The organism is Nocardia sp. Marseille-Q1738 (genome assembly GCF_965283145.1).
In genome coordinates this window covers 457,465-514,826 of sequence record NZ_CBDIMS010000002.1, presented here as the reverse complement: position 1 = coordinate 514,826, position 57,362 = coordinate 457,465, and the positions used below count along the sequence as shown (strand labels likewise).

Sequence of the window (57,362 nt, the reverse complement as noted above, 5' to 3'; positions counted from 1 at the left end):
TGGCCCAGCCCGTCGCCGAGGTCGATCCAGGCGCGGTCGTGGTGTCCACCGCCGATTGCGACCTCACCTACGCCGAACTGGACCGCTGGTCCAACCGCATGGCTCGCCTGCTGCTCGAGCTCGGCGCCGGCCCGGGCGCCCGCGTCGCGGTGGCGATCGACCACCCGATCGAGTCCACCGTGGCCGAGCGGGCCGCCACCAAGATCGGAGCGGTCACGGCCCGGGTCACCGGCGACGGCTCCTTCGCCCTCGGCACCACGGTCGGGATCACCACCAAGGACCAGCTGCCCGAGTCGAGCGACGGGATCGCCTGGCTGGTGCTGGACGAGCGCTCCACCCTGCAGCGCTACCTCGCCGGTTCCGACGCCCCGCTCACCCCGGCCGACCTGGATCTTCTTCCGGCAGCCGCCTGACCGGGCACATCCCTCCCCGCGCGACCCGAACAGTGATGTTCGGGTCGCGCAGTGTGCGCAATACCCCCGCAACGCCGACCGCACCGGTTCAGAATTGAGTTGCCGCGATCTGTGCGGCGGCAGGTACTACCGGTACCGCGGTGGCTACTGGCGGTCACTCCTGGGTAGCCCGACCGCGGTCAGAACGTAGGACACGTCATGAAACAGTCTTCCCTTTCGGCGAAAGATACGGACACAACGCTTCCCGACGGGGCCTTCGCCCTGTCGGCGGCACAGCGCGGCATCTGGTTCGCCCAGCATGTCGCCGGTGACACTCCGATATCCATCGCCCAGTACGTCGAACTGAACGGACCGATGGACGTCGACCTGCTCGCGCGTTCGGCGCGTCAGGCCGGGCGCGAGTTCGGCACCGGCTACCTGCGCCTGGTCGAGGTTGAGGGGCACCCGTTCCAATTCGTCGACACCACGCTCGACGACAGTCTGGACATCATCGACTTCCGGGCCGAACCCGATCCGGAGGCGGCCGCCCAGGCCTGGATGCGGGCGGAGTACGAGACCCCGCTGGAGCTGACCCGCGACCGGCTCGTGCGCATCGCCATGCTGCGCGTCGGCGCGGAGCGCTGGTTCTGGTATTCGCGGATCCACCACATCGTGCTGGACGGCATGGGCGCGCTGACCGTGGTGCAGCGCACCGGGGAGCTCTACAACGCCGCGGTCGAGGGTCGCGAACCGCCGCCCGCGAAAGCGGAGGATCTGCGCAAGGTCGTCGAGGCGGATCTGGCCTACCGCAGTTCGGATCGGTTCCTCGCCGACCGGGAGCACTGGCTCGCCCATCTGGACGGCATGGCCGACCCGGTGAACCTGGCGGGCCGCACCGCGGGTGTGGACGGACACCCGATCCGGGTCGAGGGCGACCTGCCCGCCGACACCGCGCGGATGCTGGACGCCGTCGCCGAGCAGGTGTCCTCCGGGGTCGCGCCCACCGTGGTGGCGGCCTTCGGCGCGTACCTGTCCGCGATGACCGGCTCGCCGGAGGTCGTGCTGAGTCTTCCGGTGTCGGCGCGCACCACGGCGACGCTGCGGCGTTCCGGCGGCATGATCGCCAACGTCGTCCCGCTGCGGCTGCGGCTGGAGCCTGCCACGACCGTCGGCGACGTGATCCGCGCCGCCCAGGGCGAGCTGACCGGAGCGCTGCGCCGGCAGCGCTACCGCCAGGAGGACATCTTCCGCGACCTCGGCTGGCCGATGGACGAGGCCGGGTCGTTCGGCCCCTCGGTGAACCTGATGATGGTCGATACCAGGATCCAGCTCGGCCGGGTAACCGGACGGCTGCACGTGCTGACCTCCGGGTTGATCGACGACCTGTTCGTCAACCTGTATCCGGGCGTCGGCGGCGAGAGCACACACATCGACTTCCAGGCCAACGGCAACCTCTACAGCGGCACCGAACTGGCCGCACAGCACCGCCGGTTCCTGTCGTTCCTGCACCGCTTCCTCGCTGCCGGGCCGGACGCGCCGCTGACGACCATCTCGGTGCTGTCGGACGACGAGCTCGCCCAGTACGCCCCCGCGCGCGGCGGCGCGGGCGTCGCACCACGCACACTGCCCGCGATCCTCGCCTCGGGCGCTGCCCGCGATCCGCAGGCGATGGCGCTGGCCGAAGGCGCGACCGCGCTGACCTACCGCGAGGTCGACGACTACACCAACCGCCTGGCCCGGGTGCTGATCGCCGCGGGCGCCGGACCGGAGCGCACCGTCGCGATCTCGATCCCGCGTTCGATCCGGTCGGTGCTGGCGACGATCGCGGTGGCCAAGACCGGCGCGGCGTTCGTGCCGATCGACCCGACTTATCCGGCCGACCGGATCGAGCACATGGCCGGTGACAGCGGGGTCGTCGCGGGGATCACGGTCGCGGCGGCGCGAAAGGCGTTGCCGGACCGGGTGTCCTGGCTGATCCTCGATGACGAGAACACCGAGCGCGCCTTGGCCGAGCAAGACAGCGCCGCGCTCATCGAGGCCGAGCGAACCGCGGCGACGCACCCGGATCAGGTCGCGTACATCATCTACACCTCCGGCTCCACCGGGCTGCCCAAGGGCGTGCTCGTGCCGCATCGCGGGTTGGCGAATCTGGTCGCGAGCTCCGGCGCGGGATTCGGCATCGACGCGGATTCGGTTGTCGCCCATGCCGTATCGCCCAGCTTCGACATCTCGGTGGAAGAAATCCTGGTCACGCTCGCCGCGGGCGCGACCCTGGCCGTGGTGCCGCCGTCGGCGTACGCGGGTGCGGAGCTCGCACAGGTGCTGCGCGGGCACCGCGTATCCCATCTCAACGTCACCCCGGCCGTCGTGGGATCGCTGGATCCGGCGACGCTGCCCGATCTGCGTACCGTGATCGTCGGCGGCGACGCCTGCCCGCCCGAACTCGTCGCGAAGTGGTCCGGCCGCACCCTGTTGAACGGCTACGGCCCCACCGAGACCACGGTGACCGTGACGCTCAGCGCCCCGCTGACTCCCGGCGCGCCGGTCACCATCGGCGGTCTCGCCCGCGACGTGTCGGCCGTGGTGCTTGATCCGTGGCTGCGGCCGCTGCCCCCCGGCACCACCGGTGAGCTCTACCTTGCCGGTCCCGGTGTCGCCCGCGGTTACCACCGGCGCAACGGGCTCACCGCCGACCGCTTCGTCGCCAACCCGTACGCGACGGGCGAGCGGATGTACCGCACCGGCGACCTGGTGCGCTGGGTCGAGCACGACGGCCGGATCGAACTGGAGTACCAGGGCCGCAGCGATTTCCAGGTGAAGGTGCGCGGCTTCCGGGTCGAACTGGGCGAGATCGACGCCGCTCTGCAGCGGCATCCCGACGTCGACTTCGCACTCACCCTCGGCGTCGAAACCGGGACCGGCGCCACCGCACTCGTGTCCTACGTGCTGCCGAAGCCCGGCGCCGAGGTGCACCCCGAGGCACTGAAAGCCACTGCCGGAGAATCACTTCCGGCCTACATGGTGCCCGCCGTGGTCATGGTGCTCGACAGCCTCCCGCTGACCCCGCTCGGCAAGGTGGACCGCAAGGCGCTGCCCGCGCCGGACTTCGGCGCACGCACGGTCACGAGCAGGCCGCCGTCCACACCGCGCGAGAAGGCGCTCGCCGCGCTGTTCGCGGAGGTGCTCGGCCTGGACGCGGTGGGCGTCGACGAGAGTTTCTTCGCGCTCGGGGGCGACAGCATCGTCTCGATCCAGCTGGTGTCGCGCGCCAAGGCGGCCGGGATCGGGTTCAGCGCGCGGGATGTCTTCGAGCGCAAGACCGTCGCGGCGCTGGCCGCGGTCGCCACCGACGTGCCGACCGTGGAGGTGCGCGAACTGCCCGGCGGCGGGGTCGGCGAGGTGGAGCTCACGCCGATCGTGCACGCGATGCTGGAGCCAGGCGACAGCTGGCGGCGGTTCGCCCAGGCCGTATTGATCGAGTTGCCCGCCGGAATCGAGCGCGCACGGCTGGTCGCCGCGGTGCAAGCACTGTTCGATCGGCACGACCTGCTGCGCTCGACGCTGCGCCGCACCGGCGACGGCTGGAGCTGGGTGGTCGCCGAACCCGGCTCGGTCGACGCCGACGGACTGCTCGAGGTCGTGGCCGCGGACACGGATCTCGAGGCGACCTGTGAACGCGAGTTGCAGCGCGCCGCCGACCGGCTCGACCCGGAGTCCGGCGTCCTCGCGCGCTTCGTGTGGATCGAGCGTGCGGACGCCGCGCCGCTGCTGTGGCTGGTGCTGCACCATCTGGTTACCGACGGCGTCTCCTGGCGCATCCTGCTGCCGGATCTGGCCACCGCAACATTGGGCGGCGAACTCGCGCCGGTCGGCACCTCGTTCCGGCGCTGGGCGCACGGGCAGCGCGAGCACGCCGCCACTCGGGTCACGGAACTGCCGCTGTGGCAACGCATTCTGGCCACGCCCGATCCGGAACTCGGCTCTGCGCCGATGGACCCCGAACTCGACGTGGTGGCCACCATGGCGCACCTGACGACGGTGGTGCCGCCGGAGATCGCGCGGACCGTGCTCACCACCGCCCCCGACCGATTCCACTGCGGCGCCGACGACGTGCTGCTCGCCGCGCTCGCGCTGGCGGTGGCCCGCTGGCGCGGACGCACCTCGGCGCTGTTCACCCTGGAAGGCCACGGCCGCACCGAATCCATCCTGCCCGGCGCCGACATCGCGCGGACGGTGGGCTGGTTCACCAGCATCTACCCCGTCGCTGTCGACCTGACCGGCATCGATCTCGCGGACGCGTTCGCGGGTGGAGCCGCGGCGGGTACCGCGATCAAGGCCACCAAGGAACAGCTGCGTATCCTGCCGGACAAGGGCATCGGGTTCGGCATGCTGCGCTACCTGGTCCCCGAGACGGCGACGGCGCTCGCGGACGCGCCCACTCCGCAGATCAGCTTCAACTACCTCGGCCGCGCGACCACCGGCGGCGAGGCGGAGCCCTGGCTGCCGCGCCGCTTCGCCGCGACCCAGGACGACCGCGCCCCGCTGCCCGCGTCGGTGGATATCAACGCCGTCCACACCGATTCCGGGCTCGAAGTGACCTGGGCCTATGCATCGCGGCTGTTCGAGGAAGCGGATCTCGCGGAACTCGCCGCGCTCTGGACACAAGCCCTCGGGGCCCTCGCCGAGCACGCCGAATCCGCCGGGGCGGGCGGACGCACACCCTCCGACTTCGATCTGGTCGCTGTCACCCAGGCGCAGATCGATACGTGGGAGCGCGACTACCCGAACCTCATCGACGTGTGGCCGCTCTCTCCGTTGCAGTACGGCTTGCTCTTCCACGCGCTGTACGACTCCGACACCGCCGACGGCTATACCGTGCAGTCGCTGCTCACCCTGTCCGGCACCGTCGATTCGGCCCGATTGCGCCGTGCCGCACAGGCTTTGGTGACCCGGCACGAGAACCTGCGCGTCGCGTTCGCCGAGACCGAGGACGGTCCGCGCCAGCTGGTCCTGGCCGACGCCGAGGTCGAATGGCACGAGGCGGATCTCACCGGCATCGCCGACGAAGACGAGCGCGCCCGCGAGATCGATCGGCTCATCGCGGTGGACGCGCGCACCCGGTTCGAGCTCACCCGTCCACCGCTGCTGCGCTGCACGCTGCTGCGGATCGCACCCGACACCTACCGTTTCCTGCTCACCAACCACCACCTGGTGCTGGACGGCTGGTCGACGCCACTGCTGGTGCGCGAGCTGCTCACCCTCTACGTCACCGACGGCGACACCTCCGCGTTGCCGCCCGCGCACTCCTATCGCGAGTTCCTGACCTGGCTGCGGACCAGGGACGACGCGGAATCGCTCGCGGCATGGACGGATTCACTGGCGGGGGTGGACACCCCGACCCGCGCGGTGCCGACCCTGGCCGGAATCGAATCGACCGAAACCGGCATGCTGTCGGTCGATCTGTCCCGCGCCACCGTTGCCCAGCTGGAGACCACGGGCCGCGAAGCGGGCGCCACGGTGAACACCCTGGTGCAGGCCGCGTGGGCGATGCTGCTGGCCATGCTCACCGGCCGCACCGACGTGGTGTTCGGCGGCACCGTCTCGGGCCGGCCGCCGGAGTTGTCCGGGGTCGAGGAGATGGTCGGCCTGTTCATCAACACGCTGCCGGTCCGGGTGCGGCTGGATCCGGCCGAGAAGGTGGCCGACCTGCTCGCCCGCGTGCAGTCCGAGCAGGCGCGGCTGCTGGACCATCAGCACGTCGGCTTGGCCGCCATCCACCAGGCGGTCGGCCTGGCCGAATTGTTCGACACCCTGACCGTGTTCGAGTCCTACCCGATCGACCGCGAGGCACTGTCGCAGGCACTGGACATCGCGGGCATGCGGGTGCTGGATGTGGAGGGCACCGACGCGACGCCGTATCCGTTGAACCTCATGGTGATTCCGCTGCGCGGCGCCGACGGGCAGGACACGCTGCGGATCACGCTGAAATACCTGACCGACCAGCTTCCGCCCGAGTCGGCCCGGCCGCTGCTGGATCGCTTCGTCCGGTTGCTCACCCAGCTCGCCGACAACCCACGCGCGCTGGTCTCCCAGCTGCAGTACTGCGACGACGCCGAACGCGCCGCGCTGCTCCCGGTGCGCGGCCCGGAATCGGCGTGGTCGGCCACGTTGCCCGAGCTGTTGACCGCGGGCGCGCGGATCAATCCCGGCGCGATCGCGGTCACCGCGGGGAAACTCACCATTACCTATGGCGAACTCGACGCGTGGTCGAACCGTTACGCCAGGGTGCTGCTGCGCCGGGGAGTCGGACGCGAGGTGTTCGTCGTGCTCGCGCTCACCCGGTCGCTGGAATCGGTGGTCGCGGTGTGGGCGCTGGCCAAGACCGGCGCGGCGTTCGCTCCGCTGGACCCGAACTACCCAGTGGAGCGCATCGAGCACATGCTCACCGACTCCAAGGCGCCGATCGGCGTGACCGTCACCGCGACCGGCGAGACGCTGCCCGGCACCATCGACTGGCTGCTGCTCGACGATCTCAACACCATGCGCCGGGTGATGACCATCTCCGACGCGCCGATCACCGACGAGGAGCGCGGCGGACCCATCGACCTCGACCAGACGGCGTACCTGATCTACACCTCCGGCTCCACCGGCAAGCCGAAGGCGGTGCTGCTCAGCCACCGCGGCATTGCGAATCTGGTTGCCGCGCAACGTGAGACACTCGATCTCGACCACACCGCCGGCGTCCTCCAGGTGGCCTCGCCCAGCTTCGACGCCTCGGTGTTCGAGCTGCTGATCGCGCACGGCGCGGGCGGCAGGCTGGTGGTATCGCCGCCGGACGTCTACGGCGGCGCGGAACTCGAAGACCTGCTGCGCACCGAGCGGGTCACCCACGCGGTGATCACGCCGTCCGCGCTGGCCACCATGGAACCCACCGACCTGGACCAGCTGCGCGTGCTCGCCGTCGCGGGCGAGGCGGCGACGCCCGAGCTGATCGAGCGGTGGGCGCCCGGCAGGCGCATGGTGAACCTGTACGGCCCCACCGAGTTCAGCATTTGGGCGACCGGCCCCGGCGAACTCGTCCCGGGCGAACCCATCACGATCGGCGGACCGATCCGCGGCGCCGCCACCACGGTGCTGGACGCCTGGCTGCGGCCGGTGCCGGTCGGCGTGCCCGGTGAGCTCTATCTGGCGGGTCCAGCGCTCGCGCGCGGCTACTTCAACCGGTTCGAGATGACGGCAAGCCGTTTCGTCGCCGATCCGTTCGGCGAACCCGGCGGGCGGATGTACCGCACGGGCGACATGGTGCGCTGGGTGACCGGGCCAGACGGCGGTTACGAACTGGAATATCTGGGCCGCAGCGACTTCCAGGTCAAGATCCGTGGCTTGCGGATCGAGCTGGGCGAGATCGACGCGGTGCTCTCCCGGGACGACGAGGTCGAGTACGCGGTCACCATCGGTCGCACCGGCCCGGCCGGAACCACCGTCCTGGTGTCGTACGTACTGGCCGCCGAGGGCGTGCTGCTGGACGTCGAGCGGCTGCGCGCCCGAGTGGCCGCCGAGCTGCCGGGGTACATGGTGCCCGGGTACCTGATCGTGCTCGACTCGATTCCGCTCACGCCGGTCGGCAAGCTGGATCGCAAAGCCCTTCCGGTACCGGACTTCTCCGAGACCCACCGCCCCTACCTCGCGCCGCGCACGCCGGTCGAGGAATCGGTGGCCATGGTGTTCGGCGACGTGCTCGGCCGCGACCGGGTCGGCGTCGACCAGTCGTTCTTCGAACTCGGCGGCAACTCGCTGAGCGCGACCAAGGTGGTGGCGCGGGTGAACGCGGCGCTCGGGTCGCGGATCGCGCTGCGCGATCTGTTCGACGCACCGACGGTGGCCCAACTGTCCGCCCGGGTCGTTCCCGCGACCAGCGCGGAGCCGGGCCGATTCGTCCTCGCGCCACGGATTCGTCCGGACCGCGTTCCGCTCTCCCCCGCGCAACAGCGCATGTGGGTGCTCAACCGGATGGATCCGGCTTCGCCCGCCTACAACATCGCGATCGCGCTGCGACTCACCGGCGACCTGGATGTCGAAGCCCTGCGCGCCGCGCTGGTCGACGTGGTCGAGCGCCACGAGAGCCTGCGCACGCTCTATCCCGCGGACGCGGAGGGGCCGCGCCAGGTGGTGGTCGGCGCCGACGTGGCCGTGCCCGCCATGCCGGTGGTCGACACCGAGGACGGCGCGGCGTTGCGCGCACGCATCTCCGAGCTGGCCGGCACCGGATTCGATCTGGCCACGCAACCGCCGCTGCGGGTCCGCCTGTTCCGGATCCACGGAACCGCGGAACCGTCCGCGGGTGCCGGGCCGGTGTCGTCGGGTGCATCCACAGGGGAAGCTCCCGTTGCGTCCGCCCCCGCCGGGACAGCCCCGGTCTCGTCGAGTTATGCGGCGGTCGAACCGATGGCGGCGACTCCGCCGGTGCACGTCGTCGTGCTGGTCGTGCACCACATCAGCGCGGACGGCGCGTCCATGGCACCGCTGGCCGCCGACCTGGCCGCCGCGTACGCGGAGCGGTCCAGCGGCGGGCACGCCATCCGCGTCCCGCTGCCGGTGCAGTACGCCGACTTCGCGCTCTGGCATCGCGAGGTGCTCGGCGACGAGGCGGACCCGGAATCGACCGCGGCACGCCAGATCCGCTTCTGGCGCGAGACCCTGGCGGGCGCGCCGGACGTCCTCGAGCTGCCCTCCGATCGTCCGCGGCCCGCGGTGCAGACCATGCACAGCGCCGATTTCGGGTTCACCGTCGACGGCGAGACGCACAGTGCGCTGGTCGAATTCGCCGCAGCGCAGAGCGTCAGCCCGTTCATGGTCGTGCACGCGGCGCTCGCGGCGCTGCTGGCCCGGCTCGCCGGCACCGATGACGTGCTGATCGGCACCCCGGTCGCCGGTCGCGGGGAGGAGGCGCTCGACCAGCTGGTCGGCATGTTCGTCAACACCCTGGCGTTGCGCACGCCGGTCGATCCCGGAGTCGGCTTCGCGGCCTTCCTGGACACCGTCCGGTCCACGGACCTGGACGCCTTCGCCAACACGGACGTCCCGTTCGAGCGGCTGGTCCAGGTGCTCGATCCGGCCCGCTCCACCGCGCACCACCCGCTGTTCCAGGTGTCGCTGTCGCTGCAGAACTTCGTCGAACCGGTGCTGGAGCTGCCGGGCCTGCGTTTCGAGGTGGAGGATTTCGATCGCAACGCCTCCCAGTTCGACCTGACCCTGGATCTGCGCGAGCGCTTCAGCGACAGTGAACCGGCGGGCATCGACGCCGTGCTGACCTACGCGACGGATCTGTTCGACGAGACGACCGTGGCCGCGTTCGCCGCCCGGTGGCGCCGCGTGCTCGCGACCGTTCTCGCTCGCCCCGACGTGCGCATCGCCGATATCGACATTCTCGACGACGCCGAACGCGCCACGCTGGTGCCGGTGCGCGGTCCCGAAACCGCCGGTACAACAACGCTTCCCCGACTGCTGACCGAGACCGCCCAGCGGTATCCGGAGCGGCCCGCCCTGGTGGCCGGCGGATACACCACCACCTACCGGGAGATCGACGCGCACGCCAATCGTCTGGCGCGGGTAATGTGCGAGGAGGGCGCGGGGCCGGAAACCGTAGTCGCGCTGGGTCTTCCGCGATCGGCGGAACTGCTCACCGGCATGTGGGCCGCCGCGAAGGCCGGTGCGGCGTTCCTGCCGGTGGATCCGAAGCACCCGGTCGACCGCATCGACCACATGCTCACCGACTCCGGCGCGACGCTGGGCCTCACCCTCGCCGCGTACCGCCCGATGCTGCCCGACAGCACGAATTGGCTGGTGCTCGATGACCTGGCCCTCGTGGAACGCTGGGGCGCCGCCAGCAGCCACCCCCTGGACGAGCGCGACCTGCCCGGACCCATCCGGCCGGACAATGCGGCATGGATGATCTACACCTCCGGTTCCACCGGCACGCCGAAAGGTGTCTCGGTCTCGCACCGCGGCATCGCTGACCTTGTTGCCGCACAAAAGACGTCGCTCGGCCTGGACGAGCACTCCCGGGTGCTGCAAGTGGCGTCGCCGAGCTTCGACGCGTCGGTGTTCGAAGCCATCATGGCGTTCGGCTCCGGTGGCGCGTCGGTGGTCGCGCCGCCGGACGTGTTCGGCGGCAGCGCACTCGCCGACTTGATCGACACCGAGCAGATCACGCACCTGGTGATCACCCCGTCCGCGCTGGCCACCCTCGATCCCGACGAGGTGACCAGCGTCCGGGTGCTCTCGGTGGCCGGTGAGGCGGTCGGCGCCGAAGTGGTCGAACGCTGGGCCACCGGGCGCACCCTGATCAACCTGTACGGCCCGACCGAATTCACCATCTGGGCAACGGGCTCGGCGCCGCTCGAGCTCGGCTTGCCGGTCACCATCGGCACGCCCGTGCAGGGCGCTGCCGCGCTGGTCCTCGACGACCGGCTGCGCCCGGTCCCGGTGGGCGTGGCGGGCGAGCTCTACCTCGCCGGACACGCGCTGGCCCGCTGCTACCACGCCCGGGCAAGCCTGACCGCCACCCGTTTCATGGCGAATCCGTTCGGGGCGGCGGGCGAACGGATGTACCGCACCGGCGATCTGGTGCGCTGGATACGCACCGGGGCGAGTCTGGAACTGGAGTACTTGGGCCGCACCGACTTCCAGGTCAAGGTCCGCGGCCAGCGCATCGAGCTCGGCGAGATCGACGCGGTGCTCGGCCGCGCCGAGGGCGTCGACTTCGCGGTGACGCTCGGCGTGCCCGGCCCCACCGGCGCGACCGCGCTGGCCGCCTACCTGGTCCGCACGCCCGGGTTCGACCTCGACGTGGCGAAAGTGCGCGCGTTCGCCGCCGACATCCTGCCCGGCTACATGGTGCCCTCGGCGTTCGTCGTGCTGGACGAGATCCCGCTCAACGCGGTCGGCAAGCTGGACCGCAAGGCGCTGCCCGCACCGGAATTCACCGCCGACCGCACCGAGTACCGCGCGCCGTCCACGCCGACCGAACAGCAGATCGCCGGGATCTTCGGTGAACTCCTCGGCGTGGCGAAGGTCGGCGCCGACGATTCGTTCTTCTCGCTCGGCGGCGACAGCATCCTGGCGATCCAGCTGGTGTCGCGGGCCAAGCAGCAGGGCATCTCCTGCACCCCGCTGCAGGTGTTCGAGCACCGCACGGTGACGGCGCTGGCCGCGGCGATCGACGCCGCAGGCACCGCGGTGACGCTGGACGAACTACCCGGCGGCGGCGTCGGCGCACTGCCGCTGCCGCCGATCGTCCACTACATGCTCCAGCGCGGCGGGAACTACAACCGCTTCGCCCAGTCCGCGGTACTGGAGCTGCCAGTGGGCATCGAGCGCGCCCAGATCGTCGCGGTGCTCACCGCCGCGGTGGACCGGCACGACATGCTGCGCGCCCGGCTGGTCACCGACGGTGACGACGGCCCGCACATCGTGGTCGGCCCGCCCGGCTCGGTCGACGTGGACGCGCTCGTGCACCGCATCGAGTTCGACGCGATCGAACCGATAGAGCTGCACGAGTTCGCCATGACCGAAATGGACGCCGCGGCCGACCGGCTCGATCCGGCGAACGGCACCATGCTGCAGTTCATCTGGCTGGACCCGGTGGGCGCGGCGGGCACCCGCACCGGTGCGGGACGGCTGATCGTGCTGGCGCACCACCTCGTCATCGACGGCGTGTCCTGGCGCATCCTGGTGCCGGACCTGGTGGCCGCCTGGGCTCAGGTGTCGGTCGGTAACACGCCGGTGCTCGCGGAGACCGGGACCTCCATGCGGCGCTGGGCGCACGCACTGGTCGAGGAGGCGCGCTCCGAACACCGCCGCGCCGAGCTGGCCTACTGGCACGACGTTCTCGCCGGACCCGACCCGCTGATCGGCGGCCGGGAGCTGGACCCGGCGATCGACAACACGGGCACGCTGCGCATGGTCGAGCGCGAGGTGTCCGCCGAGGTCACCACCGCGCTGCTCACCACCCTGCCCGGCCTGTTCCAGGGCAGCGTCAACGACACGCTGCTGGCCACCCTCGCCCTGGCGCTGGTGCGCTGGCGCGACACCGAGCCGACGGCGCTGCTGCGGATGGAAGGCCATGGCCGCCAGGAAGAAGTCGTCCCCGGCGCCGATCTGTCCCGCACCATCGGCTGGTTCACCAGCATCTACCCGGTGCGACTGGACCTGACCGGGATCGACATCGATGACGCGCTCACCGGTGGTCCCGCACTGGGTGTCGCCATCCGCGCGGTGAAGCATCAACTGCTCGCGGTGCCGGACAAAGGCATCGGCTTCGGCCTGCTGCGCTACCTCGACCCCGAGACCGCCCGGCAGTTCCCGGAACGCCTCCCGGGCCGGGTGGGCTTCAACTACCTCGGCAGGTACTCCACCGGCGATATCCCGGCGGGACTGGAGGGCCTGGGCTGGCTGCCCACCGACGACCTGGGTGACGTGCACGTCGCCGAACACCCCGGCGTGCCCCTGCAATCGGCGATCGACGTGAACGCCGTCGTGCTCGGTGACCGCTTGCGCGCGAGCTTCGGCTTCCCCGCGACCCTGCTCACCCACGACGAGGTCGCGGAGCTGGCCGATCTGTGGATCGAAACACTTCACGCGGCAGCCCGTTTCGCGCAGACACCAGCGGCACGGACCGCCGGCGAGGAAGAGGCCGCGGCCACCGCGCCACCGGCCACCCCGGCGGCGGGCGGTCTCGGACTGGACGTGGTCCTGCCGATCCGGCTCGGCGGCGACGAACCCGCGCTGTTCTGCATCCATCCCTCGTCCGGGATGGCGTGGACCTACCTGGGATTCGCTGACGCGTTGGCCCCAGGCCGTCCCATCTACGGCCTGCAGGCCCCGGATCTCAGCGGCAACGAACCGCCCGCGCGCTCGATCGAGGAGTTCGCCGACCGTTATGTGCGCGAGATCCGCCGCCTGCAACCGGAAGGCCCCTACCACGTGCTCGGCTGGTCGTTCGGCGGGCTCATCGCCCACGCGGTGGCGACAAAGCTGAAAGTGGCAGGCGCCGAGGTCGGTGTGGTCGCGCTGCTGGACGCCGATGTCGCGGATATCGACGGCGACAGCATCGAGCGGGTCACCGCAGGCTCGTTCGTCAACACGTTCGGCTCGGTGTTCGGCATCCACGACGTGCCCGCCGAGGCGACCGCGCAGCAGGCGGCGGACCTGATCCGGGAAAGGCTCGGCGGTGTCTCGCTGGTCGACGCCGCCACTCTGGAGCGAATGGCCGGGTCCTACAACGCCTCCGCGCGGACCAGAACCGGCTATCGCCGCCCGGTGTTCGACGGCGACATCGTGTACTTCAGCGCGACCGTCGACACCTCCGACATCTTCGGTCCCGACGGCTGGCGGCCGTACGTGACCGGCGAGATCATCAACCACGACATCGAGGTCACGCACGACGAACTGACCGCACCGCAGGTGCTGCCGGTCATCGCGCGCGCGCTCGATGCACATCTGGGAGGCCGAGGATGAGCTTCGATCAGGGAGTCGTCGTCGAGGGAATCGAGAAATCGTTCGGCGCGGTCAAGGCATTGCGCGGAGTCGACTTCGTGGCCGAGCCGGGCGAGGTGCTCGGCATCCTCGGACCCAACGGCGCGGGCAAGACCACCACGGTGAACATTCTGTCCACGTTGATCCGGCCGGACCGCGGCCGCGCGCTGGTCGCGGGGTACGACGTGGTCGCCGACCCGGCGGCGGTGCGCCGCAGCATCATGTTGACCGGACAGTACGCCGCGCTCGACGACATGCTCAGCGGCTACGAGAACCTGGTGATGTTCGGCAGGCTGATGGGCCTGCGCAAGCGGGCCGCCCGCGCCCGCGCCGACGAACTGCTCGCCGAATTCGATCTCGAGCGCGCCGCGGGCCGCCGGGTCGGCACCTACTCCGGCGGTATGCGCAGACGCATAGACATCGCCTGCGGCCTCGTCGTGCGGCCCGATGTGGTGTTCCTGGACGAACCGACCACCGGCCTCGATCCGCGCAGCAGGCAGGGCGTCTGGGATCTGGTGTCCGGCTTCAAGAAGGCAGGCATCACCACCCTGCTCACCAGCCAGTATCTGGAGGAGGCGGACGCGCTCAGCGACCGGATCATCGTCATCGACCACGGCGTGGTGATCGCCCAGGGCACCGCCGACGAACTGAAGTCGCGGACCGGAGGCAGCTACTGCGAGGTGGTGCCGCTGGATCTCAAAGACCTGCCCGCCATCGCCGCGGCGCTGGGTTCATTGCTACCGCACGATAACCGTGCCGCACTCATCGCAGAGTCCGATCGGATCGCGATACCCGCGCCGGACGGCGCGAAGACACTCGCCGAGGCGCTGCGACGGCTGGACAGCGCGGGCGTCGAACTGGTGGACATCGCCCTGCGCCGCCCCTCGCTCGACGACGTCTTCCTCCAGCTGACCGGGCATCTGGCGACGGTGGAGGAGACCGCGCAGCCGGAGGTCGTGTCGTGACGGCCGCGACGTGGCTCGCCCAGACCCGCGCGACGCCGCTGCGGCCGCAGCAATGGTGGGTGCTCACCACCCGGCTGATCGTGCCATCGGTACAAAGCGGCGAGGTGCTGACATCGGTGCTGGCGCCCGCGGCGTTCACCGCCAGCTTCTACATCCCGCTGAAGACCGTGATGACCTTCTCCGGCACGGGGTTCAGCAGCTACGCCCAGTTCATGATGCCGCTGGTGGTGCTGCAGGCGGCCGCGTTCACGGCGGTCTCGGCGGCCTTCCGCGCCGCCGTCGATTCGGTCGCCGGGCTCAACCGGCGTTTCGGCGCGATGCCGATTCCTCCGCTGGTTCCGGTCGGGGCGCGCATGTCCAGCAACCTGTTCCGCTTCGCCATCGGGCTGATCACCGCGTTGATCTGTGGTCACGTGATCGGATTCCGCTTCTATCTCGACACCGCCCACACGATCGGCTTCGTGCTGTTCTCTTTGCTCGTCGGGCTCGCGCTGATGATGGGTGGCGACGTGATCGGGACGGTCTCGCGCAATCCGGAGGCGACCGCGCAGGCGCTGGTACTGCCGCCGTTGATCTTCGGCATGCTGTCCACAGGACTCGCTCCGGCGCATCAGTTCCCCGCGTGGGTGCAGCCGTTCGTGCGCAACCAGCCGGTCTCGCAATGGGCCATCGCCTTGCGGGCGTTCGCCGGTGACAAGGGGCCGAACGCCGGGGAAGTGACCTGGTCGCTGCTGGCCCCGCCATTGGCATGGGCGATCGCCATCCTGATCATCTGTATTCCGCTGTCGATCCGGTTGAGCTCGAGGAGGGCGTGATGGTGCTGCTGGCCGATCACAGGGACGACCTGCACACCGGCTCGGAGATGTCGATGTCGGCGCTGGCGCGGCACACACTGATCCAGACGCAACGGTTGCTGTTGCGCTGGGCGCGCAACCCGGTGACGCTGCTGGAGACGCTGATCATCCCGTGCCTGCTGTTGATCATGCTGAACACCGTGATCGGCGGGCAGATCGAGAAGTTCACCGGCGAGAGCGCGTTGTACGGGTCGGTGCCGATGGTCGCCCTGGTCGCCGCCCTGTCCGGCGCGGTGGCCGGTGGCATCCTGCTCGGCCGCGAGCGCGACGCGGGCCTGCTCGCCCGCTTCTGGGTACTGCCGGTGCACCGCGCCTCGGGTCTGGCCTCCCGTGTCCTCGCGGAGGGTTGCCGCATCTTTGCGTGCGCCCTCGCCGTCATCCTGGTCGGCTTCCTGCTCGGTTTTCGCTTCCATCAGGGCGTCGCGGCGGCGATCGTCTTCCTGCTCATCCCGGTTCTCTTCGGCTTGGCCTTCGCCACCATCGTCACCGCGGTCGCCGTCTTCACGGCGAAAGCCACCTTGGTGGAAGGGATCACCATCCTCACCTCGCTGATGATGTTCTTCAGCACCGGCTTCGTCCCGCTGCAGGCCTTCCCGAAGTGGATCCAGCCCGTGGTCCGCAACCAACCGATGTCGGTGGCCGTCGACTCCATGCGCGCCCTCGCCTACGACGGTCCCCTGGCCCGACCGCTCACGCTGACGTTCGTCTGGTCGCTCGGCGCGATCGTCCTCTTCGCCGTCCCTGCGGCCATCGGCTACCGCAGGGCCAGCAGGCGATGAAGACGACGGCCCGCTACGCGGGCCGAAAACTTATCGCGGCGCGGGCTGTACGGCCGCGAGCTGTCTGGCCAGCGCCCAAATCACCAGCACGTCGATGGCGATCAGCACCAGCGCCCAGAAGGGGTAGATCGACACGAACAGGAAGTTGTCCAGGATGCTGATCGCCGCCAGCACGATGCCCGCGAGATAGGCCCAGGTCTTCCCGGTCACGATGCCGATGCCCGCGGTCACCACCAGCACCCCGATCACCAGGTGGATCCATCCCCACGCGGTGACGTCGATGAGGAACACCTGATCCTCGGTCACCACGAACACGTCGCGCCCCGCGATCGCCGCGATGGCTGTCAACAGGTGCAGGACACCGGCGACGAGGATGAGCACACCTGCGAAGATCGTCATGTCGCCGAGCACCGGACGGGCGCTGATCGGACTGGTCATAGCACTCACTCCTTCCAAACGCGACACCTGTCCGGCCCAACGTAATCGCTCACCTGGTCGAATCCGCGCAGGTAGCCGGGGTGGGTCACGCGATCGGCCGAGTATCGGCAAACGAATAGCGATCGGCTGGGGACGGTGCGACCGATGTGGTCGCCAGCGGGCGCGTGCCGCACAATAGGGAGCCGCGCGCGGCACGTCCCGGCGTTCTTCCGGACCCGGACGCATGCCGCGGCGACACAAGGTGTTGTGCTACGCGGACTTGTCACCCACAAGGAGTAGTGTTCCAAGGGTAGGCATTCCGTGACGGCAGCGGGCTTGGGAAAGGCATGGAGACAGCATGAAACTGATCGATCGGGTGTCGGCCATCAACTGGAATCGGGTGCCCGACGAAAAGGATGCCGAGGTCTGGGACCGGCTGACCGGCAACTTCTGGCTGCCGGAGAAGGTCCCGGTCTCGAATGACATTCCGTCATGGAACACCCTGACCGCCGACGAGAAGCAGCTGACCATGCGGGTCTTCACCGGCCTCACCCTGCTGGACACCATCCAGGGCACGGTCGGCGCGGTGAGCCTGATCCCGGACGCGCTCACCCCGCACGAAGAGGCGGTGCTGACCAATATCGCGTTCATGGAGTCGGTGCACGCCAAGAGCTACAGCTCGATCTTCTCCACGCTGTGCTCCACCCGCGAGATCGACGAGGCGTTCCGCTGGTCGGAGGAGAACCGCAACCTCCAGCGCAAGGCCGAGATCGTGCTGTCGTACTACAACGGCGACGATCCGCTCAAGCGCAAGGTCGCCTCCACGCTGCTGGAGAGCTTCCTGTTCTACTCCGGTTTCTACCTGCCGATGCACTGGTCGTCCCGGGCCAAGCTCACCAACACCGCCGACATGATCCGGCTGATCATCCGAGACGAAGCGGTGCACGGCTACTACATCGGCTACAAGTACCAGAAGGGCCTGGAGCGGGTCTCCCAGGCCGAGCGCGACGAGCTGAAGAACTACACCTTCGAGCTGCTGTTCGAGCTCTACGACAACGAGGTCGAATACACCCAGGATCTCTACGACGAGGTCGGCCTCACCGAGGACGTCAAGAAGTTCCTCCGCTACAACGCCAACAAGGCGCTGATGAACCTCGGCTACGAGGGCCTGTTCCCCAAGGACGAAACCGACGTCAACCCGGCCATCCTCTCGGCCCTGTCCCCCAACGCCGACGAGAACCACGACTTCTTCTCCGGCTCCGGCTCCAGCTACATCATCGGCAAGGCCGTCAACACCGAAGACGAAGACTGGGAGTTCTGAACGAGCAGCGCTCGGCTGGGCTATCCCAGCCGAGCGGCCGCACGCTCCCGCAACAGCTTCCTCGGCCGCTCCGGCCATTTCTCCCGAATCCGACTTCCATCGCACACCGATACATCGAGGTGTTGCGCCGACTTTCCGCAACCGAGGAATTCCGGTAGGGCGCGTTCAGGGGTGGTCCGTGGCTTCCGGTGCAAGCTTCAGAAACTCGTTTCTCGCCGCCTGGATCTGGTCGAATTCAGGTCCGCTCGGGGGTTCGCCCACCCGTGCCCATTGGTCGCACGCATGATGGAACGCGGCAACTGCCCGTCGGTATTCGGCGGACCTGCGCAGATTTACGGGTTCACCGATCATCGAGCGCTCCAGCCGGAAGGTCGGCCGAATCCAGCAGGGTCGACCAGTAAGCGTCCCGTACCGTGTTCCACAAATCGTCGTGTTCGGGGAACCACTCACGGGCCTGCGCCAGGTCCGGAAAGGTGTCGAACAGGACGGTCCCAGGCTGGACTGCGGGTAGCGGGTTATCGGGGAACCGGTACGCCGTCGAGCCGTCGTCGTTGACCCGGAAGCGGATCACGTACGCACTACGGCCGAGCAGTCGCCAATACGCCGTCTTCCGGCCGTCCCCTGTCTCGGTGGTCCGTATTCCACCCTTCCGCATCAGAGACCGTCCGTAACTTGGTGTTTCCCGGTGCCGGGGGATGCGACACCTCGGCACCGGGAAGTCTGGAGCTCCCACTCGCCCGGCCCGGCGAGAACTCGCCGGAGCCGGCCCGCTCGGCACGGCGTGGCGGTGCCGGATGGGTACGAGTCGCCGGGAGATACGCACTGGGGTGGTTCTGTACTCACGTCGTTGTCCTCCCAAGCGAAACACCGGTTAGTCAACAATGTCTGATCAGACGTACGTGTCTAACTATAGAGCCGGTGGGTACGCTTTGGTCAGCAATCGAAGGAAGGAACGCGGCGGTGAGTACTACCGGCGATGTCATCCGAAGGCAACGAGAGCGGCTGCAGCTGTCCCAAGACGGCCTCGGCCGACTGGTCGGTGTGGGGCAGCGGCAGATAGCCCGATTCGAGTCCGGCGCATCGGAACCCTCACTGTCGATCGCGGCGCGACTAGCGAACGCGCTGGAGGTGTCCCTGTCGGAGCTGGCAGGCGTCACACCGCGCGGGCTCGATCTGTCCGGCGACTGGTGGGCAGGCTGGCAGACCTGGAAAGACGATGTGGAGCGGGTGGACGTGCACGAGCTGGCCATCCAGCAGAACGGCGCGTTCATCACCCTGGACGGCGCACGAGCCCGGCCGGTCTCCGAAGGCTCCTACGAGTGGCGCGGGGAAATGAAGCTCTGGGACAACGAAATCTTGATGGGTTGGTATATCGCAACGGATGGCGCCGTCCGGTCCAAGGGTTCTCTGTATGCCGCACTGCACCCGCACGGACACGCGATGATCGGATCGTGGACCGGCCTCAGTTACGCCGGATTGATCGTTCACGGTTGGGGCGCAATCGCCCGCGACCGTGACCAGGTCGAACATTTGATGGGCGAACTGATCCGGACCCAGGGAAACTTGACGACATGGCCGAAGATGAAATCGTAGATGTCTCTATTGCTGCCGATGACCCCGCGTGGCTGGCCGAGTTCACGCACAAACTCGTCGAGGACGAGTTGGTAGCGTGCGGCAACGTCATTCCCGGTATCCGGTCGATTTACCGCTGGGAAGGCCGGATTCATGACGACGCGCAAGCACTAGTGGTCCTGCACACACGCGCCAGCCTGGTTCCCGCAATCATCGAACGGGCCGATGCCGAGCACCCGGACGAAACTCCCCAAGTCCTTGCCGTCCCGGTGGTCAACGCCCACCCTGGCTACCGGCAATGGGTGCTCGACTCGACGCGAGGTTGAATTCCGAAACCCCCGCGGCAGTCGGTTTCCCCGACTCTCAAAAGCTATTGGCGCACAACGGATCCGAGTGACTGCGACGTCGCCTGAACCGAAATATGCGGGACCCGACCGGCATTCGGCCCGGTCGAGTGGTGAAACACCGCGATATTGCTGATCAAATGAGGGACAATTTCTCTCGATGCACCGCCGCTGATTGCTGCGCTGCTAATGATCGCTGTCGCCTGTGCCGACGACCGCGTTCCGCCTCGGCACTATTCAGATCCCCAGAACCAGTTTGGCCGTGGTGAAGTAGATGATCAGGCCGGTGGCGTCGACCAGGGTGGTGACCATCGGGGCCGAGACGACCGCGGGATCGATGCGCAGCTTCTTCGCCAGCAGGGGCATGGTGCCGCCGATGGTGGCGGCCCAGCCGCAGATCAGGACCAGCGTGATGCCGACGACCAGGGCGATGCGGGTGCCGACGAACACCGCGCCGATCCCCAGGCCCACCGAGGCCAGCAACGAACCCAGCACCAGGCCCACCCGGCATTCCCGCCAGATCACCCGGAACAGATCCGACACCCTGACCTCGCCGACCGCGAGTGCGCGCACGCAGGCGGTGGCGGCCTGCGCGCCCGCGTTGCCGCCCGCGCCGATCAGCAGCGGGATGAACAGCGCCAGGTGCGCCGCCTGCTGCAAGGTGCCCTCGAAGAAGTCGGTCACGCTCACCGTGAGGGTCGCGGCGAGCAGCAACAGCAGCAGCCACAGCGCGCGATAGCGGGCCAGCTGGAACACCCCGGCGGCCATGTAGTGGCCTTCCCACGGCGCGGAACCCGCCTGACGTGCGACGTCCTCGCTGTCGGCGGCCTCGATCACCTCGACCGCGTCATCGATGGTGAGCAGCCCGACCAGCCGGTCCTCGCTGTCCACCACCGGAAGGTTGATGTCATTGGTCTCGCGCATCAACCGGGCGGCCTTCTCCGCGGAATCGGTCGCGCGTGCGAAGGCGGGCTCGGTGACAACCAACTCCGACACCATCGCGCCCGGCTCGCTGAGCACCAGTTCCCGCAGTTCGACGATGCCGGTCAAGCGCCTGCCCCCGTCGACGACGGGCAGCGTGTACACCGTCTCGGCGTTGCCGCCCTTGGCCCGCACCATGCCCAGCGCCTCGGCGACGGTCAGCTCGCGCGGCAGCGCCACCACCTCGGGCGTCATGTACTGCCCCGCGGAACCCTCCGGGTAGCCGAGCAGACTCGCGGTCATCCGCCGCTCGCGCGGGCTCAGCCCGGCAAGCACCTTCTTGGCGACCTTGGCGGGCGCTTCGCGCAGCATGCGGGCCCGGTCGTCGGGCGCCATGCCTTCGACCAGCTCGCGGAAGCTCTGATCACGCAGCCCCTGCAGGATCTGCTGCTGGTCCACCGGCTCGAGCTCCTCGAAGACGGCCAGCGCCAGATCTTTGTCGAGCAAGCGGAACGCCATCCCGGCGCGCACCGCGTCCATGCGGGCGAGCTGGTCGGCGATGACATGCGGCGGATGGTTGCCGAGCCAGTCGAGCGCGGCGTCCACACGATGGGTTTCGACAATGTCCTGGAGGGATTCGGACAGCGTCGGACGTACTTCGATGATGTCGGTCTGCGACATGGGAGGACCTCAGCACATGCGTGAGTGAACAAGGAGCGCGAAATTCACACCGCGGGCGCCGGCCCCTGCCGTCGCAGATCAACTAGGCATGCGAAGGGGCGGCGCCGCGCGGCCTTCGACTGGGAGGTTCGCTGCGCATCGCAACCCCACCTCCTACTCGTCGTCGCGGCGGATTCGGACGTCCGCACCATTCCGATCAACATCCATGGACGTGGAAAACGTCCCCGTGCAGCTTACATCGCTTCGGCGAGAATGATCACCACATAGTGAGCGCTGTAACCCAACCGGTTTTGCGCCCCAGCGCGAAACGCTGACTCATCGGTGCCGCGATAGCAAGGTTTGACGCACCCGGCGTCGAACTGTTGCTCCCAGTCCTGAGAAGAGGGACAGTGTGTGCCAAGCAGGCCCGGACGTCGCACACCACGGGCCCTCGCCCACGCCCCAGCACAGCTCACGGAAGTCTCGAAGTGTCGACAGCCACCGCACTGATCCGCCGGCGCGCGATCGACCTCATGCGCATTCCGCACGGAATCTGTTGCCGCTGACATAGCGCGGCTCGTTCACCCGAATCCCCGCGCGGTCCGCCGCCACCCCTCCACACCGCCGTTTCCCACGGTGGTGTCGCCGCCGCATGCCGAGCACTCCAGCTGCACGGCGCCTTCTCGTCTTGGAAAGAACCAACAATGGCCCACCCCTCATCCACCCGGCGCGTCGCCCGCGCGCTCTCCGCCGCCGTCGCCCTGCTCACCGGCCTATCGGCGCTCACCGGGTGCGGCGAATCCGCACCCGCCAAGACCGCCGACGGCAAGTACGTGCTCCGCTATCAAGGCGCTACGGGGCAGGTCGGCGCCCACGAGCTGGCCCAAGACCTCGGCTACTTCGAGAAGATCACGCTGCACTGGGAAGGCGACACCACCAGCGGCCCCGCCAACATCCAGGCCGCGGCGACGAACCAGGTCGAATTCGGCAGCGCCTTCAACGGCGCGGTGGTGAAACTGATCGCGGGTGGCGCGAAGGTCACCTCGGTGCTCAGTTCCTATGGCGCGGACGAACAGTCGTTCACCGGCTACTACGTGCGTGAAGACTCCGGCATCAGCTCGGCGCGCGATCTCATCGGCAAGAAGGTCGCCGTGAATACCCTTGGCGCCCACCACGAATTCATCACCAGGGAGTGGCTGCATCAGCAGGGTCTCTCCGAGGCGGAGATCAAGCAGGTGCAGCTGACCGTCGTGCCTCCGGCCAACACCGAGGACGCGGTACGCAAGGGGCAGGTCGACGTCGGCGCCCTCGGCAGTGTCTTCCGCGATACCGCCCTCGGGCGCGGCGGTATTCGCCCGCTGTACACCGATAAGGCAATCTTCGGCACCGCCAGCTACGGCACCTATGTCTTCCGCGACGACTACATCGCGAAGAACCCCGAGGCGGTGCAGGACTTCGTGCAGGGCACCGCGCGCGCGATCCGCTGGCTCCAGGTGACACCCCGCGATCAGGTGCAGGCGAAATTCACCGAGATCATCGCCAAGCGCGGCCGCAACGAGAACGCCAACTTGGTGCCGTACTGGCTGAGCTCCGGGATCCCGGCGCCGGGCGGCGTGATCGCGGAGAAGGAAATCCAGATCTGGATCGACTGGCTGGTGCGCAACGGCGAACTGCCGAACGGCAAGTTGAAGGCCGCGGATCTGTTCACCAACAAGGACAACCCGTACGCGAACGGCACCTACCAGCCGGAGAGCGGGCCGGCCGGCGAGGCGGTGGCGGCCAAATGACCACGACCGCAACGAAACTGTCGCTCACCGGCGTGCACAAGCAATTCGCGGTGCGCGGCTCCCAAGAACGGTTCACCGCCATCCAGGACATCTCGCTCGAGTTGCGCGAAGGCGAGTTCCTGGTCCTGGTCGGGCCGAGCGGATCCGGCAAGTCGACCCTGCTCGACCTGCTCGGCGGGCTGAGCAAGCCGACCTCCGGCGAAATCCTGCTGGACGGCAAGCCGATCACCGGGCCCGGCCTGGACCGCGGCATCGTCTTCCAGCAGTACGCGCTGCTGCCTTGGCGGACGGCGCGGGCCAATATCGAGTTCGGGCTGGAGGCCAAGGGCCTACGCCGCAAGGCGCGCCGGGAACTCGCCGAGCACTACCTGGAACTCGTCGGTCTCTCCGGTTTCGGCGACCGCTACCCGCACGAACTGTCCGGCGGCATGAAGCAGCGCGTCGCCATCGCGCGCAGCCTCGCGTTCGACCCGGAGGTGCTACTGATGGACGAGCCGTTCGCCGCGCTGGACGCACAGACCCGAGAATCCTTGCAGGACGAGCTGTTACGCATCTGGCGGGCCACCGGCAAGACCGTCTTGTTCATCACCCACGGCATCGACGAGGCGGTCTACCTCGGCCAGCGGGTGGCCGTGCTGACCTCGCGGCCCGGCCGGATCAAGGCCATCGTCGACGTCGAGATCGATCGCGACGCGGGCGGTGACATCCGCTCCTCCGAGCGCTTCCGGGACTACCGCCACGAGATCTGGACGCTGCTGCACAGCGAGGTCCAGCGGGCGGCGAGCCTGGAACGCGAGTCGCTGTCCGAGCACCCGGCCCATGTCGAATCCACCACCGAGAGGGCGGCCCATGTCTAGTGCGATTCAACTCACCGAGCGCCCGATTCAGCGGAGCGCGGGCGAGCCGTCCCGACCGACCTCGGTACGCGCGGCCAGAAGCGCGCCCCCGCTTGCGGCGAAGGCGGTCCGCACTGTCGGCCGGTTCGCCTGGCGGGTATTCAAACCCACGATCGTGATCGCGCTGTTCCTGCTGCTGTGGCAGCTCGCCCCGACCGTCGGACTGGTGGACGAGGTATTTTTGCCGCCCTTCTCGGTGGTGGCCCAGGCGTTCGCCGACCTGGTGGCGAGCGGGGAGATGTGGACGCACATCTCCGCCAGCCTGAACCGCTCGCTGGTCGGATACGCGATCGCGTTGTCCGTCGGCATTCCGGTGGGCGTTTCGATCGCCTGGTACAAGCCGGTGGCGGACTTCCTCAACCCGATCCTGGAGCTGTTCCGCAACACCGCGGCGCTGGCGTTGCTTCCGGTCTTCCTGCTGATCCTGGGAATCGGCGAGACCTCGAAGGTCTCGATCGTCGTCTACGCGAGCTTCTTTCCGATTCTGCTGAACACGATCACGGGCGTGCGCACCGTCGATCCGCTGCTCATCAAATCGGCGGCTTCCCTGGGTTTCTCATCGCTGCGGCTGTTCCAGAAGGTGATCCTGCCCGCCGCGCTGCCGTCCATCTTCACGGGTCTGCGGATGGCGGCGGCCAGCTCGATCCTGGTGCTCCTGGCCGCCGAGATGTTCGGCGCCCGAGCCGGACTCGGCTATCTGATCACCGCCGCGCAGCAGAACTTCGCGATCCCGAACATGTACGCGGGAATCCTGGCCATCTCGCTGCTCGGCCTCGGTTTCAACGGTTTGCTGGTCACGCTCGAACGCCGCCTATCGCGGTGGCGCGTCCCGGCGAACGCATGACCATGTCCAGGCCGCTCGACATCCGCTCGCTCGAAATGGGATCGCCATGCCGCTGACGAAGCGTCGCGTCGTCGACTTCATGCGCGTCTACCGCAGCGCTTGTCGCCCTGGCGAACGTCCCGGCTCCTCCGGTCGAGCACCGGCCTGATCCTCTATTCCGAAGTGAGTTTCTCGAAATGACCGCCGTACACGAAACCCCCACCTCCGCCGCAGCCGACACGGTGCACGTCGCTCCGGTCGCCGGTTACATCGGCGCCGACATCTCCGGCGTCGATCTGCGCGAGCCGCTGACCGACCAGCAGGTCGCGACGCTCACCGACGCGCTGCACACCTACAAGGTGCTGTTCTTCCGCGATCAGCACATCAATCACGCACAGCAGATCGCCTTCTCCCGCCGGTTCGGCTCGGTCACCCCGTCGCACCCCTACGATGACGACGCGCCGACCGAGCACCCGGAGATCCTCGCGGTCGACAGTCGCCTGTACGAAAAGCGATTCGGGGTACGGAAGTTCAGCTACAACAACCACTGGCACACCGATGTCTCCGCGCTGATCAACCCGCCCGCGGCCTCGATCCTGCGCGCCGAGATCGCGCCGGAGCGCGGCGGGGACACCGGCTGGACGAACCTCGTGGCCGCCTACGAGAACCTGCCCGAGTCGCTCAAGCGGTTCGCCGAAGGACTGCGCGCCGAGCACCGGTTCGGCGGCAACCGGCCCGCCTGGAACTCCGACAGTGACTACGCGAAGAAGGTCGCGGCCGCACCGCTGGTCACCGAGCATCCGGTGGTCCGGGTGCACCCGGTGACCGGGGAGCGGGCGCTGTTCGTCAATCCGGGCTTCACCACACGGATCGTCGGACTGTCCCCGAGCCAGAGCGACGCAGTGCTGAAGCTGCTGTTCGACGAGGTGACCAACCCGGCCTACACGGTCCGGTTCCGCTGGCAGAAGGGCAGTCTCGCGTTCTGGGACAACCGCGCGACCGCCCACCTCGCACCGAGTGATCTGAACCACCTCGACGTCACCCGGGTGCTGTACCGCACGACACTCGAGGGTGATGTCCCTGTGGGCGTCGACGGTGAGCCCTCCAACTCCATCGTCGGCGAGAAGTTCACCGGCGCGTAGCGAGCGGACGATCGAGACCGGCCGGGCCGTCCTCAGGACGCTCGGGCGGTCTCGCGCTGCCGCCACTCGGGCATCCGCATCTGTCGATGCGAAGAACTGGTGGTCCAGCCACTGGCGGGTGCGCTCCAGGCAGGCGGACACTGACCGCCGCAATAGGCGCGGTCGGCATCGCGATGACCTCGACCTGGTCCGCCCTCGCGGCATGGCCACGTTGTTCGGCGACGGATACGCACCGGCGAGAATCCTGTTGCGGGAGTTCGCCTTCGACCACCGTCACCAAAGTTCGGCGGATGTCCGGGCGTTCGGTTTTACTTGTGGGTTATGACTTCCACCTCCGCCGCCGTCAGCGGGCTACCCCCGATGGCCGCAGGCCGCATCCGCAACACCAAGCGCTTCGTCACCGATCCGATTACGTTTCTCTCCGACTCTATGGCTCAGCACGGCAACGTCTTTCAGTTCCAGCTGGTCACCGGGAACATGGTCGGTATCACCCATCCCCACCACATCAAGTACATCTTGCAGGAACGCATGGCCAACTTCACCCGCGAGACCCAGATGTACGACATCATCGAACCGTTCGTGGGGCGCGGGCTGGCGACCATCGCCGACCACAACCGGTGGCGACGCAACCGACGCCTCGTCCAACCCGCCTTTCACCACAAGAGGATCAATGCGCTCAGCGAGATCATGGTGGCGGAGATCGACTCCATGTGCGACGAATGGGCCGAACATGCCCGCGCCGGACGAACGATCGACATCGGCGAGCAGATGAGCCACCTCACATTGCGGATCGTGGTGCGGGCGCTGTTCGGATTGGATCCCCACGGCCCGGAGGTCACCGGCTTCTCCCACGCGACGCAGAAGGTGAATGCCGAACTGGGGAAGTTCGTGCGAATGCCCCTGATACCCTTGAAGGTTCCGACGCCGAGTCACCGGCGCTTCTGGCGGGCTATCGCCGAGATGGATGCCATCGTCTACACGGTGATCGACAAGTTGCGCGACGCTGACAACGGCGGCCTGCTGTCCATGCTCATGAACGCCACAGACGCTGATACCAACGAGAGCCTGACCGACGGGGAGCTGCGCGACGAGGTCGTCACCATGCTCTTCGCTGGTCACGAGACCAGCTCCTCGGCCCTGACGTCAGCCATGCTGCTGTTGCAACTGCATCCAGAGGTGCGTCAGCGGCTGCGCGATGACGTTGACGCCGCGTTGCCCGGCGGGCACGCCACCATGACCGACCTGCCCGCACTGCCCTACAGCAAGCAGGTGCTGGAGGAGGTGTTGCGGCTCAAACCACCGGCCTGGATGGGACAACGTCGTGCCGCCGAGGACGACGAGATCGGGGGCTACCACATCCCGGCAGGCACTCCGCTGATGTTCAGCTATTACCATGCACACCGGAACCCCGAGTGTTGGGACCGGCCGGACACCTTCGACCCGGACCGCTTCACCGCCGACGCGGTCGCCGCCCGTGACCGGAACGTGTATCTGCCCTTCGGTGCGGGCGGGCACCTCTGCATCGGCAACGCGTTCGCGATGATGGAGATGCAGCTCGCGCTCTCGACCATCATGCGACGGTTCGACTTCACCATCGGGAACCCGGACCTCACCCCGACTTCCGCGCTGACCCTCAACACCAAGTTCCCGGTCGTTGCGACGCTGACCGAACGGCGATAACGCCGGCGTGATGCCCCTTCACCGTGTCACCAGCCCATCAGCGGCGAAAGAGTGTTGCGCCCGTTGCAGTATTGGACGCGCCGAGCGCCGAACAGTTGTCCACCTGCCGCGGGCTGGGAACAGTGAGGGTGAGCCGCAGTGTGAAGTCCACCGGCGCGTAGGGACCGGAAAGCGAGACCCGCCGAGCGTCCTCAGGGCGCTCGACCGGCCGCGCTCTGCCGCCACTCGGACATCCAATGCGAACACCAACGGCGACCGGAGAACGCCATGGGTGCCACCGCGCCGAGCGCCGGGATACCTGAACTCGGCCGGTACGGCACCGAGCTGGTGTTCTCGTTGCGGTCAGCGCTCACCCCTGACGGTCGCCGTGCGCACCCGGATCGATGGTCGCCTCCACCGCGAGTTCAACTGCGCCCCAGGTGGGGACATGACGCACCCAACCCGGAATCGGATCGGTCTGCACCCCGAACAGATAGCGGTGCGGCACCAGATCACGTAGCGCGCGGTGCACGTCCAGGCGGTCATCGATCATGTGCGTGATGCCGAGCTCGGCGCAGTGCACCGCCTTGTCCGCCCGCGCACGGCAGAAGCGCACGTTGTCGCGGGCGATGCCGGTCCGGTCGTAGAAGTCGTGATGGTCGAGCCACTGACGGGTGCGCTGCTCGACCCGCGGGCCGCATTTGGAGATCACCCAGGCCCGGCCTTCGAAACGCCGGACCAGGCGGGGCAGGACTTCGAAGGCGCCCGGACTGGGCGGCGTGCGCAATGCTTCGGCGAGGCCGCCGGACAGGAATACGGTGTCCTCGTCACCGGCCGCCAAGGCGGCTCCCTGGATGACCCGGCCGAAATCCACGCCGAGTCGAGGTTGTCTTTCTTCGTTCATACGACGTCCAGCGTGACCGATCCGGGCGTCCGGAGGCCAGCGAATTCCGCGGGACGGCCCTCATTCGCGCGTCGGAGTTGGACGCGTCGTGCGCCGAACGGTTGCTCGCAGGGTGTGGACTGGGAACAGTGAAGGCCGGAGCCGTGTTGTGAACCGTGGCTCGATATTTGCGAAGGAGATTTCTGTGCGCTTCGGCATCTTCATTCCGCAGGGTTGGCGGCTCGATCTGGTGGGCATCGACCCGGCGGACCAGTGGGTGGTGATGCGTGACCTAGCCCAGCGCGCCGACGCGGGCGAAGCATGGGAATCGCTGTGGGTGTACGACCACTTCCACACCGTGCCCATTCCGACCGAGGAGGCGACGCACGAGGCATGGACGCTGATGTCGGCGTTCGCGGCGGCCACTTCACGCGTCCGGCTCGGCCAGATGTGTACCGCGATCAGCTACCGCAATCCGGCCTACCTGGCGAAAGTCGCGGCGACGGTCGACCTGATCTCGGGCGGCCGAGTCGAGATGGGCATCGGCGGCGGCTGGTACGAACACGAATGGCGCGCCTACGGCTACGGCTTCCCGTCGGCGGGCGAGCGGCTGGCCCGCCTCGACGAAGGCGTGCAGATCTTCCGGCAGGCGTGGACCACGGGCTCGGCCACCCTCGACGGCAAGCATTACCAGGTGGACGGCGCCATCGTGCGACCACTCCCCTTGCAGGAGGGCGGGATTCCGCTCTGGATCGCGGGAGGCGGCGAGAAGAAGACGCTGCGCATCGCGGCGAAATACGCCCAGTACACCAACTTCAGCGGCAACCCCGAGGAGTTCACCCGCAAATCCGAGATCCTGCGCGCACACTGCGCCGAGGTCGGCACCGATTACGACGCGATCGTGCGCTCCTCGAACTTCAACGTCGCGATCGGCGCGACCGAAGCCGAAGTCGAAGAACGCCTCGCGACCCTGGCCGCCCGCCTGACCCCCTACATCGGCGCCGACCGAGCCAAGACCCACATCGATGACCTCTTCCGCGGCACCGCCGCGGTCGGCACACCGGAACAGGTAATCGAAAAGCTCACCCGCCTCAGCGATCTCGGCCTCGGCTATTCCATCCTCTACTTCCCCGAGGCCGCCTACGACACCTCCGGCATCGAACTCTTCGAACGCGAAGTGATACCCGCCCTGGCGGCTATTTGAATGCGCCCTGCTGCTGCCACCAGGTGAACAATTGCGCGGCGCCGTCCGGACTGTCGGCGAATGCCTCGCCGAGCGTGAGGTCGGGCTCGGCGCTCCAGACGATCTCCGGGACGGCGGGGTTTTCGATGGTGGACATCCGGCAGGTCATCTGGCCGGTCACCTGGTTCAGTCCGTGCGCCCCGTACGGGCCCGGCGTGCTTCCGTCCGGGCACTTGACGACCTGGCCGGAGGACTTGGCGGCGTAGCCGCTGCGAAGCGCGTAGATGTCGGGGTACAAGGTGAACGAGGCCCGCGGGACGGAACCGGTTTTGGAGCAGAACAATGCGGCCGACTCTCCCGATTGCGGCGGACTGGGTAAGCAGTTGCTCTGGTCATAGCCGGGTGGTAGCACGCTCAACAGCCCGAGCTCCGCGGATGAGAACCGGTTGTTCGCTGGGGTTTCGGTGGTCCGCGCAGGGGCGGTGTTCGCGTTGGGCCGAAGCGCGAGCCACAACCCGAGGCCGACCGCAACCGTGAGGACCACTACACCCGCGGCGACCACGAGTATCCACACGCGCCTTTTCGGTGGGGTGGGCTGGGCTGGTGGGCAGGCCTGCGGGCAGGCTGGGCTGGTAAAGGCGGGGCCGGTGAGGGCGGCACCTGGGGGCCGGGTCCAGGTGGCGGACCGAGCCACTCGGCAGGTGGCCGACTCGTTTTGGTCGTCAGCGGCTCGGGTTGCCACTGCGCCTTGTTGACGATCGTGGTGGCCAGTCTGCTGGCGAGGATTCTGGCCGCCGTGTGCTGGTCGGCGCTGCCGAGTGCGTCGTGGGCGGCGCGGGCCAGATCGCCCGCACTGGCGTAGCGGTCGGCTGGGTCTTTCGCCATTCCGCGTGCGATGACGGAGTCGAATGCCACGGGGATTCCCGGATGCACCGTGCTGGGTCGGGGGATCGGGTCGAACAAGTGGGCGGTGATGAGTAGCTCGAGGCTGTCGGCAGGATAGGGGCGTGTGGCGGTGAGGCATTCGTGGAGCACGCAGGCGAGCGCGTAGATATCGACGCGGTGGGAGACCTCCCCTTGCTGGAAGCGTTCGGGCGCCATGTAGGCGTAGCTTCCCAGGGCCGTGCCCGTACTGGTCAGCACGGTACTGGTGGCCGAATGGGCGATGCCGAAGTCCACCAGATACGCGAAGTCGTCGTTGGTGACGAGGATGTTGGCGGGCTTGATGTCACGGTGGATCAGTCCGTCGGCGTGAGCCGCATCCAACGCCGCGGCGACTTGGCCGATAATCGCCACGGCGCGTGCCGGGGCCATGGGGCCGTGACAGGTGAGGAGACCGCGGAGATCCATACCCCGCACCAGCCGCATGTCGATGAAGAGCATTCCGTCGATCTCGCCGTAGTCGTGGATCGGGACGATGTGCGGTTCCTGCAGGCGCGCGGCAGCACGGGCCTCGCGGCGGAACCGTTCGCGGTAGCTCTTCTCGGCGGCCAGATGCTCGGGCAGGAGTTTGAGCGCCACCGTGCGATCCTTGGCGGTGTCGTAGGCCTCGTAGACCTCACCCATGCCGCCGTGGCCGAGCAGCGTTCTCAGCTGGTAGTGCCCGAAAAGGTCGCCTACCCGCGATCCCGGCGTCGGCTGGCTCATGTTGTCGACCATGGGACATGGATGGTCTCGCCGCGCAGTCGTTTTGATGGAACGCGTGCGGGGACGCTGCCGTTCGCCGTCACTACTTTTCGGCCGAAAACGTGAACTTGCATCATGGTCCGTCCGCGAAATCGTCGACCTCTGTCAGATTCGTCATGGCGACTCCGCCACCGGATCGGGTGAACCGCCCGCTGTGGTGGCGTTGCTGCCCGAGCTGTATGTCCCCTTCTCTGCGACAACAACGGATGAACCGCGCGTCGCGGTGCAGGTTTCGTCGACGAGTGCGCTCCGGGTCGGCGATGGCTGTATCAGATATGTGGGCGCGGTTGGCTGACGCGTCGGCGCGGGTGTCTGATGCTGCGGCGCGGGCGCCTGAGGGGTGGTCTGCTGACGCTGGGTCGGCACAGGTGCCTGGGGCGCGGGCTGCTGCTGCTGAGGCGCAGGCTGCTGCTGAGGCGCAGGCTGCTGCTGAGGCGCAGGTGCCTGAGGCGCAGGCTGCTGATGTTGGGGCGCGGGCTGCTGCTGCTGAGGCGCAGGTGCTCGAGGGGCAGGCTGCTGATGCTGGGGCGCGGGCTGCTGGGGCGCGGGCTGCTGAGGCGCAGGTGCCTGAGGAGCAGGCGCAGGTGCCTGAGGAGCAGGCGCAGGTGCCTGAGGAGCAGGCGCAGGTGCCTGAGGAGCAGGCGCAGGTGCCTGAGGAGCAGGCGCAGGTGCCTGAGGAGCAGGCGCCCTAGGCGCAGGTGCCGGTGCAGGTACCCCAGGCGCAGGTGCCCCAGGCGCAGGTGCAGGTACCCCAGGCGCAGGCGGAGGCGCAGGTGCCCCAGGGGCAGGTGCCGGTGCAGGTGCGCCAGGTGCAGGTGCAGGTGCCGCAGGCGCAGGAGCCCCCGGCACAGGCGCAGGAGCCTGCCGCTGGGGCCGCGGCGGTACCGGAGCTGGTGAAGGTATGGGTGCCACGGGTGCTCCCGTCGGTGGCTCCGGGGTCGTGGCAGGGACGGCGACGTCCATGTCGCCGGTACTGTGGGCGGGTCGAGTGAATGTCTGTCCGGTGGCCACGTCGACGAGGGTGAATGCCTGGACGATCATCGCCTGCTGCACGACTACGACCGCGCCCGGGTGGAATCCCTCCCACGGCTGGCCGATGTAAGTCGGGGCACTGGTCAGCGGAACCGGCTGGGTCAGTGGGTTGCCGCAGTAGCAGCGTGAGCGGGGGATGCCGTAGTCGTCGACGAGGACCGCGGTTCCGGCCTGCAACACGGACTGATGGGGGGTCGCATGCTGACCGTCGAATCCGTGGTTGGTGACTCGGGTGTCCGCCCGGAGCAGGACGGGCGTCAACTCACGCAGATACGTGGGAAGGTCGGACACCATCAGCGGGCGTCCACCGCTCCAGTAGAGCGTCGGATCTGCGTTGAGGGCCTCGACGAACGCGGCAGCCTGCGCGGGATGCGACTCGAAGAAGGTGATCATCTGTTCGCGGTCGCAGCTGGCGTTGTCCAAGGTGCCGCCGTACAGCCTCTCCTGGTCGCCCGGGTAGGGCTGGCTGACCATGTCGGTGCCGTCGCCTTGGGGTGGGATCGTGGGAAACTTCGCGTTCGTCGGCGGCAGCGAAGCTGCGGGCGGTGTGAAGGGATCCACGCCCGGGTCGTCGATTCGGGCGAGCACCACCTCGCCGCCGCGCTTGTTGGAGCCTGAACCACTGGTGAGATGCAGCACCAAGCCTGCGCCGCCGCCCAGCAGCAGCACCAGCAGGACCACTAGTGGCCAGTACCGTCCAACTATCACCTCACAGCCTCCAGGGCAAGCGCCCATCTCGGCCATTCATGTCAAGCGTAGACCCAGGCCGATGTGGTGAACCCTCCGTCTGCGGAGCAGATTCTGCGAAGACCGTGGCGGGGAGCAACGGCCGCCGTCCCTCCGCGCCCACTCACGGCGGCGGGGCGGTTCTAGTACGGAGATGTGTGAGGATTGCTTGTTTCTGAATGGTGATGGCTTCGCGGCAGCGGATGTTGGCTTTCTCGTCGTTCTCGGTGATGCGGCCGCCGAGTTGGGACATCAGCACGCGAGGCGCGAACTCCCGCTGGCCCCAAGGCTGGAAGAATGTGATCATGTCGATTGATCGCGCGATTTTGTTTCGGCTGGCCACGAGTGATGTTGTGGAGCGGGTTGTTCGGGCTGTGCCGCGAGGTGAGGAACTGGCTTGGCGAGCGGCGTCGCGGTATGTCCCTGGGACTGCGGCGGCCGACGCGGTCCGGGTGGCCGGGGAATTCCATGCACGCGGCGTGGCCGCCAGTATCGATCAGTTCGGTGAACTGGTCGACGATCCCCTCGTCGCGCAGCGGGTTGCGGATGACTATCTGCGGTTGGCCGACGACCTTGCCGGTTTTCCTCAGGACACATGGCTATCTGTCGATCTGTCCCATCTCGGCCTCGATGTCGACCCGGCCAGCTGTGCCGACCGTCTCGCGGCGATCGCGCAGGCGTTACCGGAGGGTCGACGTATCCAAGTCGGCGCCGAGGACCACGCGCGCGCGGACGCGGCGCTGAAGTGTGTACTCGACGTAGCCGACCGAGGCATGGCCGACCGTCTCGGTGCCACCGCACAGGCCAATCTGCATCGGACGCCCGACGACATAAAGCGTCTCCTTGCGGCCGGTGTCCACATCCGGCTGGTCAAGGGCGCCTACCTCGATTCGCCCGACCTAGCCTTGCCGTACGGCGAGCCCACCGACGTCGCCTTCATGCGCTTGGCGCATCGGCTGGCGGCAGCACACGCGCCGTTCGCGCTGGCGACCCATGACGGTGTCCTTCGTGAGGCGCTTCTGACCGCGCTCGGGCCGGTACCGGTGGAACACCTGCTCGGGGTGCGGCCGGAGGTGTTGAACGATCTCGTCGCTCGCGGTGTGCCGGTTCGCGTGTACATCCCCTTCGGTCACAACTGGTTTCGCTACTGGATGCGCCGAGTTGCCGAATCACGTGGTGCTTGATCGCTTTCAGGACTACGGCATTTGGCCCCAGCTGCGTTCATCCTTGGTTGGCGGGCAGGTCCGTCATGTTCAGCACGGTGGCCCAGTAGTCATCCCTGAGTGCGTTCCACAAGTCGTTGTGTTTGGGAAACCACTCGCGGACCTGGGCCAGGTCGGGCAGCTGTTCGTCGTCGAAGACGACCGTGCCCGGCTGCACGGACGGTAGCGGCTTCTTCGGATACTGATACGCGGGGAACGCGTCGGTGGTTATCCGTAGACGGACAACCCGCACAGTGCGGTCGACCAGCCGCCAAGTCGCGGACTTTCCATCGCGGGTTTCAGTGGTGCGCAATGCATCTCTTTTCACTGTCGGACCTTCTGCGTCAAAGTGGCTCCCCGGTGCCGGGGGACGTGACACCCCGGCACCCGGAAGAAATGTCGGACTCACCCAGCGCCCACACACGGACCTCGGCCGCGACCGCTGCAACAAATTCGACGGGCAAGGGAGGGAACGGGCCGGGGACACCGAGGTCCTCTGGGGTTCGTTGCGGTAGTTCTGGCGACATTGGTGTCCCCCTGGGTGGCCGAGACGGATCTAAAGGTGCGCGACACCCACGGGTCAGCCCACCTAACGTCCATGAGGAGAGGACACGGACGCGAGTATGGGCACGCTCCCTGCAACACCGGAGTGCCGCGCACGCACAACGACACCACCGGGTCTGACCAGGCACGACGATGACACGGAATCCCATGGGAGATTTCCTATTTCGCCAGCAGTGCTTCCGCGAACCGTGGCAAACTGATTCCGCTCCCTGCTGTCCCCCGTTCCGTCTACCAAGAGGTAACGACACAGATGGCCGACGAAGACAGCACCCTGCCCCGGCGTCAGCTGGGGCGACTGCTCCGGCAGTACCGCGAGGAAATCGGCTTGACCTTGGCGCAGGCCGCCAGACTCGTGGAGATCGGCACGACTACGCTGCATCGACTCGAGACCGGCAAGGCCCACAAGGTTCGGATGCGCATCATCCAGCACCTTTGCGAGATCTATGAACGTTCCGCGGAAGAATGGGCCGCAATCAAGCACCTTGCCAGGCAGGCTTCGGTCAAAAGCTGGTATGCCGAGTACGACGAACTGTTGCCGGTAAACTTCGATAACTACATTGGACTCGAAGCCGCTGCGCGGCACATTGTTTCGTATCAAGAGCTGATCCCGGGCCTGCTCCAGACCGCCGACTATGCCCGAGCGATAATGCGCAGCTACATGCCCGAGGCGAGCCCCAGCGCGATCGAACCGCGTGTAGAACTGCGGATGAAGCGTCAAACCATCATCCGGCGTAAGGCCGAACCGGTGAGGTTCGATTTGGTGCTGCACGAGTCCGCGCTTCACCGGATGATCGGCACCCCGAGGGTGATGGCCAAGCAATTGCTCCATGTGGCCGATGCCAGCACCTGGCCGAACGTCTCTGTACGGATATTGCCGTTCTCCGCTGGCATGCCTATGGGCGTGAACCCCGGAGCGTTCGTCATTCTCGACTTTGGGCTCGATATCAAAGGGCGAGCCGTGGAACCCACTGTGGTCTTCGTCGAGAACATCCTGACCGCCAACCTCTACCTGGAGAAAGCAGTGGACGTCGACCGCTATCGAGCGCTCTCAGCGGTGCTGCACCGCGCTTCGCTGGGAGAAGCGGAAAGCAGAGCACTGCTGAGGAAAATAGCGAAGGAGTATCAACAGTGAGCATCGACCTTGCTGGTGCCGAGTGGTTCAAGAGCAGCCGTAGCCAGGCGGATGCGGAGTGCGTCGAGGTCGCCTTCCTCGAAGGAGGGCATGTCGGCGTCCGTGACTCCAAGAACCCGACCGGCCCTGCTCTGATCTTCACCCCCGGCGAGTGGGATGCGTTTGTCGCCGGTGCTTGCGATGGCGAGTTCGAACGCCCCTAGACAACCGGTTCAGGCCCGGTCCGCGTTGTCGGATCGGGCCTGCTTCGCGTCCGGTGCGGCTGGGCTACGGGTTGCGCGGGCACTTTGCAACGGCCCTATCTGCGGCGGGTGAGTTCCACGCGGTCGGCGAGTTGGTCCGGAGCCCCGGGCGGCGAGAAGTAGATCTCCATGACCACGCGATCCTGCGATTCCAGCTTGATCACCGTGCGCATCGGGATCGTCTTGCCGGTGAATTGTGGTCCGAGAATGCCGGGGTCGGTGAACTCGCCCGCCATCGTGATATCGGCTGCGCCGCCGGAGTTCCGGGCCCCTTTGTAACTCATCGTCATGGGGGTGACGCTGTCTACGGTGGTCCATTCGTAGCGGTTGTCGGTCGGCCCGTAGCCGAGCAGGCCCAGCCGGTAGTACGGTGCCCCACCGGGCGTGCCCTCGGCCTCCTCCTGAAGGAAGTTGTTGCCGGTCTTGCCGATCCAGTGCCAGCGCGACACGATCTCGCGCCGGACCGGGTTGTCGGCTGTACCCCCGGCGACGAATGTCGACTTCGCGCCGGTCCATTCGCCGACGAGCTGGTTCAGCCGCCGATGGCCCTCATCCTGCTGCTCGGGCTGCGCAGCGATGGACTCGGCCGCTGCGGAGGGAGGCTGCGTCTGGTCCGAACAACCGGTGCCGAGAACCGTGAGCGCGAGCAGCGCGACAGCGGCCAGTGTTCGAGACTGTGTTCTGGGCAAGGAAAATCCTTCTGGGATAGAGCGTCTGGTGCGATGGATGCGTCAGCCAAGTGTGCTGCGGAAGTGTCGCACGACGTGTTCCACGGCCTGGCCGACGGTCGGTTCCTGGTCGTAGAAATCGAACTGCGTGCCCTCGATCCAGATCAGCTCCTTCGGACCGGCCAGCTGGGCGTGAAAGGCGCGGGCGCCGTCCGGGATCGCGCCGTTCTCGCTGTGCACCAACAAGGTCGGGATCGTGATGTTGCGGGCGACCGGGATGGCGTTGTAGGTCAGCCATTCGTTCCAGCCCTGCACCGCGAACCGGTTCCCCCATTCCGGCACCGCGCCGCGGGTGGCGTCGACGTAGTAGGGGAAGTCGCCGGACATCGCGGCCGAGGGGTCGGTGGTGCTCACCGCGGCGACGTAGTCGACCTCGCCGGTGTTCTCATAGCGGGCGCGAGCCGCGAAACCCGCTGCCAGCCGCTGGGATACGCCTTCCTTCCCGCCGTACATCAGCGCGACCAGCTCCGGATCGTGCAGCCAGGGCGCGACCATTGCCAAGGACCTGACCCGCGCGTCGCCCGCAGCGTTCACCGCCGTGTAGCCACTGCTGGCACACACGCCCAGCGCGCCGATGCGCTGTGCGTCGACATCGGGGCGTCCGGCCAGGAAGGTGACCGCGGCACGGATATCGCGACTCTTGCGCGACGGGGATTCGAGGTCACGCGACTCGCCACCGGATTCGCCGTAGTGCGTGAAGTCGAAATCCAGTGCGGCGAAACCCTGTTCGGCCAGTCGCCGGGCATACACCTGCGGCATCTGCTCCTTCACGGTGAGCCACGACCCGGTGACCACCACGGCGGGCAGCCGGGTGTCCGCGGCGTCGGCCGGGCGGTAGAGCCGACCGACCAGGAGCACACCGTCGCTGTCGAAGGTGACCTTTTCGACCTGAACCTCAGAAACCATGGCACCACTGTGTGCAGTGACCGCTGGACCGTCCAATAACAGCTGTGATAACCAATGGTTATGGAGGCACATCTGCGGGACCTGCGATACTTCACGGTTCTCGCCGAGGAACTGAACTTCACTCGGGCCGCCGAGCGCCTGTTCATCACCCAGCCCGCGCTGAGCAAGCAGATCCGCCAGCTCGAACAGCAGTTGCGGGTCGCATTGGTCGTCCGGGACAAGCGCGGCATCGGCTTGACCGCGGCGGGCGAGGCCCTGCTGCCGCAGGCACGAGCACTGCTGGAGCAGTGGAGCGAAGCGCAACGCATAGTCGGCGAGGCCGCCGCGGCCGAGAACTCCGTGCTCACGGTCGGCATGTCCACGAGCGTCGGCCGGGGACTGTTGTGTGCCGCGCGCGAGGGGTTCGTACGAAATCGCCCGGCTTGGCGCACCAGAATGCGTCAGGTCAATTGGGACGACCCCACCGCCGGACTCGGCTCCGGCGAGGTCGACGTCGCCTTCGTCTGGCTGCCGTTCCCCGGACACGGCTCGTTCGGCGTTCGTGTGCTGGTCCGCGAGCCGCGCTGGGTCGCGTTCTGCCACGACCACTGGCTGGCGGGACGCGACGAAGTCGACTTCACCGAGCTGCTCGACGAACCGTTCATCGCGATGCCGGACAGCGCCGGATCACTGCGCGATCACTGGCTGGCCGTCGCCGAACGCGGCGGCCGTCCCGTCCGGATCGGTGCGACGGTATGGAACGCCGAGGAAACCTTCGCTGTGATCGAGGAGGGCAGCGGCATCGTCCTGTTGTCCGCGGGCAACGCGGATATCTACCGCCGCCCCGGAACCGGCGTCATACCGGTCACGGGAATCGAGCCCGCGGTCATGGCGATCGCCTGGCGCAGAGATGACCACCGCGCCGCCATCCACGACTTCGTCGAGGCAGCCGCAAGCGCCGCTGGCACGTAGAAACAGGTCTCACCTGAGACCACATCAGGCAATAACCGCGGGTATAGCCCTGTGCCACGTAGTAGCACCAGATAGCACACCCCTGAGACGATGAATCCATGCCCGCACAGCCTGAGATCACCCAGCGAGATCTGCGCAATCGGTCGAAGGAGATCATGGACGCCGTCCAGCAGGGGCAGGCCTTCACCGTCACCCGAGACGGACACCAAATCGGTGAACTGATTCCACTGCGCCGACGCCGACGCTTCGTTTCCCGCGCAGAGTTCGCGGCGATGTCGCGCGCGGACGTCTCGATCGACGCCTTCCGAGCCGACCAGGCTGCCACGGCCGACCAGGAGGCGGACGATCCGTATGCCCGCTGACTACCAGCAGGGCTGCTCGACAGCAACATCATGATCCTGCGCCGGTGGATCTCGCCGAACAGCTGCCACTGTTCACGACGAACCCGGATGTTTTCCGAGGATTGGACGAACTACTGTCCGTCGTCGCTGTGACAGGACCCGACGTGCCGAGCGGCCGCCCACTCCGCTAGGTGGATCCCGGGGCGTTCAAAAGCCATGTTGGTGTCGGGATTCGAACTCGTGGGTATAGGGGCGATGCGACGCCACTCGAGCTCGATGGCCGCGATTCCGCCCGGGAGCGGGCGTTACGAGGCGACGGCGACATCGCTCGATCAATGTCGCCTCGTCCGGATTCCTGGTCTTTGCCCACCGGATAAAGGATCTTGTGCCATCAGCCGTAACGCGGCGTGGCCTCGCTTCCGAGCCTCTGCCGAGACACCGAGCCAAGCCCGATGGTCGATACTCCTCAATTCCTCCGCAAGGACGCGAACTCGACTCCGGTCGCTGCCTTCCATCCGCATCCGCTCTCGCACCGGATTCTCGACCGTACAAGCCAGGATTGTCGTCCAGATGTCGGCCCCGATCACGCGAGTCCTCCTTGTAGGCAGCGCCTTTGAGTACCATCGCGCCTCGGATGGAATCGCCTGAGCAAGCTCGGCGGCCTGCGGCCATGGTGGACCCCAACCGCCCGTGGGAGTCGGCACCTTCCACTCCGGGCGGTTAACGGATGCCATCCAGCAATTCCTGAAGCACGCGGGCACCGGCGCTGCGCTCACGAGTGTCGAGCGAATCCATCAAGTCGACGGCGACCGCCGCCAACGGCGCTTGCTCGTCGGCGAATACATTCGAAGTCGTTACCCGGACGACAACATCGCGCTCGCCGCCATCTGCTATCAGGCCGAAGCCGTTGACAACCGTCTCGAAATCCTCGTCGAGCACATACCCCTCGATACCTCGACTGCTCTCCGCCAAACCGAACCTAGCTGCAAGATCTTTGCGCTCGAGGGCGCTCACGCCACTGGCAACGAGGCAGTCGAGGATGCCTTCCACGCTCTCGTCCCATCCGCTCAAACGATGCGTCCTCGCGCGTCGCCGCGCGAGGAAAGCTACTTCCTGCGCGCTCGAGCGTCGTAAGCGATGCTTGAGCCTGGTCATTTGCGCCGACGAGATCCAGTCCACCGGCTGGCCGGACATCCACGCCAGCGCAGCCCACGCAACGCCCTCGCTCCACGGCCTGCCCCGATACCGGCGCGCCTGAGCCCACCGGTGAACCGAGGCCGAATCCAGCAAGAACACACCACCGATTTCGCGAACCACATCGAGCTCGCCCGCTTGCGCGAGCCGAGCAACCTGCCGAGGGGTCACAGCCAGCTCTGCAGCCGCAGCAGCCACAGACATCTCGCTCATGCATATATGGTCTCACCTGAGACCACATCAGGCAATAGCCCCAGTTTAGAGCGCATGGCTGCGACTACCAATGCCTAGGGCCTCCACTCCGACGAACCGATCAACAGCACGGCGGGATCAGCACGGCGTCTACTCAGCGCTGCACGGACCGATGCAGGGCATATTCATGCCCTGCATCGATATCCATCCCATCGGATGGATGACCTCACAGCATGCAGGACACGCAACCCTCGACTTCGGTTCCCTCCAAAGCCATTTGGCGCAGCCGGATGTAGTAGAGCGTCTTGATGCCCTTGCGCCAGGCGTAGATCTGGGCGCGGTTGAGGTCGCGGGTGGTGGCGGAGTCCTTGAAGAACAGCGTCAGCGACAGGCCCTGGTCCACGTGCTGGGTGGCCGCGGCGTAGGTGTCGATGATCTTCTCGTAGCCGATCTCGTAGGCGTCCTCGTAGTACTCGAGGTTGTCGTTGGTCATGTAGGGCGCCGGGTAGTAGACGCGCCCGATCTTGCCTTCCTTGCGGATCTCGATCTTCGACGCCACCGGGTGGATGGAGCTGGTGGAGTGGTTGATGTAGGAGATCGAGCCGGTCGGCGGCACCGCCTGCAGGTTCTGGTTGTAGATGCCGTGCTCCATGACCGAGGCCTTCAGCTCACGCCAGTCGTCCTGGGTCGGGATGTGCACGCCCGCGTCGGCGAACAGCTGCCGCACGCGATCGGTCTTCGGCTCCCACACCTGATCGGTGTACTTGTCGAAGTACTCACCGCTGGCGTACTTCGATTCCGGGAAGCCGCCGAAGTAGGTGCCGCGCTCGATGGCGAGCTTGTTCGACGCCCGAATCGCGTGATAGACGACGGTGTAGAAGTAGATGTCGGTGAAGTCGATGCCCTCTTCCGACCCGTAGTGGATCCGCTCCCGCGCCAGGTAGCCGTGCAGGTTCATCTGCCCGAGGCCGATCGCATGGGACTGGTTGTTGCCCTGCTCGATGGACGGCACCGAGTAGATGTGCGTCTGGTCCGACACCGCGGTCAGCGCCCGGATGGCCACCTCGATGGTCTGGGCGAAGTCGGGTGAGTCCATCGTCTTGGCGATGTTCAGCGACCCGAGGTTGCAGGAGATGTCCTTGCCCACCTTCGCGTAGGACAGGTCGTCGTTGAACTCCGACGGCGTGGACACCTGCAGGATCTCCGAGCACAGGTTGGAGTGGGTGATCTTGCCCGCGATCGGGTTGGCCCGGTTCACCGTGTCCTCGAACATGATGTACGGGTAGCCGGACTCGAACTGCAGCTCCGCGATGGTCTGGAAGAACTCGCGCGCCTTGATCTTCGACTTGCGGATGCGCTTGTCGTCGACCATCTCGTGGTACTTCTCGGTGACGTCGATGTCGGCGAACGGCTTGCCGTAGATGCGCTCCACGTCGTAAGGCGAGAACAGGTACATGTCCTCGTTCTTCTTGGCCAGTTCGAAGGTGATGTCCGGGATGACCACGCCCAGCGAGAGAGTCTTGATGCGGATCTTCTCGTCCGCGTTCTCCCGCTTGGTGTCCAGGAACCGGTAGATATCGGGGTGGTGCGCGTGCAGGTAGACCGCGCCCGCGCCCTGACGCGCACCGAGCTGGTTGGCGTAGGAGAACGAGTCCTCCAGCAGCTTCATGATCGGGATGACGCCAGAGCTCTGATTCTCGATCTTCTTGATCGGCGCGCCGTGCTCGCGAATGTTGCTCAGCAGCAAAGCGACACCACCGCCGCGCTTGGACAGTTGCAGCGCGGAGTTGATCGAGCGCCCGATGGACTCCATGTTGTCCTCGATGCGCAGCAGGAAGCACGACACCGGCTCGCCGCGCTGCTTCTTGCCCGAGTTCAGGAAGGTCGGCGTGGCCGGCTGGAAACGGCCCTCGATGATCTCGTCCACCAGCTTGCTCGCCAGCACCTCGTCACCGGCGGCGAGGGTGAGCGCGACCATGCAGACCCGATCCTCGAACCGCTCCAGGTAACGCTTGCCGTCGAAGGTCTTCAGCGTGTACGAGGTGTAGTACTTGAACGCGCCGAGGAAGGTGGGGAACCGGAACTTCTTGGCGTAGGCCTGCTTGAACAGCTTCTTGATGAACCCGCGGCTGTACTGATCGAGAACCTCCCCCTCGTAGTAGTTCTCCTCGATCAGGTAGTCCAGCTTCTCGTCCAGGTTGTGGAAGAAGACGGTGTTCTGGTTGACGTGCTGCAAGAAGTACTGGTGGGCGGCCTCACGGTCCTTGTCGAACTGGATCTCGCCGTCCGGGCCGTACAGGTTCAGCATCGCGTTGAGAGCGTGGTAGTCCAGGACCTCGCCCGCTTCGGCGCCGCGGACCGGGGGCTGCTCTAAGCGAGCTGTTTTTCCGGTCGGTGCTGTCGTTGCTGTTGCCAAAACAATCCCAATCCCTCTCGGACGCGTTCGACGTCCTCAGCGGTTCCCATGAGTTCGAAGCGATACAGGTACGGCACCCCGCATTTGCGCGAGATCAGTTCGCCCGCATAGCAATAGGTGTCGCCGAAGTTCGTGTTGCCCGCCGCGATGACGCCGCGCAGCAGCGACCGGTTGTGCGGATCGTTCAGGAACTTGGCGACCTGCCGCGGGACGAAATCCTTCTCGGAACGGTTGCCCCCCAATACGTGCCGACCGCCCCCGTAAGTGGGAACGATCAGCACGTACGGTCGGTCGACGCGCAGTGAGTCGGCGGTGTGCAGTGGGATGCGAGTCGCCGGGAGACCCAGCTTCTCGACGAAACGATGTGTGTTCTCCGAAGCGCTGGAGAAGTAGACCAGCGCCGTCGTCTCCGACATGGTCGACTTCCTCTTCTCAGGACGGCCCCTCGGATGAACCGGAAGCGGTGGACGCGATCAGGCCGCCACGGTCGCGAGCGACTTGATGCGGTCGGGCCGGAAGCCCGACCAGTGATCGTCTCCGGCCACCACGACCGGCGCCTGCAAGTACCCGAGCGCCATGACGTAGTCACGCGCCTCGTCGTTCTCCGAGATATCGATGACCTCGTAGTCCACGCCGACCTTGTCGAGGGCCTTGTAGGTGGCGTTGCACTGGACGCAAGCGGGCTTGGTGTACACGGTGACGGTCATTGATGTCCCTCTCTCCTTGTGCCTGATCCACAGCCTGTGATCCGTATGCCGATCGTTTCGAGCGACCTGCAAGCAGTCGCTAGCGATGCACGATCCGACATACTGCGCAAACTCCTGGATCCGGACCCGAAGCCCCTGATCAGCCACGGTTGGCCGTCTCGTTCTCGCGCCCTCTTCCAGTACCGAAGACACTACACCTAGTGGCCGACAGATTCATCCAACACGACATGTAGCGAGTCACATTGATGAAATTCCACGGGGAGAAGTACCAGGATGCTCGATTCACCCTCCGGCAAAAGAGTGACGCAGATCACTCATGAGAGCTTCAGCTAACTGATAGCAAACATCGAACAAACGCCGAGGGCCGTCGCTACCGCGGTAACGACGGCCCTCGGCGGAGACCGGGAGTGGAGCTTACACGGACGCCAGCTCGCCGCGGGTGGCCTCGACCAGTTCGCGCACCGTGCTCGCCAGCTCGGTCAGCGCCTCCGCGTCATCGCGCGGATGCGAGGAGGCGAACCGCTCTCCGATCACACCGAAGTGCAGGTGCGCGGACTCGACGACCTTCGCGCCCGCCACGCCGAGCGCCTTGACCGCGTCCCCGTGCGCCCACTGCGCCGCGTTCGGGCTGACCGACGCGCTGACCACGGCGGCGGGCTTGCCCGTGATGGACCCGGCGCCGTACGGACGGGAGGCCCAGTCGATCGCGTTCTTCAGCACCGCCGACAGCGTGCCGTTGTACTCCGGCGTCACCACCAGCAGGCCGTCCGCCTCGGCGACCGCGTCGCGCAGCGCTCGAGCGGCGGCGGGCACGGAACCGGGAACGTCGATGTCCTCGTTGTAGAACGGGATGTCGGCGAGCCCTTCGTAGAGGGTGACCTCGACACCCTCCGGGGCGGTCTGCGCGGCGGTCTCGGCGAGCTGGCGGTTGACCGAGGCGGCACGGAGGCTACCGACAAGTGCGAGGATGCGAGTCTGGCTCCCGACTGCGCCTCGCTGGCGCTCGGCTCCGTCGGGCCCAGAGGGCGCTGTGTTGATGACTCGCTCGCTTCGCTCGCTCATGAGAACTCCTGGTGTACTGAATGTGGTGTCCGTACTGTCACCCCAGACCAACCGGACTGCGGTCCGATTACTTCCCGCGGAGTCTGCGTGAGCGCTGTGAACTACCCCACATCCGACGCACCACCGCCACGCGGGCGCCGCCTGCTCGACGTCGGCGCGCCGCTGCCCGGCACGTCGCAGCCCGCCGAGCGTGCCGACGCGGCGCGCAACCGCCAACTCCTGCTGGACGCGGCCCACCAGTTGGTGCGCGAACAAGGCGTCGACAGCCTCACCATGGACGCGCTGGCCAAGCGCGCCGGAGTCGGTAAGGGCACGGTGTTCCGCCGGTTCGGCAGCCGGTCGGGCCTGATGCTCGCGCTGCTCGACCACTCCGATCGAAAGTTCCAGGAGGCGTTCATCTTCGGGCCGCCACCGCTCGGCCCCGGCGCCGCGCCGGTGGAACGACTGGTCGCCTTCGGGCGGGCCCGGCTGCTGGACATCGAACTGGAAGGTGAACTGCACCGCGCCGCCGAACTCGGCGAGGCCGGGGACCGTTATTCCGGCGCGCCCTACGGACTGCTGCGCGCCCACGTCACGATGCTGCTGCGGCAGGCCGAAGCGCCCGGCGAGATCCCGCTGGTCGCCGACGCGCTCCTAGGGACACTGGGCGCGGCACTCGTGATGCACCAGATGCACGTCCAGGGATACACCCGCGAGCAGGTCGGCGACAACTGGGCGAGCCTCGTTCGGCGCGTTGTCACCCGATGAATCGCCAGTAGACTCGGGCGCCATGCGGAACCTGCGCGAACAGATCATCAGCGAATTGGGCGTCCAGCCCACGATCGAGCCGAAGACCGAAGTGCGGCGGCGGATCGATTTCCTCAAGGATTATCTGAACGCCACTCCCGCACGGGGTTTCGTCCTCGGGATCAGCGGCGGACAGGACAGCGCCCTCACCGGCCGGCTCTGCCAGCTCGCGGCCGAAGAGCTGCGCGCCGAGGGCGCGGACGCGACGTTTCTCGCCGTCCGGCTGCCCTACGGAGTACAGGCCGACGAGGCCGACGCGAGGATCGCGCTGAAGTTCGTCCAGCCGGACCGCCAGGTCGTGGTGAACGTCCGCCCCAGCGCGAACGCGGCGGCCGCCGAGGCGGCCACCGCGCTGGGCGTGGACAAGCTGCGCGACTTCGTACGCGGCAACATCAAGGCGCGCGAACGCATGGTGATCCAGTACGCCCTGGCCGGGCAGGAGAACTTGCTGGTGGTCGGCACCGACCACGCGGCGGAGGCGGTCACCGGCTTCTTCACCAAGTACGGCGACGGCGGCGTCGATCTGACCCCGCTCACCGGCCTCACCAAGCGCCAGGGCGCGGCGCTGCTGCAAGAACTCGGTGCGCCCCCCAGCATCTGGTCCAAGGTCCCCACGGCCGACCTGGAGGACGAGCGGCCCGCGCTGCCCGACGAAGAGGCGCTCGGCCTGCGCTACAGCGAGATCGACGATTACCTGGAAGGCAACGAGGTGAGCGCGGAAGTCGCCGCCAAGGTCGAATCCATCTATCTGAACACCCGGCACAAGCGGACCGTTCCGGTCACGCCGCTGGACACCTGGTGGCGCTGAGCGCTCAGCGCGCCGACTCGACCTCCACGAGGCGGCGCGCCAGAAACCGCCGCACCTGGTCGTTGCCTGCCAGTTCCAGCGCCGCGCGATAGCTCTGCGCGGCCTCCCGCCACCGTCCGCCACGTCGCAACAGGTCGGCGCGGGTCGACGGAACCAGGTGCGATCCGGCCAGCCGCGGGTCGTCGGCAACCTCGTCCAGGGCGGCCAGCCCCGCGTCGAACCCCCGGGCGAAACCCACGGTCACGGCGCGGCTCACCGACACCGCAGGCGACGGTGCGAGCCGGAGTAGTTCGTCGTACTCCGCGACGATCGAGTGCCAATCGGTCTGCGCCCAGCTCGGCGCCGTCGCGTGCGCGGCAGCGATTCGCGCCTGCACCAGGTACGGGCCGCCACCATCGGCCTCGGCCGACCTCAGGCAATCCAGCCCGGCCCGGACCGCTGCTCGGTCCCACCGCGACCGATCCTGTTCCTCCAACGGCACCAATTCCCCGTCGCCGCGCCGCCGTTGGTTTCGGCGGCTGTCCTGTAACAGCATCAGCGCCAGCAGCGCACGCGCCTCGGGTTCGCGCGGCAGCAACCCGCACAGCAGCCTGCCGAGTCGAATCGCTTCATCGCACAGCTCGTCTCGCACGGCGGAAGGGCCCGATGTCGCGAAGTATCCCTCGGTGAACACCAGATACACGCACGCCAGTACGCCAGGGATTCGCTCGGGCATCAGATGCGGGGGCGGCACCCGCAGGGGGATGCCCGCCTGACGGATCTTCGCCTTCGCGCGTGTGAGCCGTTGCGCCACCGTATGTTCCGGTTGCAGAAAGGCACGCGCTATCTCGGCCGTGCGCAGGCCGCACACCAGGCGCAGCGTCAAGGCCACCTGCGAGGGCCGCGACAGCGCCGGGTGGCAGCAGGCGAAGATCATCCGCAGTTGGTCGTCCGGCACCGGCGACACCTCGGCCTCCTCGTTCGGTGCTCGCGTCGCAACCGCGTCATGTTCCTTGACCGCCCTGGCCGACTCGCGCCGCAGCCGGTCCAGCGCTCTGTTGCGGGCGGTCGTGGTGATCCAGCCGCCCGGGTTGGACGGCAGTCCGCGCTCGGGCCAGGTGCGCAGTGCCTCGGCGAATGCCTCCTGCACGGCGTCCTCGGCCAGGCCGATATCGCCGACCATCCTGGCCACCGTCGCGAGCGCCCGGCCGAACTCGGCGCGGTAGACGGCGTCGATCGTCGCGGCCGGACCGGTCCGCACGTCAGTCGCCCAGATCCACGACCTGACGCACCTCGGCGCGCCCACGCTCGCCCAGCGGGATGGCCGAGGCGATCTCGGCCGCCCGCGCTCGGTCCGGCGCGGTGAACAAGTACAGCCCGTCCACCACCTCGGCGAACTCCGCGTACGGCCCGTCGGTGAGCAGCGTCTGCCCGTCGCGCACCCGCACCGTGGTCGCCGAGGACGGCGGTTGCAGCGCCCCACCACCGCGGATTTCCGCCGCGTACTTCGCACCGAAGCGCTGATGTTCGGCGACGGCGTCGTCCCACTCCGGAGTGTCCGGCACGATCACCGCGTCCGGAGCCTCCCACAACAGCGCCAGCCACCAATCCGCGCGCGGGGTGTCGTGCGGCGACCACATCGCCATCGGGCGCACTTCGACCGCCCCGTCCTCCGCGGCGGGCACCTGCCGCGCCAGCCGGATCGCCTCGTCCAGGTCGGCGGCTTCGAACACATAGAATCCGCCGACGACCTCGGCCTGCTCGGCGTACGGGCCATCGGTGACCAGCGTCTGTCCTCCGCTGCGCCGGATGTGCAGCGCGTCGGCGGAGGGGAACAGCGCCGCGCCGCCGGCGACCGCCGCAGCCTCGCGCTCCTCGAACGCCGCGTACTTCGCCACCTCGGCTTCGAACTCCGGCGTGCCGGGCCGGGCACCGGGTCCGTCTTCGCGTCCCACCAGTGTCGCCAGGTAGTGCATAGCGTCATCCTTCCTCGCATCGACGGGGTCGGATACCCCATCTATCAGGACGACGAACCGCGCGTGCCGATTTCTACACCCCCGCGCACCGAATATTCACGAGGCACAGCCGGACGCAGCGCACGGCCGGAGCGAAGGCGGGGTACGCACAACGCGCACGGCCGGAGCGAAGGCCGGGGTACGCACAACGCGCACGGCCGGAGCGAAGGCGGAGGTACGCCTATCCGCCCGCGAACGGCGGGAGTACGTCGACACGCGAGCTGAGGGCGGCCGCGGGGTCGCGGGTGAGTTCGTCGCCGATCAGGTAGGCGCACACCGACAGCATCTTGTCCAGGCCGGGGCCGTAGGCGGCCGCAAGGGTGGCGCGCAGGTCGCCCACCGTGGCGCCGGCCGGAAAGTCCAGGGTCTCGCTGTCCTTGCCGACCGCGTCGGCGATCGCGGCGAAGTAGCGGATCTCAACCACCGATGGCTCCCATCGTCCGCTCCGGCGGGACGAAGCCCTCGGCGTCGATGCCATGCCCCGCCCACTTGTTCCACATCGCGCCGCGCCAGAGCGTCGCGAGTTCCTCGTCGCCGGCGCCGGAACGCAGCGCCTGGCGCAGGTCGAACTCCTGATCACTGAACAGGCAGGACCGCAGCATGCCGTCCGCGGTGAGGCGGGTGCGGTCGCAGGTGTCACAGAACTTGCGGGTGACCGTGGCGATGATGCCCACGGTGCCCGGCCCGCCGTCGACCAGCCACTTCTCCGCCGGGGCCGACGGATCGGAGCGCCCGGACTCGGTGAGCTGGAACCGAGTGCCGAGCACGTCGAGCAGTTCGGCGGCGGTGACCATGTTGGCCCGGGCCCACTCGTGGTCGGCGTCGAGCGGCATCTCCTCGATGAACCGCAGCTCGCAGCCCTCGTCCAGGCACCAGCGCAGCAGATCCGGTGCGCCGGCGATGGTTTCGCGCATCAGCACGGCGTTGACCTTGATCGGGGCCAGTCCGGCGTCGCGTGCGGCGCGGATACCGGCGAACACGGATTCGAGACGATCGCGCCGGGTCAACTGGTGGAAACCGGCCCGGTCGACCGTGTCCAGCGACACGTTCACCCGGTGCAGCCCGGCGGCGGCGAGCCCGCGGGCACGGTGCTCGAGCCCGACAGCGTTGGTCGTCATGGCCAGCGGGATGTGCGGGACCTCCGCGTGGCAGCCGGCGATGATCTGCTCCAGCTCGCGGCGCATCAGCGGCTCGCCCCCGGTGAAACGGACCTCACGCACCCCCAGATCGCGCACCGCGAGGCGCACCAGCCGCACGATCTCGTCCACGGTGAGCAGTTCGTGCCGGGGAATCTCCGGCAGCCCCTCCTCCGGCATGCAGTAGGTACAGCGCAGCGAGCACTTCTCGGTGATGGAGACACGCAGGTCTCGGGCGACGCGTCCGAAACGATCCAGCAAATGGGGGGTGTCGGGACGGCCGTCGAGCGAGGGACGCCCGGAACGTACGGCGGGAATCCCGATCTCGACCAGAGTCACACGTCCATTATGACCGGCGGGCCCGAATCGGCAGCGGGCGGAAGGTCCACCGATGGCTCACCGCGGCGGGGCCCCGGCGGTGAGGCGCCCACATGTCGATGACCGCGACATAGCAGCACACCCGGTCACCGGATCGGCGCAGGCGGTGGAGACGGAAAGTCCCTGGCAAAGGGAGTTAGGCTGACCGCATGAACCCCCGGCCCGCGAGCGTTTCGGCCAGGCCCGTCGACGACTACCGCGACAGCATCGAACAGCTGCTGCGGCCGCTGGCCGCGCGCGCGGTCCAGTCCGTCGCGGTGTCGCGGGCGCTGGGCAGGCAGCTGGCCGAGGACGTCCGTTCGCCGATCGACCTGCCGGTGTTCCGCAATTCCGCGATGGACGGGTACGCGGTGCGGGCGGAGTCCGTGCTGGTCGCGCCGGTCACGCTGCCGCTGGCCGGTGTGGTCGCCGCCGGCGCTCCCGGCCGCACGCCACTGCCGCACGGCGCGGCCGTGAAGGTGATGACCGGCGCACCGCTGCCGCCCGGCGCGGACTGCGTGGTTCCGGTCGAGGACACGCACGCCGACGACAACACGGTGACCATCGAACGCGGCCGCGGCGCAGGCGAATTCGTGCGCGAACCGGGCACCGACGTCCGGACCGGCGACCTGCTCGTCCGCGCGGGAACCATGCTCGCGCCCCAGCACGTCGCGGCTCTCGCCGCGGTCGGACTGCCGACGGTGGCGGTGTTCGGCGCCGTGCGCGGCGCGGTCATCACCACCGGCGACGAGTTGGTGGCCGCGGGAGCCGCGCTACGCCCCGGACAGATCTACAACTCCAACGGCGTCGCGTTGGCCGCCGCGCTCGCGGCCAACGGGGTCGAGGTGGTCTCGGTGGCGCACAGCCCCGACGATCCGGCGCGATTCCGCGCGCTGCTGTCCGCCGCGACCAAGGCGGCCGATGTGGTGTTCACCTCCGGTGGCGTGTCCAAGGGCGACTTCGAGGTGGTCAAGGACGTGCTCGAGCCGCTCGGTGGACAGTTCGGCTCGGTGGCGATGCAGCCAGGGGGGCCGCAGGGGCTCAGTGTCGTCGACGGGGTGCCGGTGCTCAGTTTCCCGGGCAACCCGGTCAGCACGATGGTGTCGTTCGAAGTGTTCGCCCGCCCGATCCTGCGCCACCTCGCCGGCTTGCCCGAGGTGGACTGTTACGAACTTCCGCTGCTCACCGCCGTGCCGCGCTCCCCGGAGGGCAAGCGGCAATTCCTGCGCGGCAAGCTGGTCCGCGACCGGTCCGAGGAATCACGCCCGCTGCACCGGCGCCCGAAGGCGGTCGAGGTGGTGTCGGGACCCGGCTCGCATCTGGTGGCGGGCATGGCGTGGGCGGACGTGCTGATCGATGTGCCCGCCGAGGTCACCGCGCTGCCCGCGGGCGCGCTTGTGCGAGTGTGGTCACTATGAGTGAGCTGTCCCACGTCGACAACGAAGGTCGCGCCCGCATGGTCGATGTGAGCGCCAAGAACGACACCACCCGGATCGCCGTCGCCGCGGGCGAGTTGCGCACCACGGCCGAGGTGGTCGCGCTGGTGCGCGCCGACAACATGCCGAAGGCGGACGTGCTGTCCACCGCGCGCATCGCGGGCATCGCGGGAGCCAAGAAGACCTCGGAACTGATCCCGCTGTGTCATCAGCTGGCGCTCTCGTCGGTGCTGGTCGAGTTCGGATTCACCGACACCACCATCACGATCGAGGCCACCGCGAAGACCAAGGGACCGACCGGGGTCGAGATGGAGGCGCTCACCGCGGTCGCGGTCGCGGGTCTCACGCTGCACGACATGGTGAAGGCGGTGGATCCCGCGGCGACGCTCACCGACGTGCGGTTGCTCACCAAAGAGGGCGGCAAGCACGGACATTGGGAACGACCGGCCACCCCGGAGCAGCCGGAAACGACGATTGCGCAACCCGACGACGAGAACGCTTCGGCCGGTGCGGAGGAATTCTCGGAGGACACCGAGCCGGAATTCGACGAGGTCGAGCGCTCGGCCGTGGTGCTGGTCTCCTCCACGGGCGTCGCGGCGGGTACCCGGGTCGACACCACCGGCCCCGTGCTTGTGGAATGGCTTGCCGATCTCGGCTTCTCGGTGCGTGGTCCACTGGTTTATGCCGACGACGATATCGAGTACGGTCTGGCCGACGCGCTGCGCTTCGAGCCCGCGCTGGTGATCAGCACCGGCGGGACCGGCGCCTCCCCCACCGACGCGACCCCCGAAGCCACCCTCGCGCTGCTGGACCGCGAGCTCCCCGGCGTGGCGGAGGCGATCCGGCAGCGCGGCACCGCGAAATTCCCGCTCGCCGCGCTGAGCCGCGGGGTGGCCGGGCTCGCGGGCCGCTCGGTGATCGTGAACCTGCCCGGATCGCCCGGCGGCGTCGAAGACGGCATGGCGGTGCTGGAACCGCTGCTGGATCATCTGCTCGCACAAGTAGCCGGAGGTGGTAGTCATGACAACGGCTGAGGCCACGGTCCGGCTGGCCCGGATCAGCGACCAGCCGCTCGATCCCGATGAGGTCGAGGCGGCGGTGACCGGACCGCACTACGGCGCGGTCGTGGTGTTCGCCGGGAAGGTCCGCGATCACGATGGCGGACAGGCCGTTTCGGCTCTGGAGTACTCCGCGCATCCGCAGGCGGAGCGATTCCTGCACACCGTCTGCGCGGAAGTCGCCACCTTGCACGGCTTGCCGGTCGCCGCCGTGCACCGCGTCGGCTCGCTCGCCATCGGCGATCGTGCGATCGTCGTCGCGGTGGCGGCGGCGCATCGCGGCGAGGCGTTCGCCGTGTGCGCGGAACTGGTCGATCGGATCAAACACGAAGTCCCGATCTGGAAACGGCAATTGTTCGCCGACGGCCTGTCCGAATGGGTGAATGCCTGCGGGTGACCGGAGTACCTCGGCGGCGATCGCGAGAACGTCGACGTCATCGCGCGTCACGGTGTCCTCGGCTGCCTCGATGAACGTACGCGGCGGTGCGCCGGACCGCTCGTTGCCAGTACCGAATCGGTCCCGGCGAAACGTGGCGAGCTGCGCTCAGTGTGGTGTGTAGCGCCAGACGCCGAGCATGCTCTGCGGGTCGAGGGGGACCTCGGCGTCGTGCACGGAGTCCCGCAGCCGGGCCAGGGCCGCGTCGGTGTGCAGTCCGGCACCGATGAGCACCAGCCGCGCGCCACGGGATTCGCCCCGCGACCAGCTGCCCGGTTCGAAGACGATGTGGCGGCCGACCATGTGCAGGACGAACTTCCTGCGTTCGTCTGCCACGCCGAACGCGGCGAAACCCTTGGCCCGGAACAGACCCGGCGGCGGGTCCTCCAGGAAGCCGATCAATTTGCGCGGGTCCAGCTCGCGTCCACTGGTGAACGAGACGCTGGTGTAGTCGTCGTGCAGATGGCGGTGCCCGGTGTGGTCATCGTCGTGGTCGTGCTCGGCGAGCAGTTCGTCGAAGCTCAGTTGTTCGGCCACGCGAGGCGTTTCCCGCAGCGGTTCGTCGAACAGCAGCCCCGGATCGATCCGGCCGTGCGTCGTCGCGTACACCGGCGCGGGGCCGACCAGCGCGGCGACGTCCGCACGCAGCCGGGCCAGCTGCTCCGGCGACACCCGGTCGGCCTTGTTCACCACCACCAGATCGGCCAGCCGCAGATGCGTGCGCAGCTCGGGATGGCGTGCGCTGCTCTCCGGGAACTGCTCGGCGTCGACCACTTCGACCAAGCCGCCGTAGCGGATGCGCGGGTTGTCGCTGCCGACGACCATCCGGACCAGATTGCGCGGCTCGGCCAGGCCGCTTGCCTCGACCACGATCACGTCGATCTGGGCGCGCGGCTGCGCGAGGCGGGTGAACAACGCGTCCAGCTCGGTGACGTCGACCGCGCAGCACACGCACCCGTTGCCCAGCGAGACCATGGCGTCGACCTGCCCCGCGACCAGCATGGAGTCGATGTTGATCGCGCCGAAGTCATTGACAACCACGCCGATCCGGGTACCCCGATTGTTCCGCAGCAGGTGGTTGAGCAGCGTGGTCTTCCCGGAACCGAGAAACCCCGCGACGAGCACAACAGGAATCCGGTCAGCCATTCCGCTCACCCTACTGCGCGGCATGAGTGTGCGAAAAAGCCGGACGCCATCCTCGATGTGGCGAGGATGGCGTCCGGTGGGTTCGGTGTGCGGACTATTTCGCGGGGCCCAGCAGCATGCCCGCCAGGGTGTAGGCCAGGTCGATCAACTCCGTGCTGATGGCGTTGTCGTCCAAGCCGAGCGATTGCGCCAGAGGCAGCAGCAACTCCATGATCGAGCCCGGGGTCACGGTGAATCCGGGGACTTGCTGCGAATACGGTGTGCTCGGCGACTGAGCGGTGCCCGGCGCGTTCGGTGTCGCCGGAGTGCCCGGTGTGGATTGCGACTGCGGTGTGCCCGGGACCGTCTGCCCCTGCGGCACACCAGGGACGGTCTGCCCCTGCGGCACTCCCGGGATCGTCTGCCCCTGCGGCACTCCCGGGATCGTCTGACCCTGCGGCACACCAGGGACGGTCTGACCCTGCGGAGTGCCCGGGGTCGTCTGACCCTGCGGCATCCCCGGGATCGTCTGGCTTTGCGGCACACCAGGGACGGTCTGACCTTGCGGCGTGCCCGGGGTCGTCTGCCCCTGCGGAGTGCTCTGCTCCCCCGCCGGGCGGTCGGACGGCGTGCCCGGTTGCGGAATGGGCTGCACCGCCGACTGATCCGACGGCGCACCCGCCTGCGGTGTACCGAGCAGGTAGCCGACCAGCCCGGTGGTGAGGGCGATCGCGTGTTTCAGCTGGCCTTGCGCCGTCTCGAGCAGCGCGGCGTCCTCGGGATTGGCTCCGTTGCCCATCTCGAGGAAAACGAGCGGCACCGCGGTCAGCGCGGGCCCGGCGACATCCTTGCGGGTCTGCATGCCGTCCGTCACGCCGCCGTAGTTCGCCGAGACGAAGCCCGCCTGCCGGTACGCGTCGCGCACCGCCTGCGACGCGGCCAGTCCCGCTCCGGACTGGACCTGATTGACGATCGCGTTCGGAACGGGCAGTTCCGGGACGATCAGGTGGAAGCCGCGATACTCCGCGGGCGCGCTGTCGGCATGGATGCTCACGGCCACGGCGGCGCCGGACTGCGTCGCCGCGTTCGCCCGGTCATCGATGCAGCCACCCCAGCCCGTGTCGTCCTGGCGGCTCAGCACAACCCGCGCGCCCAGTCCCTCCAGCGCGGTTTTGACCATCTGGCTGACGTTCCAGTTGATCGTGTGTTCCGGAACGCCGTTGATCGTGTTCATGCCGGTGGTCTGGCAGTCCTTCGTACCGCCGCGACCGTCGCCGACCGGTCTGGCAAGGTTTTCGGAGTGATTCGACCCCTGGTGTCCGGGATCGAGGAATACGGTTCTGCCTGCGAGTTTGTTCGCCATGTTCGGCGATGCCGGTGCAGCCTGCGCGGTGGCAGGGAGCAAACCGGACAACGTCATCGTTACCGCGGCCGTGACGGCGGTACAGATACCGGCCTTGATGATGCTTGGCTTCATAGTGCGGTCGGTGCCCCGGGATGGGGCACCCCTCCCTTCCCACTTGTAACACCAAACCCACGATTCACTCTGGCAACGCCTGTCTCAGCAAGGCAAGGCGCGTTATCGAAGTGTTACAGCCTGCACCGCGCATTGCCGTCAGGCGCGCTGCGACAGTTTGCGCAGAGATCGCAGAGCGTATATCACCCGGGTCGACACAGAGCCGAACGGCACGCCGAATGCGTCGGAAATGCCCTGGTAGTTCGGGATCGTGCCGGTCGGAGAGCCCACTGTGTTGCGGGCAGCAGCGCCAATAGCTGGGCCCGACGACATATCGCGCGACTGGAGCCCGCGGCGTTGTTCGGCAGCACAGGAATCCCCGGATTCGGGCACACCACAGGGTCTGTTCTGGTAAGTGTGGCCGCGGAGATGCGGGGATCTCCCGAGTCCGCCGCGAGGGCGGGAGAACGACAGCCGCGACGCGGCGGTAGCACAGTCGAGGAGAACACCCTTATGCGTGCAAGCACGCTTCTACTCGCGGGGGCCACGGCCTCCGCGGTCACCCTGCTGGCCGCGGGGACGGCGGCGGCCGAACCGGCGAACACCATGCCGCAGGACGGCGTCTACCTGGTCGGCGTAGACATCCTCCCCGGCGTATGGGAGGCGCCGGGCACTTCCGATCCGGCCTTCGGCTGCGACTGGCGCAGGCTGTGGAAGGTCGAGGGGGACAACACGAACATGCAGAACATCATCGCCAACAACTTCACCCGGCTCAGCCCGGTCCGCGTGGAGATCAAGCCGACCGACGTCGCGTTCCGGACCGAGAACTGCGGCCCGTGGCGGTTGCTGCCGCCGCGGCCGCACACCGGATCCTTCGGCGGCTGAACCGCGGCTACCGGGAGACGCCCTCCTTCACCAGCGTGAACTGCATGACGTCGATATGCCCGCTACGGAAATTCGCCGCGCAGCCGGTGAGGTACTTCATGTAGCGCTCATAGACCTCTTCGGACGCGATCGCGATCGCTTCGGCACGGTGCTCGCGTAGCGCCTGTGCCCAGCAGTCGAGAGTGCGCGCGTAGTGCGGTCGCAGCTCCTGGATCTTCTCGGTGCCCAGGCCGACGCGACCGGCGAGCCGAGTCACCTCGGCCGGTTGCGGCAGCTGGCCGCCCGGGAAGATCTCCCGCTTGATGAAGATGTGGAAGAGCGCATGCTCCCTGGTCACGGGAATTTTCATACGCCGGAGGTCGTCGAGGGTGTAGCCGACGATGGTGTGCAGGAGCATTCGCCCGCCCGGCGGCAGCATCCGATGACAGCGTTCGAAGAATGTCGCGTAGCGCTCGCGCCGGAAATGCTCGAACGCGCCGATGCTGACGATGCGGTCGGCTTTGCCGTCGTACTCTTCCCAGCCCTGCAACCGGACCTCGGCACCTGTGAGGCGCTTCCGGTCGATCATGGCCCGGACATAGTCGTACTGGTTGCGGCTGAGCGTCAGGCCGACGACCTTGGCGCCGTACTCGGTGGCGGCGCGCAGCATCGTCGCACCCCAGCCGCAGCC

The 57,362-nt window shown here is 67.7% G+C and carries 49 protein-coding genes and 1 pseudogene (2 of these 50 only partly in view); 27 read left to right on the top strand and 23 right to left on the bottom strand.

From position 1 onward, the window contains the following. The 5 genes from ACWPXK_RS10755 to ACWPXK_RS10735 all read left to right on the top strand — a co-directional run. A protein-coding gene (locus tag ACWPXK_RS10755) for an AMP-binding protein (RefSeq protein WP_454195915.1) crosses the window boundary here: on the top strand, positions 1 to 413 show its 3' portion. The gene continues 43 nt to the left of window position 1, outside the view; 413 of the gene's 456 nt are visible here — the last part of the coding sequence; its start codon lies beyond the left edge, outside the window; the stop codon is at positions 411 to 413. A gap of 198 nt (positions 414 to 611) precedes the next feature. Beyond that, positions 612 to 13,910: an amino acid adenylation domain-containing protein gene (locus ACWPXK_RS10750; protein WP_454195914.1), complete on the top strand. Its 13,299-nt coding sequence runs from the start codon at positions 612 to 614 to the stop codon at positions 13,908 to 13,910. After that, positions 13,907 to 14,893, top strand: coding sequence for an ATP-binding cassette domain-containing protein (locus tag ACWPXK_RS10745; protein WP_454195913.1), 987 nt, complete (start codon positions 13,907 to 13,909; stop codon positions 14,891 to 14,893). The genes ACWPXK_RS10750 and ACWPXK_RS10745 overlap by 4 nt, the downstream gene beginning before the upstream one ends. Next, positions 14,890 to 15,708: an antibiotic transporter gene (locus ACWPXK_RS10740; RefSeq protein WP_454195912.1), complete on the top strand. Its 819-nt coding sequence runs from the start codon at positions 14,890 to 14,892 to the stop codon at positions 15,706 to 15,708. The genes ACWPXK_RS10745 and ACWPXK_RS10740 overlap by 4 nt, the downstream gene beginning before the upstream one ends. Next, a complete protein-coding gene (locus tag ACWPXK_RS10735) occupies positions 15,708 to 16,526 on the top strand; it encodes an ABC transporter permease (RefSeq protein WP_454195911.1) in 819 nt (272 codons plus the stop codon). Before ACWPXK_RS10740 ends, ACWPXK_RS10735 begins: the two co-directional genes overlap by 1 nt. A 30-nt stretch (positions 16,527 to 16,556) precedes the next feature. Here ACWPXK_RS10735 and ACWPXK_RS10730 read toward each other — a convergent pair whose 3' ends face one another. Continuing rightward, positions 16,557 to 16,964 carry a DUF7144 family membrane protein gene (locus ACWPXK_RS10730; protein ID WP_454195910.1) on the bottom strand — a complete coding sequence of 136 codons (408 nt, stop codon included), beginning with the start codon at positions 16,962 to 16,964 and terminating at the stop codon, positions 16,557 to 16,559. 337 nt (positions 16,965 to 17,301) lie between these two features. On the opposite strand from ACWPXK_RS10730, the gene nrdF reads away from it, so the two are divergent. Continuing rightward, on the top strand, positions 17,302 to 18,264 hold the full coding sequence (gene nrdF, locus ACWPXK_RS10725; protein WP_454195909.1) for a class 1b ribonucleoside-diphosphate reductase subunit beta: 963 nt from the start codon (positions 17,302 to 17,304) through the stop codon (positions 18,262 to 18,264). Positions 18,265 to 18,604: 340 nt separating this feature from the next. On the opposite strand, the gene ACWPXK_RS10720 is transcribed toward nrdF, so the two are convergent. Next, on the bottom strand, positions 18,605 to 18,919 hold the full coding sequence (locus tag ACWPXK_RS10720) for a hypothetical protein (protein ID WP_454195908.1): 315 nt from the start codon (positions 18,917 to 18,919) through the stop codon (positions 18,605 to 18,607). 305 nt (positions 18,920 to 19,224) lie between these two features. Between ACWPXK_RS10720 and ACWPXK_RS10715 the strand changes: the two genes are divergently transcribed. Further along, the gene (locus ACWPXK_RS10715; protein WP_454195907.1) at positions 19,225 to 19,857 is read left to right on the top strand and encodes a helix-turn-helix domain-containing protein; all 633 of its coding nucleotides are present in this window, start codon (positions 19,225 to 19,227) and stop codon (positions 19,855 to 19,857) included. Further along, positions 19,836 to 20,162 carry a divalent-cation tolerance protein CutA gene (cutA, locus tag ACWPXK_RS10710; RefSeq protein ID WP_454195906.1) on the top strand — a complete coding sequence of 109 codons (327 nt, stop codon included), beginning with the start codon at positions 19,836 to 19,838 and terminating at the stop codon, positions 20,160 to 20,162. The genes ACWPXK_RS10715 and cutA overlap by 22 nt, the downstream gene beginning before the upstream one ends. 255 nt (positions 20,163 to 20,417) lie before the next feature. On the opposite strand, the gene mgtE is transcribed toward cutA, so the two are convergent. Next, positions 20,418 to 21,782 (bottom strand): magnesium transporter, encoded by a 1,365-nt coding sequence (gene mgtE / locus ACWPXK_RS10705; RefSeq protein ID WP_454195905.1) that lies wholly within the window; start codon positions 21,780 to 21,782, stop codon positions 20,418 to 20,420. 683 nt (positions 21,783 to 22,465) lie between these two features. Here mgtE and ACWPXK_RS10700 point away from each other — a divergent pair. From ACWPXK_RS10700 to ACWPXK_RS10680, 5 genes are all read left to right on the top strand, one after another. Next, complete coding sequence (locus ACWPXK_RS10700) at positions 22,466 to 23,548, top strand: ABC transporter substrate-binding protein (RefSeq protein ID WP_454195904.1); 1,083 nt, start codon at positions 22,466 to 22,468, stop codon at positions 23,546 to 23,548. Continuing rightward, positions 23,545 to 24,405 carry an ABC transporter ATP-binding protein gene (locus ACWPXK_RS10695; RefSeq protein WP_454195903.1) on the top strand — a complete coding sequence of 287 codons (861 nt, stop codon included), beginning with the start codon at positions 23,545 to 23,547 and terminating at the stop codon, positions 24,403 to 24,405. Before ACWPXK_RS10700 ends, ACWPXK_RS10695 begins: the two co-directional genes overlap by 4 nt. Next, positions 24,398 to 25,288, top strand: coding sequence for an ABC transporter permease (locus tag ACWPXK_RS10690; RefSeq protein ID WP_454195902.1), 891 nt, complete (start codon positions 24,398 to 24,400; stop codon positions 25,286 to 25,288). Before ACWPXK_RS10695 ends, ACWPXK_RS10690 begins: the two co-directional genes overlap by 8 nt. 176 nt (positions 25,289 to 25,464) lie before the next feature. Next, a complete protein-coding gene (locus ACWPXK_RS10685) occupies positions 25,465 to 26,409 on the top strand; it encodes a TauD/TfdA dioxygenase family protein (RefSeq protein WP_454195901.1) in 945 nt (314 codons plus the stop codon). 321 nt (positions 26,410 to 26,730) lie between these two features. After that, on the top strand, positions 26,731 to 28,089 hold the full coding sequence (locus tag ACWPXK_RS10680) for a cytochrome P450 (protein ID WP_454195900.1): 1,359 nt from the start codon (positions 26,731 to 26,733) through the stop codon (positions 28,087 to 28,089). 349 nt (positions 28,090 to 28,438) lie between these two features. Here ACWPXK_RS10680 and ACWPXK_RS10675 read toward each other — a convergent pair whose 3' ends face one another. Continuing rightward, positions 28,439 to 28,972, bottom strand: coding sequence for a hypothetical protein (locus ACWPXK_RS10675; protein WP_454195899.1), 534 nt, complete (start codon positions 28,970 to 28,972; stop codon positions 28,439 to 28,441). Between the two features lie 184 nt (positions 28,973 to 29,156). Here ACWPXK_RS10675 and ACWPXK_RS10670 point away from each other — a divergent pair, with 184 nt between their 5' ends. Then, positions 29,157 to 30,155 (top strand): LLM class F420-dependent oxidoreductase, encoded by a 999-nt coding sequence (locus ACWPXK_RS10670; RefSeq protein WP_454195898.1) that lies wholly within the window; start codon positions 29,157 to 29,159, stop codon positions 30,153 to 30,155. Here the strand turns inward: ACWPXK_RS10670 and ACWPXK_RS10665 are convergent. Together ACWPXK_RS10665 and ACWPXK_RS10660 are read right to left on the bottom strand one after the other, a co-directional pair. Beyond that, positions 30,148 to 30,552 (bottom strand): hypothetical protein, encoded by a 405-nt coding sequence (locus tag ACWPXK_RS10665; protein ID WP_454195897.1) that lies wholly within the window; start codon positions 30,550 to 30,552, stop codon positions 30,148 to 30,150. The genes ACWPXK_RS10670 and ACWPXK_RS10665 overlap by 8 nt on opposite strands. Before the next feature lie 125 nt (positions 30,553 to 30,677). Then, positions 30,678 to 31,781 carry a serine/threonine-protein kinase gene (locus ACWPXK_RS10660; protein WP_454195896.1) on the bottom strand — a complete coding sequence of 368 codons (1,104 nt, stop codon included), beginning with the start codon at positions 31,779 to 31,781 and terminating at the stop codon, positions 30,678 to 30,680. A gap of 602 nt (positions 31,782 to 32,383) precedes the next feature. Between ACWPXK_RS10660 and ACWPXK_RS10655 the strand changes: the two genes are divergently transcribed. Further along, positions 32,384 to 32,512: a hypothetical protein gene (locus ACWPXK_RS10655; protein WP_454196455.1), complete on the top strand. Its 129-nt coding sequence runs from the start codon at positions 32,384 to 32,386 to the stop codon at positions 32,510 to 32,512. 12 nt (positions 32,513 to 32,524) lie between these two features. Next, a complete protein-coding gene (locus ACWPXK_RS10650; RefSeq protein ID WP_454196454.1) occupies positions 32,525 to 32,812 on the top strand; it encodes a hypothetical protein in 288 nt (95 codons plus the stop codon). Between the two features lie 46 nt (positions 32,813 to 32,858). Here the strand turns inward: ACWPXK_RS10650 and ACWPXK_RS10645 are convergent. Together ACWPXK_RS10645 and ACWPXK_RS10640 are read right to left on the bottom strand one after the other, a co-directional pair. After that, positions 32,859 to 33,326, bottom strand: a pseudogene (locus ACWPXK_RS10645) (DUF6777 domain-containing protein); the annotation flags it as partial. Positions 33,327 to 33,702: 376 nt separating this feature from the next. Further along, positions 33,703 to 33,921, bottom strand: coding sequence for a hypothetical protein (locus tag ACWPXK_RS10640; protein WP_454196453.1), 219 nt, complete (start codon positions 33,919 to 33,921; stop codon positions 33,703 to 33,705). On the opposite strand from ACWPXK_RS10640, the gene ACWPXK_RS10635 reads away from it, so the two are divergent. After that, entirely contained in the window at positions 33,884 to 34,762 is an 879-nt protein-coding gene (locus ACWPXK_RS10635) for a proline dehydrogenase family protein (protein ID WP_454195895.1), read from the top strand. The genes ACWPXK_RS10640 and ACWPXK_RS10635 overlap by 38 nt on opposite strands. A 37-nt stretch (positions 34,763 to 34,799) precedes the next feature. Here ACWPXK_RS10635 and ACWPXK_RS10630 read toward each other — a convergent pair whose 3' ends face one another. Continuing rightward, positions 34,800 to 35,093, bottom strand: coding sequence for a hypothetical protein (locus ACWPXK_RS10630; RefSeq protein ID WP_454195894.1), 294 nt, complete (start codon positions 35,091 to 35,093; stop codon positions 34,800 to 34,802). A 501-nt stretch (positions 35,094 to 35,594) separates the two neighbouring features. Here ACWPXK_RS10630 and ACWPXK_RS10625 point away from each other — a divergent pair. Both ACWPXK_RS10625 and ACWPXK_RS10620 read left to right on the top strand, forming a co-directional pair. Next, positions 35,595 to 36,476 carry a helix-turn-helix domain-containing protein gene (locus ACWPXK_RS10625; RefSeq protein WP_454195893.1) on the top strand — a complete coding sequence of 294 codons (882 nt, stop codon included), beginning with the start codon at positions 35,595 to 35,597 and terminating at the stop codon, positions 36,474 to 36,476. Then, a complete protein-coding gene (locus ACWPXK_RS10620; RefSeq protein ID WP_454195892.1) occupies positions 36,473 to 36,679 on the top strand; it encodes a DUF397 domain-containing protein in 207 nt (68 codons plus the stop codon). Before ACWPXK_RS10625 ends, ACWPXK_RS10620 begins: the two co-directional genes overlap by 4 nt. 95 nt (positions 36,680 to 36,774) lie before the next feature. Here ACWPXK_RS10620 and ACWPXK_RS10615 read toward each other — a convergent pair whose 3' ends face one another. Both ACWPXK_RS10615 and ACWPXK_RS10610 read right to left on the bottom strand, forming a co-directional pair. Continuing rightward, positions 36,775 to 37,407, bottom strand: coding sequence for a DUF1579 family protein (locus ACWPXK_RS10615; RefSeq protein ID WP_454195891.1), 633 nt, complete (start codon positions 37,405 to 37,407; stop codon positions 36,775 to 36,777). A gap of 42 nt (positions 37,408 to 37,449) precedes the next feature. Continuing rightward, positions 37,450 to 38,352 carry an alpha/beta hydrolase gene (locus ACWPXK_RS10610; protein ID WP_454195890.1) on the bottom strand — a complete coding sequence of 301 codons (903 nt, stop codon included), beginning with the start codon at positions 38,350 to 38,352 and terminating at the stop codon, positions 37,450 to 37,452. A 60-nt stretch (positions 38,353 to 38,412) separates the two neighbouring features. Here ACWPXK_RS10610 and ACWPXK_RS10605 point away from each other — a divergent pair, with 60 nt between their 5' ends. Then, positions 38,413 to 39,303 (top strand): LysR family transcriptional regulator, encoded by an 891-nt coding sequence (locus ACWPXK_RS10605; RefSeq protein ID WP_454195889.1) that lies wholly within the window; start codon positions 38,413 to 38,415, stop codon positions 39,301 to 39,303. Between the two features lie 98 nt (positions 39,304 to 39,401). After that, positions 39,402 to 39,665: a type II toxin-antitoxin system Phd/YefM family antitoxin gene (locus ACWPXK_RS10600; protein ID WP_454195888.1), complete on the top strand. Its 264-nt coding sequence runs from the start codon at positions 39,402 to 39,404 to the stop codon at positions 39,663 to 39,665. 699 nt (positions 39,666 to 40,364) lie between these two features. On the opposite strand, the gene ACWPXK_RS10595 is transcribed toward ACWPXK_RS10600, so the two are convergent. From ACWPXK_RS10595 to ACWPXK_RS10575, 5 genes are all read right to left on the bottom strand, one after another. Then, positions 40,365 to 41,051 (bottom strand): hypothetical protein, encoded by a 687-nt coding sequence (locus ACWPXK_RS10595; protein WP_454195887.1) that lies wholly within the window; start codon positions 41,049 to 41,051, stop codon positions 40,365 to 40,367. 205 nt (positions 41,052 to 41,256) lie between these two features. Continuing rightward, positions 41,257 to 43,338 (bottom strand): class 1b ribonucleoside-diphosphate reductase subunit alpha, encoded by a 2,082-nt coding sequence (gene nrdE / locus ACWPXK_RS10590; RefSeq protein WP_454195886.1) that lies wholly within the window; start codon positions 43,336 to 43,338, stop codon positions 41,257 to 41,259. A gap of 62 nt (positions 43,339 to 43,400) precedes the next feature. Beyond that, positions 43,401 to 43,862, bottom strand: a complete 462-nt coding sequence (gene nrdI / locus ACWPXK_RS10585) for a class Ib ribonucleoside-diphosphate reductase assembly flavoprotein NrdI (RefSeq protein WP_364324176.1) — start codon at positions 43,860 to 43,862, stop codon at positions 43,401 to 43,403. A gap of 57 nt (positions 43,863 to 43,919) precedes the next feature. Beyond that, the gene (locus ACWPXK_RS10580) at positions 43,920 to 44,153 is read right to left on the bottom strand and encodes a redoxin NrdH (RefSeq protein WP_364324179.1); all 234 of its coding nucleotides are present in this window, start codon (positions 44,151 to 44,153) and stop codon (positions 43,920 to 43,922) included. A 414-nt stretch (positions 44,154 to 44,567) separates the two neighbouring features. Continuing rightward, positions 44,568 to 45,215 (bottom strand): NAD(P)H-dependent oxidoreductase, encoded by a 648-nt coding sequence (locus ACWPXK_RS10575; RefSeq protein WP_454195885.1) that lies wholly within the window; start codon positions 45,213 to 45,215, stop codon positions 44,568 to 44,570. A gap of 141 nt (positions 45,216 to 45,356) precedes the next feature. Between ACWPXK_RS10575 and ACWPXK_RS10570 the strand changes: the two genes are divergently transcribed. Together ACWPXK_RS10570 and nadE are read left to right on the top strand one after the other, a co-directional pair. After that, complete coding sequence (locus tag ACWPXK_RS10570) at positions 45,357 to 45,962, top strand: TetR/AcrR family transcriptional regulator (protein WP_454196410.1); 606 nt, start codon at positions 45,357 to 45,359, stop codon at positions 45,960 to 45,962. A 22-nt stretch (positions 45,963 to 45,984) separates the two neighbouring features. Next, positions 45,985 to 46,809 (top strand): ammonia-dependent NAD(+) synthetase, encoded by an 825-nt coding sequence (nadE, locus tag ACWPXK_RS10565; RefSeq protein WP_454195884.1) that lies wholly within the window; start codon positions 45,985 to 45,987, stop codon positions 46,807 to 46,809. Between the two features lie 4 nt (positions 46,810 to 46,813). Here nadE and ACWPXK_RS10560 read toward each other — a convergent pair whose 3' ends face one another. From ACWPXK_RS10560 to moaA, 4 genes are all read right to left on the bottom strand, one after another. Beyond that, positions 46,814 to 48,049 (bottom strand): RNA polymerase sigma factor, encoded by a 1,236-nt coding sequence (locus ACWPXK_RS10560; RefSeq protein WP_454195883.1) that lies wholly within the window; start codon positions 48,047 to 48,049, stop codon positions 46,814 to 46,816. Position 48,050: 1 nt separating this feature from the next. Next, positions 48,051 to 48,764, bottom strand: a complete 714-nt coding sequence (locus ACWPXK_RS10555) for a YciI family protein (RefSeq protein ID WP_454195882.1) — start codon at positions 48,762 to 48,764, stop codon at positions 48,051 to 48,053. A 220-nt stretch (positions 48,765 to 48,984) separates the two neighbouring features. Beyond that, positions 48,985 to 49,227, bottom strand: coding sequence for a MoaD/ThiS family protein (locus tag ACWPXK_RS10550; protein WP_454195881.1), 243 nt, complete (start codon positions 49,225 to 49,227; stop codon positions 48,985 to 48,987). After that, positions 49,220 to 50,278, bottom strand: coding sequence for a GTP 3',8-cyclase MoaA (moaA, locus tag ACWPXK_RS10545; protein WP_454195880.1), 1,059 nt, complete (start codon positions 50,276 to 50,278; stop codon positions 49,220 to 49,222). The genes ACWPXK_RS10550 and moaA overlap by 8 nt, the downstream gene beginning before the upstream one ends. A gap of 188 nt (positions 50,279 to 50,466) precedes the next feature. Between moaA and ACWPXK_RS10540 the strand changes: the two genes are divergently transcribed. From ACWPXK_RS10540 to ACWPXK_RS10530, 3 genes are read left to right on the top strand one after another with little or no spacing between them, the layout of a single operon-like run. Then, positions 50,467 to 51,714 (top strand): molybdopterin molybdotransferase MoeA, encoded by a 1,248-nt coding sequence (locus ACWPXK_RS10540; protein ID WP_454195879.1) that lies wholly within the window; start codon positions 50,467 to 50,469, stop codon positions 51,712 to 51,714. Then, positions 51,711 to 52,766: a bifunctional molybdenum cofactor biosynthesis protein MoaC/MoaB gene (gene moaCB, locus ACWPXK_RS10535; protein ID WP_454195878.1), complete on the top strand. Its 1,056-nt coding sequence runs from the start codon at positions 51,711 to 51,713 to the stop codon at positions 52,764 to 52,766. The genes ACWPXK_RS10540 and moaCB overlap by 4 nt, the downstream gene beginning before the upstream one ends. Further along, complete coding sequence (locus ACWPXK_RS10530) at positions 52,753 to 53,187, top strand: molybdenum cofactor biosynthesis protein MoaE (RefSeq protein ID WP_364324203.1); 435 nt, start codon at positions 52,753 to 52,755, stop codon at positions 53,185 to 53,187. The genes moaCB and ACWPXK_RS10530 overlap by 14 nt, the downstream gene beginning before the upstream one ends. A gap of 147 nt (positions 53,188 to 53,334) precedes the next feature. Here ACWPXK_RS10530 and ACWPXK_RS10525 read toward each other — a convergent pair whose 3' ends face one another. Together ACWPXK_RS10525 and ACWPXK_RS10520 are read right to left on the bottom strand one after the other, a co-directional pair. After that, a complete protein-coding gene (locus ACWPXK_RS10525; protein ID WP_454195877.1) occupies positions 53,335 to 54,372 on the bottom strand; it encodes a CobW family GTP-binding protein in 1,038 nt (345 codons plus the stop codon). A gap of 94 nt (positions 54,373 to 54,466) precedes the next feature. Beyond that, entirely contained in the window at positions 54,467 to 55,828 is a 1,362-nt protein-coding gene (locus ACWPXK_RS10520; RefSeq protein ID WP_454195876.1) for an N-acetylmuramoyl-L-alanine amidase, read from the bottom strand. Between the two features lie 492 nt (positions 55,829 to 56,320). Here ACWPXK_RS10520 and ACWPXK_RS10515 point away from each other — a divergent pair, with 492 nt between their 5' ends. Continuing rightward, on the top strand, positions 56,321 to 56,692 hold the full coding sequence (locus ACWPXK_RS10515) for a hypothetical protein (RefSeq protein ID WP_454195875.1): 372 nt from the start codon (positions 56,321 to 56,323) through the stop codon (positions 56,690 to 56,692). Positions 56,693 to 56,699: 7 nt separating this feature from the next. Here ACWPXK_RS10515 and ACWPXK_RS10510 read toward each other — a convergent pair whose 3' ends face one another. After that, positions 56,700 to 57,362: the 3' portion of a cyclopropane mycolic acid synthase family methyltransferase gene (locus ACWPXK_RS10510; RefSeq protein WP_454195874.1), read on the bottom strand. The gene runs 210 nt beyond the window's last position; 663 of the gene's 873 nt are visible here — the last part of the coding sequence; the start codon falls outside the window, past its right edge; it ends in the stop codon at positions 56,700 to 56,702.

What these genes read in the sequence shown, in the direction of transcription:
- ACWPXK_RS10750 (WP_454195914.1), top strand. Translation starts at nt 612, where the DNA reads ATGAAACAGTCTTCCCTTTCGGCGAAAGATACGGACACAACGCTTCCC.
- ACWPXK_RS10745 (WP_454195913.1), top strand. Translation starts at nt 13,907, where the DNA reads ATGAGCTTCGATCAGGGAGTCGTCGTCGAGGGAATCGAGAAATCGTTC.
- ACWPXK_RS10735 (WP_454195911.1), top strand. Translation starts at nt 15,708, where the DNA reads ATGGTGCTGCTGGCCGATCACAGGGACGACCTGCACACCGGCTCGGAG.
- ACWPXK_RS10730 (WP_454195910.1), bottom strand. Translation starts at nt 16,964, where the DNA reads ATGACCAGTCCGATCAGCGCCCGTCCGGTGCTCGGCGACATGACGATC.
- nrdF (WP_454195909.1), top strand. Translation starts at nt 17,302, where the DNA reads ATGAAACTGATCGATCGGGTGTCGGCCATCAACTGGAATCGGGTGCCC.
- ACWPXK_RS10720 (WP_454195908.1), bottom strand. Translation starts at nt 18,919, where the DNA reads ATGCGGAAGGGTGGAATACGGACCACCGAGACAGGGGACGGCCGGAAG.
- cutA (WP_454195906.1), top strand. Translation starts at nt 19,836, where the DNA reads ATGGCCGAAGATGAAATCGTAGATGTCTCTATTGCTGCCGATGACCCC.
- mgtE (WP_454195905.1), bottom strand. Translation starts at nt 21,782, where the DNA reads ATGTCGCAGACCGACATCATCGAAGTACGTCCGACGCTGTCCGAATCC.
- ACWPXK_RS10700 (WP_454195904.1), top strand. Translation starts at nt 22,466, where the DNA reads ATGGCCCACCCCTCATCCACCCGGCGCGTCGCCCGCGCGCTCTCCGCC.
- ACWPXK_RS10695 (WP_454195903.1), top strand. Translation starts at nt 23,545, where the DNA reads ATGACCACGACCGCAACGAAACTGTCGCTCACCGGCGTGCACAAGCAA.
- ACWPXK_RS10690 (WP_454195902.1), top strand. Translation starts at nt 24,398, where the DNA reads ATGTCTAGTGCGATTCAACTCACCGAGCGCCCGATTCAGCGGAGCGCG.
- ACWPXK_RS10685 (WP_454195901.1), top strand. Translation starts at nt 25,465, where the DNA reads ATGACCGCCGTACACGAAACCCCCACCTCCGCCGCAGCCGACACGGTG.
- ACWPXK_RS10680 (WP_454195900.1), top strand. Translation starts at nt 26,731, where the DNA reads ATGACTTCCACCTCCGCCGCCGTCAGCGGGCTACCCCCGATGGCCGCA.
- ACWPXK_RS10675 (WP_454195899.1), bottom strand. Translation starts at nt 28,972, where the DNA reads ATGAACGAAGAAAGACAACCTCGACTCGGCGTGGATTTCGGCCGGGTC.
- ACWPXK_RS10660 (WP_454195896.1), bottom strand. Translation starts at nt 31,781, where the DNA reads ATGAGCCAGCCGACGCCGGGATCGCGGGTAGGCGACCTTTTCGGGCAC.
- ACWPXK_RS10635 (WP_454195895.1), top strand. Translation starts at nt 33,884, where the DNA reads ATGTCGATTGATCGCGCGATTTTGTTTCGGCTGGCCACGAGTGATGTT.
- ACWPXK_RS10625 (WP_454195893.1), top strand. Translation starts at nt 35,595, where the DNA reads ATGGCCGACGAAGACAGCACCCTGCCCCGGCGTCAGCTGGGGCGACTG.
- ACWPXK_RS10610 (WP_454195890.1), bottom strand. Translation starts at nt 38,352, where the DNA reads ATGGTTTCTGAGGTTCAGGTCGAAAAGGTCACCTTCGACAGCGACGGT.
- ACWPXK_RS10605 (WP_454195889.1), top strand. Translation starts at nt 38,413, where the DNA reads ATGGAGGCACATCTGCGGGACCTGCGATACTTCACGGTTCTCGCCGAG.
- ACWPXK_RS10600 (WP_454195888.1), top strand. Translation starts at nt 39,402, where the DNA reads ATGCCCGCACAGCCTGAGATCACCCAGCGAGATCTGCGCAATCGGTCG.
- ACWPXK_RS10595 (WP_454195887.1), bottom strand. Translation starts at nt 41,051, where the DNA reads ATGAGCGAGATGTCTGTGGCTGCTGCGGCTGCAGAGCTGGCTGTGACC.
- nrdE (WP_454195886.1), bottom strand. Translation starts at nt 43,338, where the DNA reads ATGCTGAACCTGTACGGCCCGGACGGCGAGATCCAGTTCGACAAGGAC.
- nrdI (WP_364324176.1), bottom strand. Translation starts at nt 43,862, where the DNA reads ATGTCGGAGACGACGGCGCTGGTCTACTTCTCCAGCGCTTCGGAGAAC.
- ACWPXK_RS10580 (WP_364324179.1), bottom strand. Translation starts at nt 44,153, where the DNA reads ATGACCGTCACCGTGTACACCAAGCCCGCTTGCGTCCAGTGCAACGCC.
- ACWPXK_RS10575 (WP_454195885.1), bottom strand. Translation starts at nt 45,215, where the DNA reads ATGAGCGAGCGAAGCGAGCGAGTCATCAACACAGCGCCCTCTGGGCCC.
- nadE (WP_454195884.1), top strand. Translation starts at nt 45,985, where the DNA reads ATGCGGAACCTGCGCGAACAGATCATCAGCGAATTGGGCGTCCAGCCC.
- ACWPXK_RS10555 (WP_454195882.1), bottom strand. Translation starts at nt 48,764, where the DNA reads ATGCACTACCTGGCGACACTGGTGGGACGCGAAGACGGACCCGGTGCC.
- ACWPXK_RS10540 (WP_454195879.1), top strand. Translation starts at nt 50,467, where the DNA reads ATGAACCCCCGGCCCGCGAGCGTTTCGGCCAGGCCCGTCGACGACTAC.
- moaCB (WP_454195878.1), top strand. Translation starts at nt 51,711, where the DNA reads ATGAGTGAGCTGTCCCACGTCGACAACGAAGGTCGCGCCCGCATGGTC.
- ACWPXK_RS10530 (WP_364324203.1), top strand. Translation starts at nt 52,753, where the DNA reads ATGACAACGGCTGAGGCCACGGTCCGGCTGGCCCGGATCAGCGACCAG.
- ACWPXK_RS10525 (WP_454195877.1), bottom strand. Translation starts at nt 54,372, where the DNA reads ATGGCTGACCGGATTCCTGTTGTGCTCGTCGCGGGGTTTCTCGGTTCC.
- ACWPXK_RS10520 (WP_454195876.1), bottom strand. Translation starts at nt 55,828, where the DNA reads ATGAAGCCAAGCATCATCAAGGCCGGTATCTGTACCGCCGTCACGGCC.
- ACWPXK_RS10515 (WP_454195875.1), top strand. Translation starts at nt 56,321, where the DNA reads ATGCGTGCAAGCACGCTTCTACTCGCGGGGGCCACGGCCTCCGCGGTC.